The organism is Saccharicrinis aurantiacus, from assembly GCF_001660705.2.
Classification (GTDB): domain Bacteria; phylum Bacteroidota; class Bacteroidia; order Bacteroidales; family Marinilabiliaceae; genus Saccharicrinis; species Saccharicrinis aurantiacus.
Map to the genome: position 1 here is coordinate 173,014 of NZ_LYBV02000035.1, position 57,671 is coordinate 230,684.

42 protein-coding genes (2 of these 42 only partly in view) are annotated in these 57,671 nt (G+C 35.1%); 26 read left to right on the forward strand and 16 right to left on the reverse strand.

Translation table 11 applies throughout. The features are described from left to right. The 8 genes from A8B35_RS18650 to A8B35_RS18685 all read left to right on the forward strand — a co-directional run. Positions 1-1,212 carry the 3' portion of an ROK family transcriptional regulator gene (locus A8B35_RS18650; protein WP_075603711.1) on the forward strand. It extends 9 nt beyond the left edge of the window, so the window shows 1,212 of its 1,221 coding nt (coding positions 10-1,221); its start codon lies beyond the left edge, outside the window; it ends in the stop codon at positions 1,210-1,212. Positions 1,213-1,276: 64 nt separating this feature from the next. Further along, entirely contained in the window at positions 1,277-1,711 is a 435-nt protein-coding gene (fucU, locus tag A8B35_RS18655; RefSeq protein WP_075603712.1) for an L-fucose mutarotase, read from the forward strand. A 29-nt stretch (positions 1,712-1,740) separates the two neighbouring features. Further along, a complete protein-coding gene (fucP, locus tag A8B35_RS18660; RefSeq protein WP_075603713.1) occupies positions 1,741-3,015 on the forward strand; it encodes an L-fucose:H+ symporter permease in 1,275 nt (424 codons plus the stop codon). Between the two features lie 78 nt (positions 3,016-3,093). Continuing rightward, complete coding sequence (locus A8B35_RS18665) at positions 3,094-4,164, forward strand: zinc-dependent alcohol dehydrogenase family protein (protein ID WP_075603714.1); 1,071 nt, start codon at positions 3,094-3,096, stop codon at positions 4,162-4,164. 81 nt (positions 4,165-4,245) lie between these two features. Next, entirely contained in the window at positions 4,246-4,746 is a 501-nt protein-coding gene (locus A8B35_RS18670; RefSeq protein ID WP_075603715.1) for an ureidoglycolate lyase, read from the forward strand. A gap of 91 nt (positions 4,747-4,837) precedes the next feature. Then, the gene (locus A8B35_RS18675; protein ID WP_075603716.1) at positions 4,838-5,863 is read left to right on the forward strand and encodes an aldo/keto reductase family protein; all 1,026 of its coding nucleotides are present in this window, start codon (positions 4,838-4,840) and stop codon (positions 5,861-5,863) included. A gap of 104 nt (positions 5,864-5,967) precedes the next feature. Further along, the gene (locus A8B35_RS18680) at positions 5,968-6,561 is read left to right on the forward strand and encodes a LysE family translocator (RefSeq protein ID WP_075603717.1); all 594 of its coding nucleotides are present in this window, start codon (positions 5,968-5,970) and stop codon (positions 6,559-6,561) included. A gap of 468 nt (positions 6,562-7,029) precedes the next feature. Next, on the forward strand, positions 7,030-8,610 hold the full coding sequence (locus tag A8B35_RS18685; RefSeq protein WP_075603718.1) for a Na/Pi cotransporter family protein: 1,581 nt from the start codon (positions 7,030-7,032) through the stop codon (positions 8,608-8,610). Between the two features lie 90 nt (positions 8,611-8,700). On the opposite strand, the gene A8B35_RS18690 is transcribed toward A8B35_RS18685, so the two are convergent. After that, the gene (locus tag A8B35_RS18690; RefSeq protein WP_075603719.1) at positions 8,701-9,561 is read right to left on the reverse strand and encodes a DUF4922 domain-containing protein; all 861 of its coding nucleotides are present in this window, start codon (positions 9,559-9,561) and stop codon (positions 8,701-8,703) included. 91 nt (positions 9,562-9,652) lie between these two features. Between A8B35_RS18690 and A8B35_RS18695 the strand changes: the two genes are divergently transcribed. Beyond that, positions 9,653-10,483 (forward strand): hypothetical protein, encoded by an 831-nt coding sequence (locus A8B35_RS18695; protein WP_075603720.1) that lies wholly within the window; start codon positions 9,653-9,655, stop codon positions 10,481-10,483. Positions 10,484-10,542: 59 nt separating this feature from the next. Here the strand turns inward: A8B35_RS18695 and A8B35_RS18700 are convergent, their stop codons facing one another. From A8B35_RS18700 to A8B35_RS18730, 8 genes are all read right to left on the reverse strand, one after another. Next, positions 10,543-12,312, reverse strand: a complete 1,770-nt coding sequence (locus tag A8B35_RS18700) for a hypothetical protein (protein WP_075603721.1) — start codon at positions 12,310-12,312, stop codon at positions 10,543-10,545. Positions 12,313-12,411: 99 nt separating this feature from the next. Then, complete coding sequence (locus tag A8B35_RS18705) at positions 12,412-13,146, reverse strand: lysophospholipid acyltransferase family protein (RefSeq protein ID WP_075603722.1); 735 nt, start codon at positions 13,144-13,146, stop codon at positions 12,412-12,414. A gap of 151 nt (positions 13,147-13,297) precedes the next feature. Continuing rightward, positions 13,298-14,296 (reverse strand): thioredoxin-disulfide reductase, encoded by a 999-nt coding sequence (gene trxB / locus A8B35_RS18710; RefSeq protein ID WP_222844182.1) that lies wholly within the window; start codon positions 14,294-14,296, stop codon positions 13,298-13,300. A 150-nt stretch (positions 14,297-14,446) separates the two neighbouring features. Next, entirely contained in the window at positions 14,447-15,373 is a 927-nt protein-coding gene (locus tag A8B35_RS18715) for a DUF4249 domain-containing protein (protein ID WP_075603723.1), read from the reverse strand. A gap of 3 nt (positions 15,374-15,376) precedes the next feature. Next, the gene (locus A8B35_RS18720) at positions 15,377-18,019 is read right to left on the reverse strand and encodes a TonB-dependent receptor (protein ID WP_075603724.1); all 2,643 of its coding nucleotides are present in this window, start codon (positions 18,017-18,019) and stop codon (positions 15,377-15,379) included. A 39-nt stretch (positions 18,020-18,058) separates the two neighbouring features. Continuing rightward, positions 18,059-19,033, reverse strand: coding sequence for a FecR family protein (locus A8B35_RS18725; protein ID WP_075603725.1), 975 nt, complete (start codon positions 19,031-19,033; stop codon positions 18,059-18,061). Positions 19,034-19,060: 27 nt separating this feature from the next. After that, positions 19,061-19,204 (reverse strand): hypothetical protein, encoded by a 144-nt coding sequence (locus A8B35_RS23410; RefSeq protein ID WP_171973236.1) that lies wholly within the window; start codon positions 19,202-19,204, stop codon positions 19,061-19,063. A 108-nt stretch (positions 19,205-19,312) separates the two neighbouring features. Next, positions 19,313-19,882, reverse strand: a complete 570-nt coding sequence (locus tag A8B35_RS18730) for an RNA polymerase sigma-70 factor (protein ID WP_075603726.1) — start codon at positions 19,880-19,882, stop codon at positions 19,313-19,315. Positions 19,883-20,137: 255 nt separating this feature from the next. Between A8B35_RS18730 and A8B35_RS18735 the strand changes: the two genes are divergently transcribed. After that, positions 20,138-20,911: a S1/P1 nuclease gene (locus A8B35_RS18735; protein WP_075603727.1), complete on the forward strand. Its 774-nt coding sequence runs from the start codon at positions 20,138-20,140 to the stop codon at positions 20,909-20,911. Between the two features lie 102 nt (positions 20,912-21,013). Here A8B35_RS18735 and A8B35_RS18740 read toward each other — a convergent pair whose 3' ends face one another. From A8B35_RS18740 to A8B35_RS18760, 5 genes are all read right to left on the reverse strand, one after another. Next, on the reverse strand, positions 21,014-23,311 hold the full coding sequence (locus tag A8B35_RS18740) for a TonB-dependent receptor plug domain-containing protein (RefSeq protein WP_075603728.1): 2,298 nt from the start codon (positions 23,309-23,311) through the stop codon (positions 21,014-21,016). Between the two features lie 292 nt (positions 23,312-23,603). After that, a complete protein-coding gene (locus tag A8B35_RS18745; RefSeq protein ID WP_083634521.1) occupies positions 23,604-24,791 on the reverse strand; it encodes a DUF4861 family protein in 1,188 nt (395 codons plus the stop codon). A gap of 74 nt (positions 24,792-24,865) precedes the next feature. After that, complete coding sequence (kduI, locus tag A8B35_RS18750) at positions 24,866-25,702, reverse strand: 5-dehydro-4-deoxy-D-glucuronate isomerase (protein ID WP_075603729.1); 837 nt, start codon at positions 25,700-25,702, stop codon at positions 24,866-24,868. 352 nt (positions 25,703-26,054) lie between these two features. Next, positions 26,055-28,388, reverse strand: a complete 2,334-nt coding sequence (locus tag A8B35_RS18755) for a TonB-dependent receptor plug domain-containing protein (protein ID WP_075603730.1) — start codon at positions 28,386-28,388, stop codon at positions 26,055-26,057. Positions 28,389-28,839: 451 nt separating this feature from the next. Beyond that, a complete protein-coding gene (locus A8B35_RS18760) occupies positions 28,840-32,016 on the reverse strand; it encodes a glycoside hydrolase family 2 (protein ID WP_075603731.1) in 3,177 nt (1,058 codons plus the stop codon). Positions 32,017-32,345: 329 nt separating this feature from the next. On the opposite strand from A8B35_RS18760, the gene A8B35_RS18765 reads away from it, so the two are divergent. The 7 genes from A8B35_RS18765 (at position 32,346) to A8B35_RS18795 (ending at position 41,649) form a co-directional block, all read left to right on the forward strand. Next, on the forward strand, positions 32,346-33,518 hold the full coding sequence (locus A8B35_RS18765) for a LamG domain-containing protein (RefSeq protein ID WP_075603732.1): 1,173 nt from the start codon (positions 32,346-32,348) through the stop codon (positions 33,516-33,518). Positions 33,519-33,520: 2 nt separating this feature from the next. Next, positions 33,521-35,263 carry a sulfatase-like hydrolase/transferase gene (locus A8B35_RS18770; RefSeq protein ID WP_075603733.1) on the forward strand — a complete coding sequence of 581 codons (1,743 nt, stop codon included), beginning with the start codon at positions 33,521-33,523 and terminating at the stop codon, positions 35,261-35,263. A 179-nt stretch (positions 35,264-35,442) separates the two neighbouring features. Then, on the forward strand, positions 35,443-36,945 hold the full coding sequence (locus tag A8B35_RS18775) for a sulfatase-like hydrolase/transferase (RefSeq protein ID WP_075603734.1): 1,503 nt from the start codon (positions 35,443-35,445) through the stop codon (positions 36,943-36,945). A gap of 406 nt (positions 36,946-37,351) precedes the next feature. Next, on the forward strand, positions 37,352-39,181 hold the full coding sequence (locus A8B35_RS18780; RefSeq protein WP_075603735.1) for an arylsulfatase: 1,830 nt from the start codon (positions 37,352-37,354) through the stop codon (positions 39,179-39,181). A 385-nt stretch (positions 39,182-39,566) separates the two neighbouring features. After that, complete coding sequence (locus tag A8B35_RS18785; protein WP_075603736.1) at positions 39,567-40,538, forward strand: DUF7151 family protein; 972 nt, start codon at positions 39,567-39,569, stop codon at positions 40,536-40,538. Between the two features lie 474 nt (positions 40,539-41,012). Beyond that, complete coding sequence (locus tag A8B35_RS18790; protein ID WP_075603737.1) at positions 41,013-41,360, forward strand: type II toxin-antitoxin system RelE/ParE family toxin; 348 nt, start codon at positions 41,013-41,015, stop codon at positions 41,358-41,360. Between the two features lie 7 nt (positions 41,361-41,367). After that, the gene (locus A8B35_RS18795; RefSeq protein ID WP_222844183.1) at positions 41,368-41,649 is read left to right on the forward strand and encodes a helix-turn-helix domain-containing protein; all 282 of its coding nucleotides are present in this window, start codon (positions 41,368-41,370) and stop codon (positions 41,647-41,649) included. Between the two features lie 637 nt (positions 41,650-42,286). Here the strand turns inward: A8B35_RS18795 and A8B35_RS18800 are convergent. Beyond that, positions 42,287-45,082 carry a carbohydrate binding domain-containing protein gene (locus A8B35_RS18800; RefSeq protein ID WP_075603739.1) on the reverse strand — a complete coding sequence of 932 codons (2,796 nt, stop codon included), beginning with the start codon at positions 45,080-45,082 and terminating at the stop codon, positions 42,287-42,289. A 538-nt stretch (positions 45,083-45,620) separates the two neighbouring features. Here A8B35_RS18800 and A8B35_RS18805 point away from each other — a divergent pair. The 9 genes from A8B35_RS18805 to A8B35_RS18845 all read left to right on the forward strand — a co-directional run bounded on the left by A8B35_RS18805 (position 45,621) and on the right by A8B35_RS18845 (position 57,337). Next, a complete protein-coding gene (locus A8B35_RS18805; RefSeq protein ID WP_075603740.1) occupies positions 45,621-45,833 on the forward strand; it encodes a 4Fe-4S dicluster domain-containing protein in 213 nt (70 codons plus the stop codon). Between the two features lie 2 nt (positions 45,834-45,835). After that, positions 45,836-46,471 (forward strand): ferric reductase-like transmembrane domain-containing protein, encoded by a 636-nt coding sequence (locus tag A8B35_RS18810; protein ID WP_171973237.1) that lies wholly within the window; start codon positions 45,836-45,838, stop codon positions 46,469-46,471. Positions 46,472-46,474: 3 nt separating this feature from the next. Then, a complete protein-coding gene (locus tag A8B35_RS18815; protein WP_075603742.1) occupies positions 46,475-48,202 on the forward strand; it encodes an FAD-dependent oxidoreductase in 1,728 nt (575 codons plus the stop codon). 515 nt (positions 48,203-48,717) lie between these two features. Next, positions 48,718-49,857 carry a hypothetical protein gene (locus tag A8B35_RS18820; RefSeq protein WP_075603743.1) on the forward strand — a complete coding sequence of 380 codons (1,140 nt, stop codon included), beginning with the start codon at positions 48,718-48,720 and terminating at the stop codon, positions 49,855-49,857. A 436-nt stretch (positions 49,858-50,293) separates the two neighbouring features. Then, complete coding sequence (locus A8B35_RS18825) at positions 50,294-51,586, forward strand: rhomboid family intramembrane serine protease (protein WP_075603744.1); 1,293 nt, start codon at positions 50,294-50,296, stop codon at positions 51,584-51,586. A gap of 98 nt (positions 51,587-51,684) precedes the next feature. Further along, positions 51,685-52,482, forward strand: coding sequence for an SDR family oxidoreductase (locus A8B35_RS18830; RefSeq protein ID WP_075603745.1), 798 nt, complete (start codon positions 51,685-51,687; stop codon positions 52,480-52,482). Between the two features lie 115 nt (positions 52,483-52,597). Beyond that, positions 52,598-53,953 (forward strand): TlpA family protein disulfide reductase, encoded by a 1,356-nt coding sequence (locus A8B35_RS18835; protein ID WP_075603746.1) that lies wholly within the window; start codon positions 52,598-52,600, stop codon positions 53,951-53,953. A gap of 101 nt (positions 53,954-54,054) precedes the next feature. Then, on the forward strand, positions 54,055-55,293 hold the full coding sequence (locus A8B35_RS18840; RefSeq protein WP_075603747.1) for a hypothetical protein: 1,239 nt from the start codon (positions 54,055-54,057) through the stop codon (positions 55,291-55,293). 724 nt (positions 55,294-56,017) lie between these two features. Then, complete coding sequence (locus A8B35_RS18845; protein ID WP_075603748.1) at positions 56,018-57,337, forward strand: sigma-54-dependent transcriptional regulator; 1,320 nt, start codon at positions 56,018-56,020, stop codon at positions 57,335-57,337. 20 nt (positions 57,338-57,357) lie between these two features. Here the strand turns inward: A8B35_RS18845 and A8B35_RS18850 are convergent, their stop codons facing one another. Beyond that, positions 57,358-57,671: the end of an ATP-binding response regulator gene (locus tag A8B35_RS18850; protein WP_075603749.1), read on the reverse strand. 2,152 nt of this gene lie beyond the right edge of the window; 314 of the gene's 2,466 nt are visible here — the last part of the coding sequence; its start codon lies beyond the right edge, outside the window — the gene reads right to left on this strand; the stop codon is at positions 57,358-57,360.

The following is a 57,671-nucleotide window of genomic DNA, read 5'->3' on the forward strand; positions in this document are numbered from 1 at the left end:
ACACACCCAAAAGGAAATGCAGAATATATCAATCGCCTCAACAAGATTAAGGTTTTAAACCTGATCCGTGAGAGTGATAAGATATCAAGAGCTGAGATTGTGAAAACAACCGGCTTGAGTGCTCCTACGGTTACGCGTATTGTTGATAGTCTAATAAATGTTGAAAAACTGGCTGTTCAGGTTGGAGTAGGAGAGTCAAAAGGAGGTAGGCCTCCAGTAATTGTTAAGTTCAATGGAGCTGATGGTTACGTAATCGGAATTGACTGGGGTAGAACACATATTTATGGCGTACTATCAAATTTAAATGGCGAGATCTTAGTGAAAAAAGATATTGCTACCGATGCAGCTGATGATTTTGATAAAGATTTAGCTATAGTAGTTACTCTAGTAGAAGCATTAATAGCCAAATCAGGAGTTAGTCTTGATAATATATATGGTATTGGTCTTGCGGCATCGGGCTTTATTAATAGACATAGTGGTTTGGTTGAATATTCACCAAACTTTAATTGGAAAAATGTTGACATAAAGAAACCTTTGGTTGATCGTTTTAAAGTTCCGGTAATTGTTGATAATGTATCAAGAGTTATGGCTCAAGGGGAGTTATTATATGGTGCTGGTGAAAATTGTAAGGATTTTATTTTTGTTAATGTTGGATACGGAATAGGCTCAGGTGTTATTATTAATGGTCAACCATTTTACGGTTTTGATGGATTAGCGGGAGAGATTGGGCACAATAGAATTATTGGTTCGGTGGCGGCAGGAAAAGTATGTAACTGCGGTAAGTTAGATTGTTTAGAATGTTATTCATCCGGACGAGGTATAAGTGCCACAGCGCAAGAGCAGATTCAGTTTTATAGCGATTCATCCTTAGCCAAGTATGATACTATTGATACTCAGATAATAGCCGAAGAGGCAGCAAATGATGATTCCTTTTGTAAGGAGATTATGAGTCAAGCTGCAGAATACCTAGGTATTGCAATAGCTTCAATGGCCAATGTATTTAATCCAGAGGCAATCGTATTAGGTGGTAAGGTAATGCGAAAAGATGGTTTCTATACCGAAAAAGTGAAACGTGTTTTTCAGCGAGAAACCTTACAACAATCCAATAGGAAAATAAAGATTACAGAAAGTGTATTAAAAGATGAAGCTGCCGTTTTAGGTGCCGTATCATTAGTACTTCAGGAGGTTTTAAATTTTAGAGAGCCTCAATAATTTTTTTTGAATAGTTAATTTCAAACAGTTAGAAAGTAATTGTAAACTTAAAATATATAGAATTATGCTTAAAGGAATATCACCACTTATTAGTCCTGAATTATTAGAAGTACTTGCCCGCATGGGACATGGCGACGAAATAATCTTAGCAGATGCTCATTTTCCTGCAGAGTCTTTTAATGGAAGAGTATTAAGAGCCGATGGCTTACGTATTCCTGATTTATTAGCAGCAATTCTACCATTGTTTGAGTTAGACTCTTATGTTCCAGCTCCACTAACTATGATGGCTGCCGTTGAAGGTGATGAGTTAGATCCAACAGTAGAGGAGGCTTATTTAAAAAGTATTCATATCACAAACCCTAATGTTGCTCCTATTGAGCGTATCGGTCGCTTTGATTTTTACGATAAAGCGCGTGGTGCATTTGCTGTGTTAATGACAGGTGAAACTGCCAAGTATGGTAATATTTTACTTAAAAAGGGAGTTACTCCTTGCCAATAACTAAACTATAAACTGAAAAAATCTATAAAATGAGTAATGTAACAGCAAAAGTGGTAGAGAAGAAATATCTATTACCATTTATTATCATAACGAGTTTATTTGCGCTTTGGGGATTTGCCAATGATATTACAAATCCTATGGTTGCTGCCTTTCAATCAGTAATGGAATTGTCTGCCTTTAAAGCTAGCTTTGTGCAGGCTGCGTTCTACGGAGGATATGCGACAATGGCTATTCCAGCCGCCTTATTTGTACAAAAGTATAGTTATAAAAGAGGTATTTTAGTTGGATTAGGTTTATATGCAACTGGTGCATTGTTATTTTGGCCTGCTGCCAGTAATCAAAGTTTCGGGTTCTTTTGTATGTCGTTATACATCTTAACCTTTGGGCTTGCATTTCTTGAAACAACGGCAAATCCGTACATATTAGCGATGGGCGCCAAAGAAACATCAACTCGTAGATTAAATCTTGCACAAGCATTTAATCCAATGGGTTCCATGTTAGGGATGTTTGTTGCCTCTCAAATAGTATTGGCTAAATTAGATTCAGATAAAGTTGATTTTGCCTCGCTTTCTGAGACTGCCAAAGAAACAATAAGAGTTCATGACTTAGAGATTATACGTAATCCTTATGTAGCTTTAGGTTTGGTGGTTATTGCAATGTTTATCTTAATTTATTTGTTTAAGATGCCAAACTTTGTAAAGAATCACGAGTTACATCCAGGAGCATCTTTCAAAAGATTATTTGCCAATAAAATATACCGTGAGGGAGTTATCGCACAAATATTTTATGTAGCAGCTCAAATTATGTGTTGGACATTTATCATCCAATATGCAGGAAGATTAGGTGTGCCTAAAGCTACTGCTCAAATGTACAATATTGTTGCAATGGCCATTTTCTTATGTAGTCGTTTCATAAGCACATTTATTATGAAATATGTGAATTCTCGATTGCTACTAATGATTTTTGCTATCGGTGGTATTTGTACTACTTCAGGAGTAATATTAATTGATGGAATGGCAGGTTTGTATTGTTTAGTTGCCACATCGGCATTTATGTCATTAATGTTTCCAACAATTTATGGTATCGCTTTAGAAAATGTTGGTGAAGATACAACACTAGGAGCAGCCGGTCTTGTAATGGCTATTGTTGGTGGTTGTTTAATGCCGCCAATGCAAGGTGCTCTTATCGATAATGGTGCTATATTAGGTATTTCTGGAGAGAACTTCTCTTTTATCCTTCCATTCATTTGCTTTATCATAATCGCAATATTTGGCTATCGTTCATATAAATCAACAGAAGCATAAAAAAAACGGAGCAGGTAACTGCTCCACAAAATATAGAGTTTAAAAAATTAATCATTAATTATCTAAATAGTAAAACAAATGTGTAATTCATGTAGAACTTCAAAAGGTGCTTTCTTACCAGGTAACAGCACAGTAGTAATGAAAGATATTGAAATCCCAGCTCCAGGTCACGGACAAGTGGTTTTAAAAACTAAATCTTCAACTATTTGCGGATCAGATATCCGTGCTATCTACAACGAGCATTTAGGTAAAGGTCCTGAGGCTTATCAAAATAAAGTAGCTGGTCACGAGCCATGTGGTCAAATTATTGAGTGTGGTCCGGGAATGAAGCGTTTTAAAGAAGGTGATCGCGTAATTGTATACCATATCTCAGGTTGTGGTGTATGTAACGATTGTCGTCGTGGTTATATGATTTCTTGTACTTCTGAGCACCGTGCTGCTTACGGATGGCAAAGAGATGGTGGTATGGCTGAGTACATTATCGCTGATGAGAAAGATTTAGTATTGCTTCCTGATTCATTAACTTATACTGATGGTGCACAAGTTGCTTGTGGTTTCGGTACTGTTTACGAAGGATTAGAGAAAATTGGTATCTCAGGTAACGACCAAGTATTAGTTACAGGTTTAGGTCCTGTTGGTTTAGCAGCTTGTATGTTAGCTAAGGCTATGGGAGCACAAAAAATTGTTGCTACTGATATCAGCGAAGAGCGTTGTCAAATTGCTTTAGAAAAAGGTTTAGCTGACGAGGTATTCGTATCAGGTCCTGATTCATTAGAAAAAGCAATGGCTGCTTCAGATGGTTATGGTTATGAGAGAACTGTTGACTGTTCAGGTCATACAACTGCACGTCAGTTATGTATCCGTGCTAACCGCAAGTGGGGTAAAATGGTATTAATTGGTGAAGGTGGTACTTTAGAAATCAACCCTTCTCCAGATATGATTCACGACCAAAAAACTGTTTTCGGATCATGGGTAACTTCAATCTGGAAAATGGAAGAGTTAGTTGAGCGTATTGTACGTTGGAATATTCACCCAGAAGACTTAGTAACACATCGTTTCACTTTAGACCAAGCTGATAAAGCTTACGAGCTAATGGCTTCAGGTAAGTGTGGTAAAGTTGCTGTTGTATTCGACGAAGAAGTTAAATAATTAGTATCAAGATACAAGTATCAAGACGCAAGACCATTTGCATCTTGATACTTAATATTTGATACTTGATACTTTTAAAAGATGAGAGAAGTAAAAGTAGAGCAATTAACGCTTGAGGCATATAAACCATTTGGAACTTACGCGAATTTAATAAATCCAACTGATGAAAAGTTAGGAGCTGCACCAGTTGAGTTTTTTCGCGATCAGTTACAAATTGAAGTAGATGGTAATAACTCTTGGAGTTACTCATGTTGTAGAGTTCAGAAGCGCGAAAATGTTATCGATATTCTTGAATTTCATACAGGATGCGGCGAAGTAGTGTTACCTCTTGATCAAGATATCCTTTTACAGGTAGCACCAGCTACAGCAAGCGAAAACGATATTCCTCTTGATAAAATGCGTGTGTTTTATGTGCCAAAAGGTACAGCAATCACCATTAAAGCAGGAGTATGGCATTGGGGTCCATTCGCAACAGAAGACACTCCGGCTAATATTCTTATCAATCTTCCTGAAAGAACTTATGCAAACGACTGTGTTGTAAAAGAACTTGCAAAAGAAGATCATATTAAAATTATTAAGTAAGTTAAACAGGTATATTAATATAAGTAGTTTTTACTACACACTTTTTGATTTACACACTACTTATATTATTAGTCCGATAACAAAAAATACAATGTCAGATATTTCAAGTCAATATACAGCTGTTAATCCAGCTGATGTTCCTGCGAAAATTCTTCGTTCAGGAGATAAGCTTCCAACTGTAGGTTTGGGAACTTTCGGATCAGACCGTTTTACTCATGATGAGATTGCGGATGCCGTAAAAAATGCCATTCGTTTAGGATACCGTCACATTGATTGTGCTGCTGTATACGGAAACGAAAAGCAAATTGGTCAGGCTATCGCTGATGTAATTGCTGAAGGTGTTTGTACTCGCGAAGAGCTTTTCATTACTGGTAAAGTATGGAACGATCGTCACCGCGAAACTGAAAAAGCATGTCAGGAAACTTTAGATGATCTTCAATTAGATTATTTAGATCTTTACTTAATTCACTGGCCATTCCCTAACTACCATGCACCTGGTTGTGATGGCGATTCACGTAACCCTGATTCTAAACCATTCTCTGTTGAGGAGTTCATGGATACTTGGAAGCAGTGTGAGGCTTTAGTTGAAGCTGGTAAGGTACGTAACATCGGTACTTCAAACATGACTATTGCTAAATTCGATGCAGTTTGGGATAAAATGACTATTTACCCAGCAGTTAACGAAATGGAAATGCACCCATGTTTCCAACAGACTGAGTTATTTAACTACTGTATGAAGAATCAAATTCAACCTATCGGTTTTATGCCAATTGGTTCTCCAACACGTCCTGATCGTGATGTTGCCGAAGGTGATGCAGTTGATATCGAAACTCCAGAGATTCAAGCTATCGCTAAGGCTCGTGGTGTTCACCCAGCTGTTATTTGTATCAAATGGGCTATTAAAAACGGACAGGTAACTATTCCTTTCTCTGTTCACCCAGTTGAGTATTTAAGTAACTTAACTTCATCATTCCAAGATCCATTGACAGATGAAGAATTTGCTTCAATCAAAAACTGTGAGTGTGGTTCTCGTTTAGTAAAAGGTCAAGTATTCCTTTGGGAAGGTGCTAAGCACTGGAAAGATCTTTGGGACGAAGATGGCGTAATTGCTCAATAGTAAATAAGATATTTTTTAGTTTGTAAACAAGTCATCCTAATTCGTTGGGGTGGCTTGTTTTAGTATTATAATAATGGTTTAGTATTACATTAAATCCAATTCGCATGCAAGTAGATTTATTCGCCTTTTTAACTTTTGCTGTTATCACATCAACTTCACCCGGACCTAATAATATTTCGGCCATGGCTTTTAGTATGAGTATGGGTTATAAGCGAACACTTCCGTATATATTAGGTATCGTTTTGGGTACATTTACGGTAATGTTTTTATGTGCATGGATGTCGTTTGCATTGAATGAATTTGTGCCTAGTATTACCAAATACTTAAAATATATAGGTGCCGCTTACATATTGTATCTAGCTTATAAAACCTATCGTGTAAACTATAACGCTGATGCGGATGATTCTGTAAAGCCACAGTTTAAAGACGGAATGTTGTTGCAATTGGTTAACCCAAAGGCTATTTTTTATGGGATGACGGTTTACTCAACCTTTTTTGCATCTTTAGTCGATCATAAATTATGGTTAACCATTTCTGTTTTAGGACTAGCAACATTCACATTTATTACTGTATCTGTTTGGGCCGGCTTTGGTACCGTTATTAAGCATTACATGACAAATGAACGTATCAAACGTGCTTTCTCCATAGTAATGGTGCTTGGTTTAATTTATGCTGCGTATAAAATTTTGATGGTTTAATAGTTAAGCAAGTTTCTATTCATCTATGCGTAAGCTAAAAATCTCAACACTTTCAGCTTGGTAGGTATTTCTTCCAATTCGGTAGGCACAATGTCAAGCTCGGTAGACTCTTCTCCCTGTCTGGTAGAGTCTCCTTCCTATCTGGTAGACACTTCTTCGTGTTCGGTAGACATTATTTCCTCCTTGGTAGACATTTTTGCAAGCTCGGTAGGCATTTTTCCCTACTTAATAGACATTTTCTCAAAAAATTTGAACTATATAGGCTGGTAATTGTACATGTCAAGAAACATTTAGAGCGAAAAGAATATTTAGGCATCTATATTTTTGTGGATTATATAACAAGCCCTTTTCAAAAAACATTAAAAAGTATCAATCAATATTCTTATTTATTAACATTTACAGTTGATTATATATTATGTAATAATAGCTAATTGATTACTTTTGCACGCAAATTATATTGTATTTAAAATGGAATTAAATTGGGGATCATTGTTGATCCAAACAATCGGAGGTTTAGCCATTTTCCTTTACGGGATGGGCATAATGACAGAAGGGTTAAAGCTAGTCGCGGGCAATAGGTTACGAACCTTTTTAGCTAAAATGACCTCGAATAAATGGAAGGGTATGTTTGCCGGAGCAAGTATCACTGCCGTTATTCAATCATCATCAATTACTACAGTTCTCGTAGTGGGTTTTGTATCTGCCGGACTCTTATCCTTTCAAAACACCTTAGGCATTATATTAGGGGCCAATATAGGAACTACCATTACAGCACAAATTATTGCATTTAAGGTTACGAAAGCTACATTTGTATTGATTGCAGCTGGTTTTCTTATGAATGCCATGGCAACCCGTAAGGCATTAAAAGATGGTGGTTTAATTGTATTAGGTTTAGGTTTTGTGTTTTTAGGTATGAACCTAATGTCGGAAGGAACCAATCCATTAAGATCTTATGAGCCATTTATTGCGTTAATGCAAGATCTTGATAATCCGCTATGGGGAATTTTAATTGGTACTGCATTTACAGCAGCTGTACAAAGTTCTTCTGCCACAACAGGTATAGTTATAGTGATGGCTTCGCAAGGCTTAATTAATATAGAGGGAGGTATTGCGCTCATCTTAGGTGCAAATATCGGTACTTGCGTTACCGCAGTATTGTCTGCCATAGGTAAACCAAAGGTTGCGCAACAAGTGGCATTATCGCATATATTATTCAATGTATTTGGTGCCTTATTGTGGGTTTGGTTTATACCTCAATTGTCATCTTTGGTAGATGAGTTCTCTCCAGGTGATGTTCCTCGTCAAATAGCAAATGCACATACCATATTTAATGTCTCAAATGCACTTATTTTTATTGGATTTACTAGTTATCTAGCCAAGTTAGTGGAGTATCTCGTTCCTCTTGAAGAAAAGAAAAAGCAGAAAGTAGGAGATTTAGATGCCTACTTCTTAAACGATAGTTCTACAGCATTTGAAATGGCGCATAAGGAATTACATAAGCTAGGTGTTATGTTAATACGAATGATTGATACAGCACCTAATATTGTTTTAACTGGTGATATGAAAAAGTTAAAGCAGCTTCGAAAAAGAGGGCATCTTATTATTCTTGGACACTCAAAAATATTTGAATATTTAGGTGAGCTACAAAAGCTAAATTTAAATGATGATGAACTAGATGAATTGCAGCATCAATTAAATGTAGCATATGCCATTGAAGGAGCTGCAAGTACCATCTCAAGTCAGTTGGTTGAAGCTACAGAGAATAGGCTTAAAAAAGGGTTTGAGATGAATGATGAAACCAGTAAGTTATTCCTTGATTTATACGGTAATTTATCATTAATAGCGAAGGTGAAGCTAGTTGATAAAACGTTAGAGGAAAAAGCGACTATACCAACCAAAGCAGCCTTTACTAAGCAAATGAAGCAAGCGCAAAAACATTTGGTTCGTCAATTGGTAAATGAAAGTAAAGATAGGGTAGCTATTTATCGCTTTGAAACCGATTTAATTGAAACAGCGGATAGATTATATACTCTAATTAATAAGATGTAAGTAGGGTATTAATTTGGGATAAAATTGAAAGAGGATGTTCATTATTGAACATCCTCTTTTAGTTTATTTGTCCTATCCTAATTGAGATCATTACTTCTGATCAACATGTGCAATAATCTCTTTTATGTGCTCATCATTGAAGGAAACTTCATCACAGAGCTTTTTTAGGAAGTCTGCTGATGTATGCATAAATTCATCATGATTTTTCATGATAAATAATCCTCCCATTTCAAGTACACCTATCGGTATATCCCAAGCATTATTTTCGTCGTAATATTCCGAAGGTTTGTATACAGCTCGGGGTACTAATGCAATACAGAATTGATCATCCTCCATCCAAAGATACAGGTTAATAAAAGGGTGTTTGTTGTTGGCGTAATTAACCCCAATATGTTTTTCTAGCTCGTATAATTGCTCCGTTAGCTTTTCTTCATTATTACTTTTCAGAACTACAGCTCCACGTCCATAATGCTCTAGTTCTCCTATTTCAATGTCCTCTTTATTACTTATGGTTTTATAAAAATTAGGATTCGAACAACTATCCTTTAAGGGTAACTCCACCTGTTCGTTTAAAACATGGCAAGTAAAATGGAAATTTTTTATGGTAGAATTTTTACTACCTCCGTATGCAAGTGTGTGTTTTTTGTGGTTAGCCAGAAAATCAAGTAAAAAACGAACTCGACCGGTTAAGAACTCCTCAGCATGTTTTTTCGCAAATAAAAGTTGATGACCCTCAAATAGAGAATGTGTAGTATCATCTAAAACATAATTGGGGTGGTCAAGTGTACTATTTATTTTATTGTCGATATCCTTACAAAGTAAACAGTCCTTTCTTGCAAATTCTTGCTGATGATAGCCTTTGATTTGAGCTTCGTTGCTATAGTATTGTAGTATGAAATTAATACCAGATTCTGTTACAACATTTCGTGTTGTCACTTTATTATTATCCATTTTATTGTTGTTATAGGTATTTCAAAGTAAAAAAACAGATTGTATGTCTGAAAAGTTTAATTTTGACTAAATATAATAATAAAACAACAAGATGATAGTAATTGCAGACAGCGGATCGAGCAAAACGCATTGGAGCTTTTTAAATGATGCTTATGCTGATATTTTCACTAAGGGTATAAATCCTTATTATATAAATAGTAAGGAAATTTATGAGGTACTAGAGGGTGCGTTTGAAAATAAGTTTGATTCAATAACTGAAGTTTATTTTTTTTCGGCAGGTTGCAATACCCAAGTCCAAAAAAAGACTGTTGAAGATGCTATATTACAAATGTGGCCCAAAGCTATTGTACATGTTGAGTCTGATATATTAGCCGCCTGCTATGCAACCAGCATGCAAAATAAAGGTATTTCGTGTATATTAGGTACGGGTGCAAATTCTTGTTATTTCGATGGAGTAACAGTGCAGCAAAATATACCTCCGTTAGGATTCATATTAGGCGATGAAGGGAGTGGGGCATATCTTGGTAAGCAATTGGTAAATGCGATCTATAAAGGTAAATTATCCGATGAAATAAAGGCACAATTTGAAGCTGAGTACGATTGTGATATGGCAGGTATCTTAAATAAGGTATATAAACAAAGTTTCCCCAATCGGTATTTGGCGTCCTTCGTTCCTTTTATTAAAAGTAACATTAGCATCCCCGAATTTCGACTAATTGTTGAAAAAGGTTTCCGTCAGTTCTTAAAAAACAATGTGCTTCAATATCCTGAGGCAGCTTCATTACCCATACATTTTGTGGGAAGTGTTGCTTATTACTTTAAAGATATTCTGGAAGCTCAAATAGAAAAAAAAGGCTTAATAATGGGTAAAGTACTACGCTCTCCAATGGAAGGGTTAAAACTTTATTACAACTCAAAATAGCTGTATAAAAAACGCCTCAGTAATTAAACTGAAGCGTTTTAATAAATATATCTTTCTTATTAGGCAATTTCCTTTTCTAACTCAGGATACTTACTTAATAATTCATCTAATTCGGCAATAACAGCAGTATTGTTAGCCGCAAATAATTCTTTATAATAAGCTACACCATCAAAAACGTTCTTTTTAAAAGCAATGAGTTGCTTTTTCTCTTTAGCGTTTTCAAGGTCTACCTCTTCAAGGCGTTCTTTATAAATATCAAGATACATATGCATCTCTTTAAGGAACATGTGCGGACGCGGACGATCATCTAACTGATTGGCTCTACCATAAATGTGATCCACCATTTCTTCCAAGCTCATTTCTTTAGAGAAATATGCCAAGTTAGGACCAGGGCAAACAGTAACTTTATCAGTAGCACTTCCCATGATGCCCTTAGATTCTAATAAGGAAACACCTAAACCAACACACAAACATTCTTTTTCAATAATTTTCGCGTATTGTTTAGTATAAGCTTCTTCAGTAAGATCTAAAGATTTTATTTCTTCAAGCTTTTGCTTTTGGTATTGTTTTGATGCAGTACAGATTGGTTTATCAGTATACTCAGTGTTATACTGTAAGAATTTTTTAGTACAAGCTGCACCATGTTTCCCTGCCTCAGCATTTGCCAAACGAAGTTCGCTCATTGAAGCGCCGTAAACACTATTGAAAGGTACGCCAAGAGGAGATAATCCACTAAAGTATAAATCCTTTTCTTTGGCATCAGCTAAAAGCTTTAAAGTAGTGTTATCAATACTAACCGCTTCGGGTACTAGCATAAATGGAGTTCCCCAACCAACACTATCCATGTTGTAGTGATCCATTAAAAAGTTGTGTTCTTCAGTTGTTCCAACACCACCTTGAGCAGTAATTAAAATTTCGGGCTCACTAGCCAGCTTATTTAATTCTTTTTTCTCAATAGCTGCTTCGTAAGCTGCTTTACAAGTATCAACTAAACGATCTTTGCTTTGTCTGAACTCCTCTAAGATAGGACCGAATAAAACACCGTTAGTAGGGAAGGCGTGTCCTCCACAATTAACGCCGCTTTCAATTCTGTATTCAGAAACCCAAAGACCTTTTGCAGCTAACATTTTACCTTGCACAAGTGCCGAACGAAAATCACTTACTTTAAGAATAATATTCTTTTTGATGATTCCATTTTCATCAGGATAAAAATCATTGAAATTCTCAAGGTAACTATATAAGCGCGGGCTCATGCCTGCAGATAGTACCAATGAAGAATTTAATTTGCTATTTGCAAAGCCTCTTAAAGCCGCATGTGCATCGTTAAACTCAATTGGTAGTTGCTCACCATCCTTATAATTTACCTTATCTAATTTAGTCATGATGTTAACATCAATGCTTCCCACAGGTAAATGATCTTGAACCCAATTGATCAGTTCGTCTTTTAGCTGCTTGCTTTTTTGACTAAGATTAAATTTTTCTTTCAACGATGATACATCAGGTAAAAGTCTGAAATACTTTTCAAGTTCGCTTCCTTTTTCAAGAGTCGATTTTTTAAGTTCAGCAACTTTTTGGCTAACAACATCGTCAATCATATTAAGATATGATGTAACTCTTTCAGCTCTATAATCTTCAACTTTATCAGAAACAGCCTTAAATGGCATGTTGAATTTTTTGCAATAAACCTCTCTAACTTGTTCCATTAGTTTATCATCAACTAATGATATAACGGATGATATTCCGTAAGGAGCAACTTTAACAGGAGTATCTAGAGTATACCCCAAACCTAATACGGGTATGTGAAATGAATGTCTCTTTAAAATATCCATCTATTCTATTTTTTATTTTTGAGTTACCGAAGATACGTTAAAAAAGTAACAGTATACCTCGATATATTTAAATGTTCGTATTCGTTAAAATTATTTGGTTTATTGACCGAGCGAAGTTTTGATATTTTGCTCAATCTCAGCAACTAGTTCTTCAACATCTCTTCCTTTCGGATCAATAGCATCAAGTGCTGTATAGGTAATCTTTTCGCCACAGCTTAGGGGGAACATTCCATTTTTAATCACCTTGCTATGTCCATCTATGGCAAAAGGAATAATAATGGCATCAGGCGCTGCTCTTAAAAGCGTATTAATGCCTGGAACTTTAAACTTCTTTACTTTTCCATTTTTACTTCTTGTTCCTTCCGGAAATATGCAAGCAGCTTCGTTTGTTGATTGAATGAGTTTACCTAATTTGAAAATTTCTTTTATCGATTGTGCAGGGTTCTTTCTGTCAATTAAGGCAGATTTACCTTTGGTTAAATTATAAGATATACTTGGTAAGCCTTTGCCAAGCTCTATTTTTGAAATAAACTTAGGTGTGTACTTTTTGAATCCTAAAATAATGGCAGGGATATCATACAAGCTTTGGTGATTGGATACGATTATAACAGGTCTGCCTTCTGGTAAATTGTCAAAGCCTTTAAATGTAATTGAGCTTCCCATAATACGCAAGCTGTATACCAAGAACCAATTAAGAATGTTTACTACTTTTTGACGCGCATTTTCACCAAATATGTTTAACGAAATAACCTGTAGTGCGTGAAAAATAACTAATAATAAGCCAAAGGCTAGATGACATAATGGGGTTAATAGATAATTTAGTAATGTTTTCATTGTTGGATATGCTTATTTATTTCGGTGGCAAAGAAAGATAAAATACCGCAAAAATCCTTGAGAGGGAAGGGATATATATAGGTATAAAATAAAAAAAGCACCTAGATAATCTATCTAGATGCTTTCTGTTAATCGTTTGTATTATAATGAATTATTGTTCACTTAAAAAGCGCTCAGCATCCATCGCAGCTTTACATCCTGAACCTGCAGCTGTAATTGCCTGACGGTATTGATTATCCATTACATCGCCACAAGCAAAAACACCCTCTACATTAGTTTTAGAAGTGTTAGCTTCGGTTTGAATATATCCTACATCATCAGTGTTGAGGTAATCTTTAAAGATATCAGAGTTTGGAGAGTGACCAATAGCTAAGAAAAATCCATCCATCTCAACTTTTACTTCCTTTTCATCTGCTTCACCTTTGTTTTTCACAAGAGTAGCACCTTCAACCACTCCATTACCGAATAAACCTAAAGTTTGATGTTTCCATAGGATTTCAATATTTGGCGTATCAATAACGCGTTGCTGCATGACCTTAGAAGCACGTAACTCGTCTCTTCTAACAATTAAATATACTTTTTCAGCTAAACCAGCCAAGTACATTGCTTCTTCAGCAGCAGTATCACCACCTCCTACAACACCAACAGTTTTGCCTCTATAAAAGAACCCATCACATGTTGCACAGGCAGAAACTCCTGAACCAGCATATTTTTGTTCATCTTCTAACCCAAGATATTTGGCTGTTGCACCTGTAGCAATAATTACCGATTCAGCCTCAATAACTTTGTTTGCATCAACAGTAACTTTAAATGGACGCTGAGAAAAATCGGCTCCGCTGGCATATCCAAAACGAATATCTGTACCAAAACGTGCAGCTTGTTCTTTTAAGTCTGTCATCATCTCAGGTCCTGTAATTCCTTTAGGGTATCCTGGGAAGTTTTCAACTTCTGTTGTAGTTGTTAATTGTCCACCAGGTTGCATGCCTTCGTACATCACGGGGCTTAAGTTAGCTCTGGCTGCATATATTGCAGCTGTATATCCTGCAGGACCCGATCCAATAATCAGTACTTTTACTTTTTCAGTTTCCATATCTTCTTTTATATTGTCACCTGGGGTTTCCAAGTTTTCTATTTTACCAAATAATGCCATAATTTTAAGCTTACATCTATTTATTTAGACTGTTTTGAGTCAAAAATTATACCTTTTGCTTAAGAGTACAAAAAAAGCAAATTTTGTCATAATAACAACTGACAAATTATCCTGTTCATCTACTTTGTTATAATATTTTTGTCTTAATGATTATTCGTTTAATATTATTCTCATTTTTGAGACAGATAGTCCAGCAACAGCACCGATTCCACCATCTACATTAGAATAAATATTGCTTGGTTCGTAAAATATATTATTACGGTTAGCTTCTTCAGCAATGCTAGATCTGAGATACGAATAGTATTCTTTGCTAATTGAATATAAATGAAACTCTAACTCAGTATTAATTGATCCATCTTCATTTGTTAATTCACTTTTAGGAATTGACAATTTTAGCTCATAATCCATACCATCGATTAGTGCATCGTTAAAGCTTCCTTGATAATCGATACCTGCTAGCAAATCACTCTCGTTTTCTAGGTATATAAATACAGGATCGTCTTTAATGTAGTTTATAGTATAGATGCTTGGGGAAGGTATATTATTTTTAAATGCATCAACCCTAAGTTGGTAATAATTTTGTTCGTATTTAGGGTCTGAAAAATGACAGATGAATTTATAGTTAACCTCATAAATGTCATCTTGTAATACTGTTTTAGAATTACCCTGTTCTAACTTAACTATTGGTGTAGCCTTTGGAATGGTTGTGTTTGAGCTTAGGCTATCTCCATCATTAGTAACTACTATTAGTTTGTAATTACTAGCAGTTTCACCCTTAATAGATGGGATTGTGAACCATTCTCTGTTTTGCGGGTACGGACTAGTAAAAATGAGTGTGTCGTTTATATAGGCATCTAGTTGTGCGTTATTTAAATAGCTAAAAGAATTATTGTCGAGTATATCAGTTGTAAGACTAAGATGAACTTTTAATATACTATCCGGCATTGGAAATGAAAACAGAACAGGTTTAGCCGGTTGGTTATTTACCTGATAATCTAAACTTTTTTCGCAGGCACTAGATATCAGCACGAGAAGAATGAGCTTTAACCAATATATTATATACTTACTATTACACATAGTTTAAAATTTTATGGTGTATCTAATGTAAGGTAGAGGAAATGGAAAAATACTCAGTTGGTTTAGTTGCCGATCGACCAAATTACCCTCAGAATCATAATTAGAATCGAAATATAATGAGAAGGCATTTTGTCTACCATAAGCATTGTATAAACCCATACTCCAAGTTTGTTGTCCCCATCTAATTTCTTTGGTCATGTTAACACCAATGTCGAGGCGGTGGTAAACAGGCATTCTGTAGCCATGTATCTCGTCGATGTGTTCTGAGTAATCACCATTTTCAAGCGTTCCATTACTAGGTAATTGTGGTTTGTAATATTTTTGAGAAGGAAGTGTAACTGCGTTCCCCGAACTAAAGGCCCAGGTTGCAGAAATACTCATGCGAGGATTTATTTTATAGTTACTGTAAATCCCAACATCATGCCTTCTATCATTTAGCGTGGGGAAGTATTCACCTTTATTTAGTTCGCTAAATCTATTCATGGATTTAGACCAAGTATATCCGAACCAACCGGTTAGTTTATCGGTCTTTTTATGCACTAGAAACTCTATTCCGTGTGCATATCCATCACCAAAAATTGCACCTTCTTCAATAGATGAATAACTATTTTCGGGGTTAATCATTAAAAGTTGCTGATTATCTTTGTAATAAGTTTCTACAGTTAAGTCGAAACCATTTTGAATTTGCCAGGTTGAACTTAATGTATATTGATTAGAGTGCTGCGGTTTAATTTTATCTGTTACAGGGATCCAAATATCAGTTGGTAATGCAAGAGAGCCTGATGTAACCAAATGCATAAATTGCGTCATCCTTGAGAAAGAGGTTTTAAAAGCTAATTTGGGGGTGAGCAAGTAACGAGCAGAGAACCTTGGTTGTAATGAATGATAAGCTTGACTAGATGTGAAATAACTAGCAGAATGCAAGCCTACATTCATTTTTAGTTTTGGAGTTAAATGAAAATCATCTTCAACATATAAATAGAATTCATTACCATAAATATTATCGCCACCAATAGTTGAATCAATCACTGTTTCAATATTCTGCACCCGTTTAACAATGTCAATTCCAGGTTTAAAAGTGTGATAAGTATAATTGCCACCAAATTTAATATGATGGTTGTTATTTAAGAAGTAATCAAAATCTACTTTGCTCAACAAATCGGTAATGCCGCTATTATACTTTTGCTCATAATAATTCCAAGTATTGGTTTCTATTTCATTTTGCTCAAATCCTATAAAGTAGCTGTATTGACTATAGGCAACTGTGATATTTGAGAATAGTTTACTGTTGTATAGTTTGTTCCACCTTAAAGCAGCCATTTGATTAATCCATCCTGAATTACTTTCATCATTAATATTTAAGGTTTCAGTACCTTCGGGAGGTTGATTTGGATTACGAACAGTGTTGTAATTGTATTTGGTGAAGAATTTATCTTTTCCGGCATAGAAGCTTGCATAAACTTTATTTTTTGGTGAGAATTCATGACTCAACTTTAGGTTTGTATCATAAAAAAAGAAGGAGGATTTAGCTTCTGAGCCACTTTGGAATAAGGATGAGAATAAATCAAAGTAAGACCTTCGTGCAGAGAAATTAAAGGTTGTTTTTTCTGATTTAATAGGGCCATCTAAAGCTATTTTTGATGAGATAGCACCTATGCTAGCTGTACCCTTTATCTTTTCTTTATTGCCATCTTTCATTCTAATATCTAGTACCGATGATAAACGGCCTCCGTACCTAGCCGGAAAACCCGCTTTTGTAATATTAACACTGTTAATGGCATCAGCATTAAAAATAGAGAAGAAACCTAATAGGTGAGATATATTATAAATGGGTACATCATCAAGAAGAAATAGATTTTGATCAGATCCACCACCTCTAACATAGAAACCATTTAAACCTTCGCTACCACTATTAATTCCGGGTAATAGTTGCAAGGATTTGATAACATCTACTTCGCCCATGAATAAAGGCATCTCGGTTATTTGCTCAATTGGTACAGTTATAGTGCTGCTTCTTGTAGTGTTTATTTCTTCAGCACTCATGTTCTGAATAACCTTCACTTCTTCGAGGTTGGAGTTTAGTTCTAAGAAAAAGTTTATTGTAGTATCTTTATAGGCATTGATATGAATGTTTTTGGTTCTAAACCCAATAAATGAAGAGAGAATTGAAGTTTCCCCTTTGGGAATTTCAAAGCTATAATATCCAAAAGAATTACTGCTTGTACCTAAAGTTTTATTATTGTGATATACCGAGGCTCCTATTAGAGCTTCTTTGCTTTTTCTGCTTTTTACAAATCCACTTACCCTAATGTTATTACTTACTTCAGGAGGTGGTTTAGGTAGTAGAATAATTTTTCGAGATCTTATTTTATACTCTACTGGGCATTCAGCAAATATCTCCGATAAAAAATGGTCGATTGTATTGGTGCTTTCTGAGAGTATTATATTTTCACTTAAGCATATTTTATTACTGTAGCTAAAAAGAATTTCTGCTTGTAGTTCAATCTCTTGAAGTATTTCTTTTGCCGATCCTTCTGTTTTTGTTAATGTGATTTGCCGATTAAGTACATCTTGGGCATTGGTGTTTATGGATAAACACAATAGTATGATAAACAGAAAGGTAGATGTAATCGGTTTTATGTGCATTAAAGTATTGACAAATAAAAACGCTATAAGAAAGCGAATTTAATCAGAGATTGTCAAAACTTTACCATTGAAAGTGAATTTTTTTCCGAAATGAATGTGTAATTCTTCAATAACTTCCTTAAGAGTTTGTTGATTAAACGAAGTAGTTATTTTAATATCCGACTTCTTTGCATTAAATTTTATCGATTTAATTTCAGGATAAGCCTTTTGCAATGATTTGCATATTTCACTTAATGTTGCCTCTTCAAATACAAGTTTCTGGGTAAGCCAATATATGTCGTTTGTTGTATTGTTATCTGCCTCGGTTAATTTACCATTATTATAAATGGCACTTTCACCTTTAGTAAGAATAAGACTATTGTTTTTAGGATCAGACACTTTTACCTTTCCTTTGGTTACCGATACTGTTGCAATATTACGTTTGTCGTTCACATTAAACTCTGTTCCTAATACTGAAACCAAAATATTATCGGTTTTTACTGTGAAAGGCTTTTGTTTATTATGACTTACTTTAAAATAAGCTTCTCCGTTGAGTTTAATCTCACGAGAATCTGTTTGATTAAATTTTTTAAGGTATATAATTTTACTATTGCTATTTAGAATAATCTTGCTCGAATCGGGCAGCGTTATTTCTTTGGTATTTTGATCTGTGCTTGCAGTATCCCATCTTCCAAAACCGGGGGTAGTCCAATAAAGACCAACTCCTGTTAAAATAATTGCAGGTAGTAAAACGGCTGCAACTTTTGAAAAGAATCGGTAGGGGCGATTAATTTTAGGAGTTTTTTTGTTACTAAGTTTGGCTTTAACCTTGCACCAGTCCTCAGAAGCATTAATCTGCTGAAACAGCTTTAAACCGCAAGATCTTTCCCAAGTATCCACATATAACTTAAATTCCTTTTCATTCTCAGAATTCTCATTCTTCCAATGGTTAAGAATCTCAAGCTCTTTATCAGATATACTCTTTGAGAGGAAAGCTGCAATTAAATGCTCTATATTTAGTTCTGGTTTATTCAATGTGTACTCCTTATAATATTGTAATTTTTAATGAAAATGCATCATGCTAAAAAATTCTTCAGCATCTGAATTTTCAAGGCTATCGTTTACTTCTGCAGTCTTTTCTGATATTATCTCACCGTCTTCCTTATTGATAACTAATTCTGCAAATAATTGTAATAAAAACTCCATAAGATTTGATTTTTGTTTCTGTTAGACAATCCTAAAATATATAACACGTATAGAAATTGCAAAAAAATGCAATTACTTCAATTAATGGTTGAGCAATTAGCTCATAATTTAAATAAAAATATGTAACACAAGCATTAGTATTTTAAGGTATGGAAGTAATTTTACCTTTAATTTTTTTAATGCGTTGCTAATTTGCGTTTCAACTGTTCTTTTAGAAATAGATAATTCATCCGCAATTTCTTGATTAGATTTACCCTGAAATCGGCTCATCTCAAAAATACGTTGGCATTGTTTAGGTAAGGTTTGAATTATATTATTTAATTGATTTTCGAGCTCGGTTTCTTCCAACAAATCATTAAAAACTTCTTCTTGTGCCTTTTTTTCAACGAATATTGAAGAGTGGTGCGTTCTAATTATTTTTTCTCTTTTAAGATGGTTTAAGCATTTATTTTTAACCGATTGATACAAATGCGCTTTTAAAGAAGTATGAATGTTAAGTTCGTTATGCTTTTCGAAGAAGTGAACAAGAACATCTTGTACAATGTCTTTGGCTAAATCTAAATCGCCAACAAGTTTGCATGCGAAAACTGATAATGGTTGATAATAAACCATAAATACGTGTTCAAATGCATCGGAAGACCCAGAGTGGATTTTATCAATTAATAACTTATCATCCATGTGATGCAAAACTATTAAAAAATGCTGTACACTATTGTAAAAAGTAGTTAAACGTGATAATTGTTATATGAGTGGTTATTTTTGCTACATGAAATAACAGAACTTTATTTATAATCTGCTTAATGTTTATGTGTGGTGAGCAACTCCTTTTCTTAACAGATTAAACTTTTTGTATATAGATTTAAAATTAATATAAAATGCGATATTTTGTGTTGGCATAATTGTTGATATTTGAGCTGAAAAATACTATTTAAAATGAAGACTTTAAAGATTAGCCTCCTATTTGTATGTATATCCCTTTTAACACAACAGGTTAGAGCATGGGGTAGCACAGGGCACAGAGCTATAGCAAAAATTGCATATCAACAACTTAGCGAAAAAACGAAAGCTGAAATTGAAGCGTTATTGGGAAGTGATTATATTCCTATTGTTGCTAATTGGGCAGATGAAATACGTTCTGAAAAAGATAATAAACTGGGTAAACTTCCGCATTATGTAAATATGCCTTTAGATAAAGATTATCAGTCTTCGGAGAAAAATAGTAGTGGAGATATTGTTACTATTATTGAGGATATGAAGCAAACATTACAAAGCGATAACTCTTCTGTTGAGGATAAAATAATTGCTCTTAAGATGCTTGTTCATTTAGTTGGCGATGCACACCAACCGATGCACGTTGGCTTATCTGAAGATTTAGGAGGTAATAAAGTAGAAGTAAATTGGTTTGGTAAAAAGACTAACCTTCATAAACTTTGGGACGAAGAAATAATTGATTATTCTCGCCTTAGTTATACTGAACTAGCCACTTTTGCATGTCAATCTAATATCGAATCAAAATCTGATTTAAAGCTTTTAAATACGGTTGATTGGGTTAATGAAACACATGAGATAACACGCCAAATATACAACTATCCTGGTGACAAAAATTATAGCTATGCCTATGTTCATCGTTTTAACCCTGTTGTGTTAGAACAAATACAAAAGGCAGGATATAGATTAGGTAATTTATTAAATAGCTTACTAGAGTAAATCGCTTGTGATTAATATATCCATATAGGTAATTACAGAACTTACAAAAAAAGAAAGAGGGAATACGTATTCGAATTCCCTCTTTACTATTAGATTCATTTTTTAATGTAAGGTATATGTAATACCTGCTCCAAACATATTTCCTACTTGTCGAGGATAAACGGTTTGTAACTGATTAACCGATTCTACAAATGGGGAAGAGAATACATCATTTCCGAAAATAAATACATTTAATGAATTGCTCATAAATGACCTATCTATTCGGAAATTAAACACAGTTCTATTATCATTAGCTCCGGCTTCATTAACTGTTTTATTGCCTTGTTGGTATAGAGGTTCAAATCTTTCCATATCTTTTTGATATGGAGACTCGATTCCGCCAAATCGGTTTCTATATGCAGTTGCATATAATCCGGTTAAGGTAACTTTAAAGTCGTAAGGTAAGTCAATATATGCTTTTGCTCTGAATACATTTTCAGGTACTGTAGGGTATTCATTGTCATCAATTCTATCATCTTTGAAATCGTCAATTTCAAAGTCATCATTATTTTGATAATATAATTCATCAATATATAATGAGTGAGATAACTCAAACAATAATTTACTATTGGCTTGATATTTAATAATAGATTCAGCACCCCAGTTATTACCTTTCATATAGTTACCGTAGTAAAAAGGCATTATATATAAGTCGTCGTAATGGTTAGATTGTGTTAATCCAAATCCAACAGGACTATTTATTAAGCCATTCTTAATCCATGTATAATATGCATTGGTTTCAAAGTGTAAATTATCGAGTATTTGCCACCTTACACCTAGTTCGGCAGTTCTGAAGCTTGATGGATCTGTATGAGATGAAGGTATAGCAGCAACACCTAAATCAGTGCTTGTTAAAATATTATTAAAATATTGTTGACCTTCCTCTGTTTGTAAATATTCATCAGTTATTCCCTGATCTTTTAAATAAACATAAAGTAACTCTGGAGACATAGATGCTCTAAACATGTTAAGTTCAATGTTTGTTTGATTATAGCCAGGCGTAGTGTATGATAGTGAATAGCCTCCCCAAGCAGTGAATTTGTTATTTGGCATGTAAACCATCTTAGCCATTGGAGAGAAGTAATATTTACTATTTAGTAGAGAGAAGTTTTCAAATTTAGCACCAATATAAAGTGAGAGCTTATCATCCCAGAAAGTCATTTTATCTTGAGCAAAAAATGATGTAAGTGTCTCTGTATTCTCTTTGTCAGTAATACCTATTGAATGATCATGTGTAATATTATTACTATCGTAATTTACCGATCTATAATTGACTCCAACAGATAAATTATTAAAGGCTAGTTTAAAATTATCTTGTATTTCAACATCTATAATACCGTTATTGGTTGTAAAGCCACCTGCTGAAGGTTGATCAACATTTTGCTTATCTGTAGATACTCTTACAAATAAATTGTGATAATCAGAGAATTCATAATCCGCTCTTATATTTCCGATTAGGTGGCTGTTATTTCTTTCTCCAAAAAATGCTATATCTTCTGAAGATAGTTGAAATTCACCAGTTGAAGGATCAACATCAATAACTGAACTTTCTATTGGAGAATAAGAATAATAATGATTTGATTGATATCCACTATAGTGAAACGCAGCAGATAAGTTTAATTTTTCGTTTGCTTTATAGGCAAGGTTAAAACCGGCAGAATACGTTTTAGTTGTATTGTCATCTTCGGTATACTTACTACCTTCAAAATCAGAATAGGCTTGATCGTACCCTCCAAAATGTTTGTAGTTTCCGTAATAAGCAATCTTTGTTCTTCCTCCAAATTGCTTTCCTCCGTTTACAGAACCTTCAGCATAGCTTGGCGATGCCATTTTTGCTGTAGCAGATATTGGAGTTAAGTTATCTGCATTTTTAGTTACAATACTTATTACACCTGTAGCAGAGTTAGCTCCATATATAGTACCACCTGAGCCTTTTATAATTTCAATACGCTCAATCTGACTTAGCGGTAATTCAAAGTTGTCGTAGTTAAATGACGAGTACATTAAGTCGTTCATAGGTGTTCCATCTAAAAGAACAAGTACTGATCCGCTGTAATCATTTCGCATAAAAGCAGAGGTGTTCATGTATTCATTCTGTACTCCCCAATAACCAGGTACTTCTCGAAGCAATTCTGTTAAGTTAGTTGCTGGAGATCTTTCAATATCAGTTGCAGTTATTACGTAAACAGAAGAGGGTAACCCTTTAATACTTTCCGATTTCTTTGAGGCTACAGAAACCTCCATATTCATTAACTGTTCAAGGGAGAGGTCAAATAGGTCTTCGCTTTGCTCTTGAGCAAATACGCTTTGAGCAAGCGATAGTAGCATTAGTATTGCTACCATTAAATTGTTTTTTTTCATTCCGTGTGTTAATTATTCGTTTTATTCGTAAAGTTGAGATATAAAGTTAAGTGTGTACTTGTTCTCAACTTGCAGCTGTTACGACATGATTAATGACAGGTTATGTATTTAACTATCATTAACGATTTTGTTTTTTGTTTTAACAATTGAATGATTATTCATACTATATTACAGGTTATTGATGTAAAAAGTGTTTTTTATTTGCTTAGTGTGTAGGTTGATAATAACAAAAGCGAAGGAGGCTGTTTTGATAATCAAAACAGCCTCCTTCGCTTTTTATTAATGACTTCGTTTAATCGAGTTTATATTTTAGTTGCTCCATAAAATATTCCTGTTTTTTAAACTTTGGGTCTTGTACTTCCCATCCAACATGGAAACTAAATTCAGTTGGTTGTTCTAACTTTAAATGGGTACAGAAAGTATGCGTAATCCCGTTCCCTTTTTTAGGAGCAGGTTTATTTTTAATAAACACATTTTTATCTACAGTTATGGCCATTCCTAATATTTCATCTTCGTAACCTTGGTTGCCATGTGTCATGAATATATGGTTTATTTGGGTTTCATCAGCAATTAGTGGCAGATTGTGCAAATCTACAATACCTGTTACTAATTCCTCATCACCTTTCAGACCTTCAACCCATACTTTGCTTTTATAACCATACTCACCAGCATAAATACTGATTTGATGTTTTATGTTATAAACTCTATCTAATATTTGAACACCTTCATAATTTAATTCAAATATTGCTCTAACAGGGCCTTCGCAAATAAAACGATAAGATCCTTCTTTACAAGGACCTACTCGGTATATAGAGTCGTTTATAGCAATTGCAATAGCACCTGCTCCAAGAGAATTTCCTACCTTCAGAATATCCATTCCCCACCAATCTAAGGAGTGGTATTTTTGGCCTTTAATACCTACGCTATCCAATGCCATTTTAGAGGTTCTTTTACCAAAAATGTCGATTCCATTTCTTGCATCGTAATAGTTTCTGAAACCTACTATATCATTTTCCCAGGCAGGACCTTCCATCTGAAAAATTGGTTGAATTAACTTGCTCTCTGTAGAGTGCAATCTTTTAGCACTAGTAATCTCATTAAAGGGAGCCTTCTTATTCCCGAATCTAATGTTGGTTCTTTGAGGAAATAAGGCGAGTTCATCAGATGTGGCAATTTTAAAATGGATTTGCTTTGTTTCGGAAGCATTGAGGTCGATTAAGAAAGTAATTTCGTCAATGTTTCCATCGTCGTTTATATCATCGTTTTGGGTTGCTAAAAAAACGCCATCAGAGTCAATAGCAATTATTTCATCTCCATTGGGATTGTTTAAATAATTTAAAGACTTATTAAAGCTCAAGGTAACTGCTTTATCTGTGATAGGGTGGTTGTTGGTGTTTTTAACAGTTAGTGTTTGTGTTTTATCTGCGCAGCCATATAATATAACAGTGCATAATAATATTAAAAAGCTTATTATTCTCATTGGTTGTTGTTTTTAAGATTATAATTGACCGTTTAAAAAGAAAGCCAGTTACATAAATAACTGGCTTAAATCTATTATTTTAATTCATTAGGTTGGTGTGTGTCCATATCAGTATAGTCCATGTTTTCGCCTGCCATTCCCCAAATAAATATATAATTTGAGGTTCCTGCAGCACTGTGTATGCTCCAAGCAGGTGATAATACAGCTTGTTCATTTTGCATCCAAATATGGCGTGTTTCATCGGGTTGACCCATAAAGTGACAAATAGCTTGTTGGTCTGGAACTTCAAAATAGAAGTAAGCTTCCATTCTTCTGTTATGCGTGTGAGCAGGCATGGTGTTCCATACGCTACCTGGTTTTAACTCAGTCATTCCCATTTGAAGCTGACAAGTTTCGATAACTTCTTTTACTAATAGCTGGTTAATTTGTCGAGCATTAGATGTTTCTAAAGAACCTAATTGTAATACATTAGCATCCCCAAGGGTGATATGCTTTGATGGCAATTCTTTATGAGCAGGAGAGGAGTTGATGTATAAGCGAGCAGGGTTTTTAGCATCTACCGATTCAAAAACAACATCTTCGGTTCCTTTACCTAAATATAATGCTTCCTTATATTTTAAAGTATAACTTGTACCTCCTGCACTAATTTTAGCATCGCCACCAACGTTAATTACACCCAGTTCTCTTCGGTATAAGAAATAAGGAGCCTTTAACTCGTCATAAGCCTCTAGTACAATTGGTTCATCAGTAGGAACAGCACCACCAAGAATGTATCTATCGTAAAAAGAATAAACCAAGTTAATTTCTCCCGGAACCATTACCTTTTCAACTAAGAACTCTTTGCGAATACGGTTGGTATCATAACTTTTTACATCTTCTGGATGAACGGCATACCTTACTTCTAAACTCATAATAATATTTTTTTAAAAACTTGAATACTTAATTTTACACACGCTATTGCAATATAATATTTAAACTCTTAATTCTCTGTTACTAATGAATATGCTCTGTAGTATGTAAGAAAATACAAACGTTTGCACAAATATATAAAAGCGCAACATCTATCAGGCTATTGGAGTGATTTTTTTTTCAAAATAAATAAAGATTGAGACTGACATAACCAAAATTCTCAATCAGCAAACATTTACTTTTTTAGTTGATTAGTTAATGAAAACTTTAGTTGGCTGGTGTTTAGGATTATAGAATGAAAAAAGGCTGTCTCAAAATGAGACAGCCGCCATAAAAATATTTTAATTAAACTACCTAAAGTGTATAATTAATTCCAAATCCATATAATCTACCTATTTGTCTTGCATATCCTGTAACTAATTGGTTTGTAGATTCTACAAAGGGACTTGAACAAATGTCATTTCCATATAAATATAAATTTAACTTTTTATCATAAAGAAATTTATCAACTCTAAAGTTTAAAATAAACCTTTCATCTTGTTCACCAATCTTATTGGTACGAGAAACCACATCATATATTGGTTGGAATCTTTCATTATCAGTTTCATAAGCAGATTCAACACCGCTAAATCGGTTAAAGTAAGCAGTTGCATATAATCCGGTTAAATTAACTCTAAAGTTTTTAGGAAGGTCAATGTATGTTTTTGCTCTAAAAACATGTTCCGGTACAGTTGGGTACTCTTCAAAGTCTATTCTGTAGTCACTTAATTCTGAAATAGAGAAATCATCATTTTCTTGAAAATTTAGTTTGTCTTTAAAAAGTGAATGAGAGAACTCGAATAAGATTCCTTCTTTCGGTTGATATTTGACTATTGTCTCAGCACCCCAATTATTTCCTTTCATATAGTTTCCGTAATAATATGGGATTATTACTTCAGAAGGATTGGTAGGAGAGTTTATGTAGTCAAATCCATAGGGACTGTTTACTACGCCATTTTCAAGATATGTGAAATATAAATTAGATTCAAAATATAACTTTTCTGAAACTTGAGCTCTAAATCCAAATTCAATATTTTTGAAACTAGCAGGTTCGGTATTGGTTGAACCAATTGCTGAAATACCAAAGTATCCAGGGAACTGCTGTGCCAATTCTTGAAATTCAGACATCTGTGAAACTTGTGCAATGAGGGCCTGGCCTTCCTGACTTTTTAGAAAAGAATGTTCTAGACCTTGGTCAAGTAGGTAACCAAAAACTGCTCCTTCAGGAGATTTAGCCTTGAACATGCTTAATTCAATATTTGTTTGGTTATACCCAGGCGTTGTATAAGATAATGAATATCCTCCCCAAAATGTTAGTTTGTTATTTGGCATATATACCATTTTTGCCATTGGAGAGAAGTAGTAATCATTATTTATTAATGAAAAGTTTTCAAACTTGGCACCAATTATTAATGATAATTTATTGTTAAAGAATGACATCTTATCTTGAATAAAGAAAGCAGATAAACTCTCTGTATTTTGTTTATCTATATAATCTATTGAATGCTCGTAGAAGATATCTTTTATATCGTAATTAACACTTCTGTAGTTTATTCCAGTTGAAATGGTATTAAAACCTAGTGTGAAGTTATCTTGGATCTCTAAATCATAGATGCTATTGTTTGTTGTAAATCCTCCTGCAGATGGTTGATCCATTTTTTGACGATCTGTTGACAAGCGCACAAATAGGTTATGATTATCGGTAAAGGAATAATCTGCTTTAGCATTTGCTACAAGATGATTATTATTTCTCTGACTATACCTGATTTCTTCTTCAGTTTCAAACATAGGGTTATCAAGTGAGCCATGTATGTATGCGTTTTCAACAGGTACATATACATTATAATTGTTTGAGTTGTACCCGCTATAGTGCACAGATGTTCCAATGTTTAGTTTATCATTAACTCTATACTTAGCGTTAAAACCAGCAGAATATGTTGTTGTAGTATTATCATCTTCTGTAAATCGGCTCCCTTCAAATCCAGAATATTTCTGATCAAATCCATTAAAGTGCTTGTAGTTTCCGTAGTAGCTAACGGATACGTTATTGCTTAGGTATTTACCTCCTCCAATTGCGGCTTCGGCATACCCAGGGTTGGCTATTTTTCCTTGGGCGTATAAAGGAGACAATGAATTAATATCTTTAGTGGTTATGCTGATAACACCTGAGGCTGAATTTGCGCCATATACTGTACCTCCAGAACCTTTTATTATTTCGATTCTATCAATTTGCATTAGAGGTATTTCAAAATTATCGTATGCAAAACTTGAATACATAATATCCGTCATTGGCGTTCCATCTAATAGAACCAATACAGAGCCTTCGTATGCATTTCTCATATATGCATCAATATTTAAATATTCATTTTGCACGCCCCAATATCCTGGTACTTCCCTTAAAAGTTCAAATATATTTGTTGCTCCAGATCTTTCAATATCGCTTGACGATATTACGTAGATAGAGGATGCAAGTTCTTTTATATTTTCTACCTTCTTGGAGGCAACTGTTACCTCTAAATTCATTAGTTCCTCTAGGGATAAGTGGAATAGATCTTCTTGCAGGTCTTGAGCGGACACATTGTAAAAGCATAAATTGGTTAATAGGATAAATTTGAAAATTAATGTGTTAATGTTAGTATTAAATTTCATGTGTTTTTTTATGTTAATAGAATATTAATTTATTTAAATTCCTTAACGAATTTAGCGTGTGTCAGGTTGCTAATTTAACGTCCATTAACAATCTGTATGTCTTGGCAGTTAGTGACTTAGGAAGGGTACTAGCTGTTTTCTAAAATTGGTTTTGTTGGGTGTGAGTGTGCTCGTTATGAGTAATGAATACCCTTTTATAACGTAACCGTATGAGTATTTTTGCGTGAGTTTATAGAAGTGTACTAGCTTTTCCTTAGTGAATATATGTTCGGGCGTTATGATAAATATAACACTCATGTACCTTACGTTTATCTTTGAGAAGTTTCTGGTGATATTAAAAGAAATCAGTCTTAATTTTTATAGAAATAAGGCACAAAAAAAGACAGTCTGCATAAAGCAAACTGTCTTAAGTTTTTGACTAACAATAAATCTATTTGAAATAGAGTAGGTCTTATTTTATTGTGATGCTATACTCGTATTTACCAGATAATAATTGGTATGGAGTAATTGGTTCTGCTTTAGGCGACCATGTATCGCAACCACCTACACCTGTTTGTACCATATCAATATTAAGGGTGTAGAAATCTTCTACTTTAACTTCGTTAGTATGTCTGGCGTTGAATAATGATTCAGCCGTCCAAGGCCATACAGAAACACTTAAAGGCTTATCTCCACTAAAGTGGATACCTTTACCTTTGCTGTTATTTAGTTGCATCCATCTTACTTCAGTATGGTTACTACACTCTTGTGGTTGTGCATATTCAAACACAAAATCGTTAACCGAACCAGAGAATACATTAACTTCAGCAGCAGTATTTCTATCGCTATAGTTTTCCCAAGGGCCTTTACCATAGAAGCTCATTTTATTAAGCTGATTTGGTACAGTTGTAGTAAGTCCAACTCTAACTAATTTAGGTAATGATGTGTCGGCATCAAGTGCATAATCTACTTTCACTTCACCTTTACCATTAACCGTGTAGTTAATGTTTAATTTAACCTTACCATCAATAGCATGTGTTGTTTTAATAACTGTTACACCCGCTCTTGGCTCTTCAATATTAAAAGAAGTAAGTTTTAAGTTGCTAGCTGCGTCTTTCCAAAATGCTGAAACTTTTTGTGGTTTCCATCCTCTTTCATCATTATCAGTTAATGGTCTCCAAAAGTTAGGCTTTAAAGCACTATTAATAGTTTCAACATCACCTTTTGTAAGCGCAGTAATATAACCCGATTTAGAATCGATTGTTAGTTTAAAAGCTTTATTTGATAATGTAACTGTATTACCAGATTCAGCTTTAGTAATTGCTGAATACTTAGTGTTAGCATTTACTACAGCAGGTTTTCCGATAGGTAGTTTAAATTGCTCTTTAGCAATTTCGTATCCTTTAGGAGCCCAGAATTCATCTTTGGTGCTATGTGCGCTCACTCTTAACCAATACTCAGCACCTGCAACAATTTTTGGTTGCTTAAACGGAATTGTTACTTGAGCAAAATCTTCAGTACCAATATTTGGCTGAGCAATATTTCCTTTTAGTAAAAGCTTTCCATCCTGCCAAAGTTCCCATTTAAAGCTAACATCGTTTGAAGTACTAAACCATTGACGGTTATTGATTGTAATAATACCTTTTTTAAGATTAACAGCATTAAATGTATAAGGCTGATACACATATTTACACTCAATAATTTGAGGCTTAGCCGTTCTGTCTGATGCAATAATACCATTTAAACAGAAGTTACCTGCGTTTTGCTTGTCGCCAAAATCACCACCAACAGCATAGTACTCTTTACCATTTTCGTCTGTTTGCAGGATACCTTGATCAATCCAATCCCAAATAAATCCACCAAGAATATTGTCATAGCTATGAATCATATCCCAATATTCTTTCATGTTACCCAATGAGTTACCCATGGCGTGTGCATATTCACACATCATCACCGGGCGTTTAATATTTGGGTTATTAGCCATATCCTCTAATACCTCAAGCGATGGATACATTCTGCTTAAAACATCAACGTAAGCCGGATCTGTTGGATTTGCATAATGGATGGCCTCACTGGCTTTCCATTCTTTTGAAAATACCTTTAAGTATTGCTTGTGATTAGGATCGCCTTGCGCTCCCTCATAGTGCATAAAACGAGTAGCATCATAATCTTTTATCCAAGCGGCCATGGCAGCGTGGTTTGGACCAGTACCAGACTCGTTACCTAAACTCCAGCTAATGATACTAGCGTGGTTTTTATCACGTTCTACCATTCTGATGGCTCTATCAACATAAGCTCCCGACCAGGTAGGTTGGTTACTCAATAAACCACGAACAGCATGTGTTTCAAGGTTGGCTTCATCCATTACATAAATTCCGTACTTATCGCAAAGGTCATATACATAAGGATCGTTAGGGTAGTGTGAAGTACGAATGGCATTTAAATTATACTGTTTCAATAATTTAATATCTTCTTCCATTGCTTCACGAGTCATTACTTTACCACCTACTTCGTCATGATCGTGGCGGTTTACACCGTATAGCTTTACTTTTTTACCATTAATAAGCATTACATTTCCATCGATGGTAACATCTCTAAATCCAACTTTTTGAGAGCGGATATCTACAGTTTCGCCTTTTTCATCTTCTAAAGAAAGAATCATAGTATATAAATATGGCTTCTCTGCAGACCATTTATGTGGGTTAGCAACATTTTGCTCCATCAAGCCAAAATATACGTTATCGCGTTGTGGGTAGTATTCGTTAACTACTTTGTTTGCGCTTAGTTTTATCGGAGAAATAACTTCATTGCCATCAGCATCAAATAATTGAGCTACAACATTCATTTTATTACACGCTTTACCCGAAATGTTTGTAATACGAGGGCGTACTTGAAATAATGCATCTTTGTATTGCTCATCAAACTTAGTGCGAACAAAAAAGTCGTTAAGTGATACTTTTGGTTGCGCTAAAATCATTACCTCACGGTGAATACCGCTTAAACGCCAATGATCCTGATCTTCTAAAAATGCACCTGTCGTCCATCTGTAAGCTTCAACAGAAACTGTATTCTCACCTTCATTTAAGTATTCAGTGATGTCGAATTCAGCAGGTAAGCAACTATCTTCGCTATAACCTACTTTGACACCATTAACCCATACATAGAATGCAGAGGTAACACCACCGAAATGCAAAATCACTTGTTTATTTTCCCAAGAAGATTTCCAGTTAAAAGTTGTTCTGTATTGACCAACCTCATTTTCCCATGGATAGTGTGGTGGTTTTAATGATAAACCAAAATCCGAATTTACGTAAACAGGTTTTCCATAACCTTTCAGTTCCCAATTTGATGGTACTGCAATATTATCCCAAGTGCTTACATCAAAATCAGATTTATAAAAATCGGTAACTCTTTCATCTACCTTTTCAGAATAATTGAATTTCCAATCGCCGTTTAAAAACGTAATATCCGTTTTATTACGGTCTCCGTTTTTCGCATCTTCAATGTTTGAGAAAGAGTACGAGGTTGCTCTTCCATTCATTTTGTTAATGCCAAAAACAGCTTCGTTAAGCCATTCTTTCTTTTCGAATTGAGCATAGCTACTACTGATAAAAAGTAGGCATGCTAAAACAATAGTTAGTTTCTTCATTATCTATGTTTGTTTGAATTTTCAGAAAGTGAATATACTGCGATATTGCTAGTTAAAACAGTCTTTTTAAGCTAAAAATAGGGTGTTTATTGAAATTGTAAGATCCTACCAAGAGTTTCCTGAAATCTTCAGCAATTATAGTAGTGGTATATAAACTATAAAAAAGGGGTAAACTCAATATTAAGCAAATTGGCTCGATGTATCCCCAAAAGCTAAATGTATTCCTGAATAACTTACTTTTTATTTCACCCCCCATTTATCTACCTATAATCTCCTCACATACGCTTATGAGAATGATATCTTAGAGGTTCAAAATTAAGTACTATATCATGACAAGAATAACAAGTATCATTCTATTTTTTTGCATCAGTTTTGTAACAATTTCTGCTAAGCCTCCAAAACCACCTAAAGGTTACAGGTGGGTAATTAATGTGCAATTCTCCGATGAGTTTGATGGCAATGAATTAGATCAAAGCAAATGGATGAATGAATTTAATGGTGGATGGAAAGGCAGACAGCCTGCTTGGTTTAACCCTGAAGCCGTATCTGTATCTGATGGCAATTTGAAAATTAAGAGTGGGGCTTTAAGCAAAACGAAAAAGTTTGGCAAAGCAGAATATACTATGTACGGAGGTGCTGTTTCGTCAATTACAAAAGAGGCTCATTTCGGGTATTATGAGTGTAAAGCCAAGGCATCAAAAATTGCTATGTCAACCACGTTTTGGATGTCGAATGATAAAGTGCTGTTTACCGAGAATGACGATTGCGAAACAGATTCATACAGTCAAGAGCTCGATATTCAAGAAGCCGTTGGAGGAAGTACAACTTTTGAAAAATTCCGTAATGGGATGAATTCAAATACCCATTACAGATATGTAAAGTGTGGAGAGAAAAAAGAAACTTTTATTTCAAAGGGATCTGATGTAAAACTAAAAAGCAACGTATACGATGCCTATCATATTTATGCTGCTTGGTGGAAAGACGCCCACGAAGTAACCTTTTATGCAAATGATGAGGAGTCGGAAACGGTTCAGTTTAGAACTGACATTTCAAAGAAACCTTTTGATAGACCAATGCAAATAAACATGGTTACTGAAACCTACAACTGGCAGCCTGCACCAAGTGTAGCTGATTTAGAAAACCCAGAAATCAATACCGCTTATTACGATTGGGTTAGAAGTTATAGCCTAGTGCCAATTAATAAAAAAACAAAATGTAGCTACGCAGCCCAAGTTTTTGAAGCTAATGTTGAGGCTAAAACGCAATTGCAAGATGCTACTTTAAAATTAGATTATACCTACGAAGCTAATGAAGATTGTAAGCTGTATATCTCAGTGAAAAATGGAGATACTACACTTAAAAGCATAAAACTTAAAGCCTATAAAGGTTTGGGGAACGATGAACTAGAGTTAAAGCTAAAATCATCATCAGCAAAGCAAGTAGCAATTAAACTAGTATCGAATTCAGGTAAGGTATTAATAGAAAAAGACTTTAATATTTAACAATGCTGAGAGCTATAACAATTGTTTTGGTTTTATTGTTGGCACTACCTCTTAGTGCAGGCAATAAGAAGAAGCCCAATGTGGTATTCATATTAATTGACGATTTGAGTCATTTGGGCGTTAGTGCCTACGGGTGTAATAAAGTTGGCTCTCTATTGGGGCGTTTTGAAGATACTGAGACATCTACGCCCAATATAGATAAGTTGGCCAACGATGGCATGCTGTGTAATAATGCTTTTGCCTATCCGCTTTGCGAGCCCACACGTATTGCTTTAATGAGTGGTAAGTATAATCAACGGAACTTCTTACGCTGTAAGTCGCAGCATAAATCGGATGTTACTTTTGGCGATGTTTTTCAAAAGAATGGCTACAAAACGGGTATCTATGGCAAGTGGAAACAAACTCGCGGAACCAAAGAAATTCCTGCTAAGGACTATATATTTGAGTTTGGTTGGGACGACTTCTGTTGTTTTGATGTAATTACAGAAGGCAAACGATTCATTAATCCGAACTTAATTATCAATGGTGAGGTAAACGACTATCAAATGCGTACTGATTTAGATCCGGAAACGGGTAGACGATGGTACGGTCCAGATATCTGCAACCGCAAGGCATTACAGTTTATCGATGATAATAAAGAAGATCCCTTCTTTTTATATTACCCCATGTTATTGGTGCACGATGAGCATCAGCCTACGCCGGCAACCATGCCTCATAGTGTGTTTGATACCTATAACGAAGGACGTAACGCCAAAACTACCAAAAAAGGAGACGACCATAAGTACTTTCCGGATATGATTGCATATATGGATATACTGATTGGTAGGGTAGTGGATAAGCTTGATGAGCACGGTTTAAGGGAGAATACCTTAATTGTGGTTATGGGCGATAATGGCACCAAAGAATCGTTCAAGCATATTTTGCCCAACGATTCTATTTACCCGGGACGTAAAGGTGGCACTAGCGATAATGGTTTGCATGTGCCTTTGGTACTCAATTATCCGAAGCATATTAAAAAATCAGAGCGATACGATGGTATGATTGACATAACGGATATATACCCAACTATTGCTGAGGCGGCCGGTATTGCCATACCAAAAAGCGACGAGTTAGATGGCATCAGTTTTTGGCCACAGATGCTAGGAGAGAAGGAAGAGGCACGAGAAGTAATTTATACTTGGTACAATAATAATCAGCCTTATACCAGTGATGATGAGTTGCTAATTTATGCTTTTAATAAAGAGTTTAAACGTTATGCTCCATGCCCTGAGTATCCCGAAGGAAGGTTTTTTGATTTAAGGACTGATCCTTTAGAATTGGCAGGAGATAGGGTGTTTGAGCGCAGGTTTAAAATTAAATTGCACAGCGGACTTGATGTAAGTAAACTAAGCAAGGAGCAACAAGAGGCCTACGACTATTTAGGTAGTGTAATTGATTCGTATGCCGAGGTTGATGTAAAAACTTTAGAGTTGAATGGCATAAAAAAACCATTAAACGTTGGGGAAACCATTAGCCTTAATTGCGAGGTGTCGCCACATAATGCCACTCGTAAAAATATTATTTATGAGTCGAGCGATGAATCTGTGGCAAGCATCAATAAGTTTGGCGAATTAAGCGCTTTGAAGAAAGGTGTGTGTACTATATCTGTATATTCGTGGAGCGATGCTTTTCCGGTAGCAGCTAATGCAAAGGTTACATATAGCAAAACTGGCATTTCCAATAGTATTACTATTGAGGTGAAGTAAATAAACATACAATTTAACTGGTATACTATTTAGTATGCAGTAAAAATAAAACTATAATTAAATGAATCAATCATGATGAAGTTTTAAACATACAAGGCTCTGATAAAGAAGCTTTTTTTTAGGTTCTGTAAATAAGTCTTGTGTCTTGATACTTGTGTCTTGATACTAATTTTAAACACATGAAAAATTACTTGTCAATATGTGCTTTGGCTGTTTTAGCAGCATTCACATCGTGCCAACCAAAAACAGAAAAGGTGGTACTTCCTGAGAAACCAAATATTATATTTCTGTTTGCCGATGATCAGTGTCATAATACCATTAATGCACTAGGGAATAAAGAAGTAATAACACCTAATCTGGATAAAATGGTAGCCGAAGGGGTTACTTTTACCAATGCCTATAATATGGGTTCGTGGAGTGGTGCGGTTTGTTTGGCATCGCGTACCATGATGAATTCGGGTAAAAGTGTATGGCAAGCCAAAAACTATTTTAGTAAGAAAAGCGCGCCTGCTAAAACTTGGGGACAACGTATGCAAGAGCAAGGCTACGAAACCTATATGACGGGTAAATGGCACGTACATACCCCTTCAAAACAAAGCTTTAATCATGTGGTGCACGAGCGTCCGGGTATGCCCAGTGATTTTTGGGATCATGCCACTATGGTTCAAAACTTTAAAGATTTAAAAGCAGGTAAATACAAAAGTTACCTAGAGTTTATGCCACAAGGCTATAACCGTCCGCTTAGTGTGGATGATCACTCGTGGTCGCCAACAGATTCTACCATGGGTGGTTTCTGGAAAGGCGGACAGCATTGGTCTGAAGTATTACGCGACGATGCCATTCAGTTTATTGATGCAGCTTCAAAAAAGGACAATCCATTTTTTATGTACTTGGCATTTAACGCACCGCACGATCCACGTCAGGCACCACAAGAATACCAAGATATGTATAATGTGGATGATATATCAGTACCGGCTAGCTTTCAAGCTTTGTATCCCGACTGCGAGAAAATAGGAAACGGTCCTGCTTTGCGCGATGCTATGTTAGCACCATTCCCGCGTACCGAATTGGCAGCAAAAGTGCATACTAAAGAATACTATGCGAGTATCACGCATCTTGATGCTCAAATTGGTAAAATAATGGAAGCGCTTAAAAAGAGTGGTAAGGCCGATAATACCTATATTATTTATTCTGCCGATCATGGTTTAGCTGTTGGTAACCATGGTTTATTTGGCAAGCAAAATATGTACGATCATAGTATGCGTATGCCGTTTATAGTGCTAGGGCCTAAGTTGCCTAAAAACACTAAAGTAAATGCAGATATCTACCTACAGGATGCCATGGCAACAGCATTAGATTTGGCTGGCTTTAAAAACGATGGTTCAGTATTCTTTAATAGTGTTGTGCCTCTACTAACAGGCGAAACTAAAGAAAGCGTTTATCCTGCCATTTATGGATGTTATCTTGATTTACAAAGAATGATTCGTAAAGATGGATATAAACTAATTGTGTATCCCGAGGCGAACACCATCAAGTTATTCGATTTAAATAGCGATCCACTAGAAATCAATAATATTGCTGATGCAAAGCCTGAAATGGTTAAAACAATGTTTGCCGAATTAGTAGAACTGCAAAAAGAGTATCACGATCACCTTGATTTAACGCAGGTGTTTCAATTCTAGGGTAAGAAGGCAGAAGACAGAAGGCTGAAGGCAGAAGTGTGAGAAAATATAGTGTAGCTATGGTTTTTATTAAGCGCCTTGGAGAATGGCCTCTTTAAAAATGGCTTTTGTTTTATTTAAAGCTTTAGTAAGACCAAGAAGTTGAGAGTTTTGCTCGAAAATCACTTGGCCGCGCTTAAGCTTTAAATAAATAAGAAAGTTATTTGTAAAGCAGCCTTGATTTTCTTTTGCTTCTGTTTTCTTGCATCAAGGCAAGAAAATGAAGTCGGGCCTACCTGACGGCAGGCAGGTTTGGGATGAAATCCCAATACGTAATATTGTATATGACATAATAACTGTAACAAATAAATTAAGTGGATAGGCTCATTATACTCTATCCTTAAAAAAAGTAATAAAAATTACTCTTATGAATAAACTATCAATTCTATTCGCTTTTGTGGCACTAGTAGCGCTACAAGCCTGTAATAGTAAACCCAAAGAAGCTGAGAAACCAGCAAAACCAAACGTAATAGTTGTAATTACCGATGACCAAGGTTACGGCGATTTGGCCTGTAATGGCAACCCAATAATTCAAACACCACATATTGATAAATTCAATGGCGAGAGTGCCCGTTTTACCAACTTCCATGTGGGTACAACATGTGCACCAACTCGTGCCGGATTAATGACAGGGCGCAACGCCAACAGAGTAAATACATGGCACACCATTGGCGGCTGTTCTTTATTAAACGAAGAAGAGGTAACCATTGCCGATGTATTTCAGCAAAATGGTTACGAAACAGCCATGGTAGGTAAATGGCACTTGGGCGATAATTACCCATTCCGTCCGCAAGATCGCGGGTTTACGCAAGCCTTTTATCATGGTGGCGGTGGAGTAGGACAAACGCCTGATTACTGGTTGAACGATTACATTGACGATACCTATTTCAGAAACGGTGTGCCTGAGCAAACCAAAGGACATTGTACCGATGTTTGGTTTAATGAAGCACAACGTTTTGTTGAAGCCCACCAAAAAGATCCTTTCTTTTTATACCTATCGTTAAATGCGCCACACGGACCTTATAATGTGCCCGAAAAGTATTTTAATATGTACAAAGATCGTACAGACTTGGCGCCACATCAAAAGCGTTTTTATGGTATGATTACGCAAGTAGATGAGCAATTTGGTAAGCTCGATGCGAAACTGCAAGAATTGGGTATTGCTGATAATACCATTCTTATTTTTATGACTGACAACGGAAGTTCAGCCGCCTTAGCAGGAGGTAAAAAAGGGAAAAAGAATAAGGTAGCAGCAAAAACAACAGGCTATAATGCCGGATTACGTGGTATGAAAGGTAGCCAGTACGATGGCGGACACCGTGTGCCATTTATTATGCGTTGGCCTAAGGGTGGTATAAACAAAGGAACCGATATTAACGAACTAACCGCTCATGTTGATGTTCTGCCAACCTTATCAGAGCTTTGTGGATTAGAGCTACCCGCTACAAAACCATTAGATGGTATGTCGGTAGTGCCATTAATTACAGGCAAAAAATCAAATGCCGATTTTAACAAACGTATGTTGGTTACCGATACACAGCGTATTCAATGGCCAGTAAAAGGGCGTAACAGTTGTGTTATGACTAGCCAATGGCGTTTGGTTAATGGCGATGAGTTATATGATATTAATGCCGACCGCGGTCAAACCAATAATATTGCAGCCGATCATCCACAGATAGTTAAAGAAATGACTGCCTTTTACGATCAATGGTGGGCTAGTGCGGTTAAGGATATGCGTTACGCTAAAATTAAATTGGGTAGCGATGCTGAAAACCCAATGCAAATTACCTGTCACGATATGCATACCGATGCCGCTATTCCTTGGAACCAGAGCTATATACGTAAAGGTATTGAGCTAACAGATGGCTATTTATTATGCGATGTAACAAAAGCCGGTAAATACAAATTTACAGTGGCACGTTACCCTAAAGAAAGTGGTTTGGCAATTGATGCTACCGTTGAAGATATAAAAGGATCAAAATGGTTCGATTATATTCCGGCAGGTAAATCCTTAAGTTTAAGCAAGCCATCTATTACCATTAACAATAAAGAATACCCTTGTAAGTTTAATGCCGACAGAACAGAAGCTATTGTTGAGCTAGACTTACCTGCAGGCGAAATTAAATATTACGGAGAATTTACAAACGCTGAAAAACAACGCGTACGCGGATATTACTATACCGTAGAAAGATTATAATGCTCTTTTAGAGTGATAAAATAAAAGAATCCGAGCTGTCTGTATTGATGGCTCGGATTTTTTTATCCACAAAACCCCAAACAAATTCCATTACGGTATAGGGTACTTGTACGGGCCAAGCCATCTTATTTAGTTTGAATACAAATTAACTTAAGTAATTAAAGCATAATATAATTTTTGCTAGCTTCACAAGCCGAATAAACACCACTTATAAACTTATATTGACACCTTAGGTGAGTATACATAACATACGTTAGGATGATATACAGATATATGGTGAGTATATAAGTTATTTAGAAATAATTAAGAAATAAATTCGTGATCAATTGGAATTCTCTATTCCTATATATGAATAATTTAAATTAACTATATTTTAAACAATACAATGAAAAAAAATAATTTACTTTTTGCTATTGTACTTTTAATCTCTTGTGAAGGAGATCAAGGCGAGACAGGTCCTATGGGATCAATTAGTTTAATAAATATTGAAAATGAAATAGCAGGAAATAATTGCTCTTCAGGAGGATTCAAAATTGAAACAGGCGTTGATATCAACAACAATGGAGTTTTGGATGATAATGAGATTCAATCAACAGAATACATTTGTAATGGAAATAATGGTTCTGATGGAATGAAAAGCTTGGTTAACTTTACAGAAGAGTTAGCTGGCGATAATTGTTCTTCAGGTGGGTACAGAATTGATTTAGGTATTGATATCAACAATAATGGAGTTTTAGATGATAATGAGATTCAATCAACAGAATATATTTGCAATGGAAATAATGGTTCTGACGGAATGAGAAGTTTGATAAACTTTACAGAAGAGTTAGCTGGCGATATTTGTTCTTCAGGTGGGTACAGAATTGATTTAGGTATTGATATCAATAACAATGGTGTTTTGGATGATAACGAGATACAATCAACAGAATATATTTGTAATGGAAATAGTGGTTCTGATGGGAATGTAGATAGACAGACTAGAATATATTTTAATGGCAGTGTAGGTACAAGTTCAACGAATTGGGAAATTAGTCCACATGGATCTTTTCATCTATATGAATTTAATAAGTTAAATTATCCTGATGTTGATTCTATTACTTTTGTACCTTCTTTGTATACATCCGAGCCCAATGTGAAATGTGAAGTTCGCATTTTTAATGTTACTGACAATGAGGAGGTATTAGGAACAGAATTAGAATCAAATAGTACTGGTTATGATTTTATTGAATCTGGCGATATTTATAACCTACTACCCGATAAGAAAGTAACCTTAGCTATTCAAATAAGAAGTGCGAAAGAGGGAACATATGTATCAACAGGGGCGCATTCATATCTATTTATTTATAGAAGTAAATAAGAAACAATTTCTAACATTTTGTCATAAGTAATGGCAGGTGATGTGGTAAATATCAAGTTTTGTAGCCTGCTCAAACTGCATAGCGGTTGTTGAGAACTGGATTGTATGTTGGTGGAAAAAAGATTTTAAATTCTTGGAATGGTATTGAGATTGACAAAGCAGAGGTCTTGGAATATATGAAATGGTCTAGAAGTGAGGTCCCACCACCAGCCAATATTGATGAAAAAATTACGCACCCCAATAAATTGGAATAAACAATGATGGCGGTTTGATTTTGGAAGGCCTTATGGCGAAACCAGTTCCGCCAACGCTTTTCATTCTATTTGGACTAAAAACCTACAAATAAAATAACAAGCTTTGGCTCGGCAGGATTTTGAAAATGGATTTGTGTTTTATCTTCATGCAGTTCATCCAATTAGCCGTTGAAGCTTACTAGCAAGTTGTACTTTAGTGAAACTTTCATATCTTTGTTTTATGGAATCCAGAAAGAAATATAGAACAGCTATTTTTTATAAGGATTATTTTGAGGAGTTTTTCATAAAACAGAATGAAAAGATTCGAGCTAAAATAATTTGGACTCTAGAATTAATTGAAGAATTAGAAAGAGTACCCGAAAGTTATTTAAAGCACATTACTTCAACAGAAGGTTTGTATGAGATTCGGATAAAACTTGGCAATAATATTTTTAGAATATTTTGTTTTTTTGATCAAGGAAAATTAATAATTCTTGCCAATGGATTTCATAAAAAGACGCAAAAAACTCCTAAAAAGGAGATTGATAAGGCACTTAAAATTATGGAGGAATATAAAAATGAAAAATAAAATAGGAATGACTCTTAATGAGTTTAAGGATAAGCATTACGGAGCCAAAGGTACAACGAAGCGAGATGAACTGGATGATGGGTTTGAAAATTTTAAGCTTGGAACTTTAATCCATGAGGCTCGATTAGAAAAGGGAATGACACAAGCAGAGTTAGCAGAAAAAGTAGGTACCACAAAATCGTACATTTCAAAAATTGAAAATAATGTAAAAGAGGTTAGGTTGTCAACTTTACAAAAAATTGTACAAATTGGTCTGGGTGGACACCTTGATTTATCGATTAGATTATAATTGATATCAATCGCCTCCTAAACGTTTTTATATAATGTGCTGCACGACTAGTTTAGTATCGGCCTCAGCCAGTGAACCAAAAAACAGGATTGAAATGACGGTTAAAAATTGTTTTCTGTTTGAGCGCTTTGAGGCACGAAAAAGTGTGAGTTTAAAACAATTTCAGTCATGAAACCTAGTTTTTTGAGTGAAATGGGTGTAGTCGACGGTTTTTTTGTCTACTTTTTTGACTGTAGAAAAAAGTAGAAGCCTTCACGGCTTGAGTGAAAATTTAATTAGGACAACATTAAATTGATATAATATGAGTAAGGTTAGTGCGGTAAATCTCGTATTACTCATGCACGAGCCATCACCCCTCCATTTACACAATTCTATTGGTTATATCTTATTCTTATGCCGAAATAGCATTGGAAGACAAACCACAGTTGTTAGAATCATTGGGTAAGTTTGTAAAAAGCTAAAAGAAAGCCCAGTTTACAATAAAGCATTAATTAATAGCCTATCCGTAATACTTCGGGTAGGCTATTTTTGCATAAAAGCAATAGAGGGCATCCAAAACATGGATACCCTCTACAAATTAACATGATGTATTTTATATCATTATCAGAAACCTGGTTATCATCCTTATAACTATCAATTATAATTTTACAAAACGCGTTCCTACTCTAATCTCCTTATTCGATAATACTATAACATATATTCCTGCAGGTATTTCATCAACCATTATTGTTGATTTTAAACTTGCTGCTGGTAGGGTGCCATTATTAACAATAGCTCCTGAAGCATTGTATATGGTATAGTTCATATCACTCATACTCATCTCAGAAGCCTCTATAAATATTTGTGCTCCATTTACCGGGTTAGGGTATAATCTCATGCCAGCGGCATATAAATCATCCACACTTGCATTTATGGCACACCCCTTCTCATCTACTTCTACACCAGCTTCGGTATTTGGGCATTCATCCACATCATCCATAACACCATCGCTATCCGTTTCGGATGGATCAGGATTTGAAGAACAATAATCGCCCGGTAAGCCGTAACAACCAAGTCCTGCAGGCCCTAGTTCAGGGTCCCAATTAATACCAGTGGTCCATTCTGTTGCTCCATATTCGTATGCACCAGCATCAGGACTAGCTCCCACAAAACCATCGGTAAAACCATCTATTTCTCTTCCAAAATCTATGGGTTGCGTATTGGCTTTTAAAGTAAAGTCGCCAGCCTCTATATCTGTAAACGGATTTCCGCTTGAAATGGTCAGGTTATTTTGCTTATCCGATTGCTCTTCCCAATCCGATTTATCAGATAAATTATTCCACACATTCACATTGTAAAATTGCGTTCCATCTTTATGCCATGCACCCATGGTTGCTGAACCATTCCAAAGGGTGTTGTTATAGATATTTAAATCTTTTCCATCCCAATTAATTTGGATGTTTGTCCATTCGGTATTACTTACCACATTGTGGTGTACATCAAAAGCTTCAGCATCATTATCTAAATAAATACCAGCCGCTTTACCATGAGCTCCTGGCGCACCATAATTGTCGTGAAAATAGTTATGGTGGATCTCAACATATTGAGGGCCTCCGGTTGTATAATATAAAGCACAGTCATCTACAATACCGTTACCGTACGAGATATCATTATAAGCATATTCAGCATTGGTGTGGTTTGCATTAATAATATCACGTCCGGCGTGGTGTAAAGTATTGTTTTTAACAATGGTATTCGAACCACCTCGTAAACTAAGCACAGCATCGTAACATCCTAAAGTATTGAAGTGATGAACGTGGTTGTTTAGTATTTTATGCCCATTGCCCTCTGCTTTAATTCCATTACCCGCACCATAAGCAATTTCACATTGTTCAATGGTGTTGCTAGAACCAGTAATCATGATGCTTTGGCTGCCAGAGTTAAATCCTTGATCAACCACCCCTCTGGTATGATTTCCAAACGTACTGGTTACTTGGTATATCAAATTGTTCGATGCCGATCCAGTAATATCAATTCTACCGCCAGTAACAGCTAGGTTTTTAATTTCAATATAACTTTTATTGTATAGGTTAATGGTTAGTTCACGTTTTCTCATGCTTATTTGACCATCTAACGGAACCGTTCCTCCATCTACTTGCAAATAAAGCGTCTTTGTACTTTCGTTAAAATACCATTCGTTATCAATATCAATAGCCTCTTTAATACCTTCTAAAAAGAAATAACCTAAGCTAGCAGGATCATGCCAAGTACGAATCCAGTCTGGGCTTTTATTTAGTTCAAAATTAACTTGTGTTGAGGTGCTTGCCTTAATCCATGATTTCCAAGCTATCCAGCCGCCGCCACCTTTGTTACCGTAAAACCAGATAGAGCCACCATCTTCCCAATTATAAGAAGGGATGCCTTCATTATAAGTAAGGTAAGCATCGAATATTTCATCAGATCCGCTACCTCCGCTATTTCTAATTCCATTAGGGGTAGATATGTCGCCATCGATATCGTTAGGCCATCGGGCCAATGTCATTATTTGGTCATCATTGAAAACCATATTCTTTTGTCCCAAACTCCAATCTACTGTTGTTTTGTAGATGTTACCTTCGTCTAAACTCCAATCGCTAAGCGCTTGCATGGCCGAAATAATTACCTTTTCGCCTGCCGCACCCTGATACACAATTGGGTTTGTACTAGTACCTGAGTTTTGAGGCGTTAATGTTTCCTCGTAAGTTCCCTCACCAATAGTTACTACATCGCCGGCTTTTGCCAAAGAAGCAGCCTTAGTTATGGTTAAAAAAGGACTGTCTTCAGCTCCTGTATTGTTGTCATCACCCGTTTTGCTCACAAAGTAATTCTGTGGTGTTTCTGGTACCACCGCATCGTTGGTAGTTAACGAAAAATGATCGAAGTAGATAGTAGTCGCATTTCTAGCTAGGCTAAACGATAGGGCCAATTTGCTAAAATCAGGCTCTCCAGCTAAAGCTGATGGAGTAAAAACATACTCAAACCTGTGCCATGCTCCATCACCTTGGAATGTAATTGCCGGTTGGCTAAACGCAGTTCCCCATGCAGCACCATCCATGTTTGTATGCGAATAGATTGATAAATCAATGGATTCTTCGCTATCCGAATTACTTAATGCATAAAATACCAAGGTGTATTCTGAACTAGTTGATAGGTTTAGGTTTTGTTGGCGAAAAAATACTTTACCAGCATCTACGTCTGCAGTTGGTATAGTTGCTTTGGCAGCTTTGCTACCATCTTGGGCATAATCTGCAGAACTTTCGGCAATTACAGTTGGTCCGCCCCACGAACCAATCACCCAATCGCTTAGGTCAGTTTCAAAACTGGGATTATTTATTAAGTTTTGCCCCTTTGCTTGTACCAAAAAGCAGAGTAACAATATACTTAATATCGAAAATCGAGTAAAAATAGCATTCATAAATTTTATTTTAGTTTTTAGATATGTGTTCTAATAGAGGGATGAAACTTAATGAGCTATTTGATATATTCTTTTCAGTATCCCCACTCTTTATGGTATTACTTGTAACACGCTAAAAATAGGGCATACTATACATCTTTAGGTAGTAGATTTTGCAAACAATAGCGGGGGGATAATAATTGCATTAGCTGATAATAAAGTCGAAATGGAAGCTTTTTTTATGTAAAAAAAGACCAATTTTTTACGATGAATCCTTTGTGTATACTACCGTACACAGCACATTAGAATGTTGAATGATACCAATTATTTGATGGGGTTTTTGGTATTATTACCTGTATTGAATTTAAAATAGCGGTAAGCCCAAATAGGGTATAAATCATCAGTGCCAGTTTTAGTATCGAATTTTTTTTGCAAGCTTATAAACTGAAATGTCGTCTATTTTCTTCTTTTAATAGATAAAATCCGCTTATCTGTATATTAAATAGCGCATCATTCTCAGGGTTTTGTAAATTTGGGTAAATGATATAAAAATTTTGATATGGCGATTAATAACATAAGTGGATGCATTGGTTGTGGCGTATGTGTTAAAACATGCCCTACAGATGTAATTCGATTAAATAGTAAGGGAAAAGCTGAAATTAAGTATCCAGAGGATTGTCAAATATGCCATTTGTGCAGAATGTACTGCCCTGTTGATGCTATTACAATAACACCAGAAAAGTCAATACCAGTAATCGTATCATGGGGGTAATTATGGAAAAAAGAGTAAAACAATTTATTTGGATATTCGCAATAGGTATTTTTATTGTTGTCCCTGGCTTCACTTATTCATTAGGAGATTTCCCAAGAAGAAGCTTTTTAAAAGAGACGATATCATTACTAACACTGTTATCATTTTTTGTAATGATACTAATGTTTTATCTATCAAGAATTAACCGAAGTACATTAAAGCCATTTAAAATGGCAAAGGTGCTTAAATGGCACAAAGCACTGGGATATATCTTTGTAGGGATACTAATATTTCATCCTTTTTTCGTTATCGTTCCACGTTATTTTGAAGCAGGAATATCACCTGGAGATGCGTTTTCAGAGATACTCTCTAACTTAGATAAACAAGGCTTGCTCTTTGGTTTAATCGCATGGAGCACGATGATATTACTTGGTGTTACTTCTTTTTTTAGAGATAAATTACCAATGACCTACAAAACCTGGCGAATAGTACATGGTATTCTTTCACTTGTATTTCTATTTCTAGCATCCCTTCATGTTATTCAAACGGGCCGACATATGAGTGCAGCATTTATTAGTTTAATTCTTTTGCTCTCGGGTATTGGTATTGCCATGCTAATAAGAAGATACATATTGGATTCAACTTCAGAAAAGTCATAAATCATGGGGAATAATATTAATAGAAGAGAGTTTATTAGTTTATCAGGAGGCTTTGCAGGAATGGCAGCCTTAGCTTCAATGGGTATTTCTGGTTGGGGTGATAATGAGGCAGAATTAACTGTTGACGAAATTGAAAGTAAACAACACTCCTGTGATGTACTTGTAATAGGCGGTGGTATGGCTGGGTTATTTGCAGCCATCAAGGCCCATGATGCAGGAGCTAAAGTGCTGTTTGTTTCAAAAGGGCGATTAGGTTCTTCAGGGCAAACTCCCTTTGCCAAAGGAATTTTTGAGTACGATCCTAAAAATGCCAAATTAACAATAGATGAGTTTGTTGAGAAAGTGAGCTTATCGGCCATTGGTACAAATAATCGGGTATATACGCGCCAATTAGCAGAACATTCAAAAGCTCGTGTAGACGAACTACGTGAATGGGGCTTTTTTGAATCACCTTTATATAATAAGTCTTTTTCAAAACCTATTAATGAGCGGCAAATACCTCTAATGGAGCGTATCACCATTACCAATTTGATAAAAGAAAACGGAAAAATAGCTGGTGCAGCCGGATTTAGCATAGATGAAAAAGAAGTGCATTTTTTTAATGCAAAAAGTGTCATACTTTGTACAGGAGCCGGAGGTTTTAAACCCAATGGTTTCCCTATCTGTGATTTAACGCACGATGGAACAATTATGGCATATAATATTGGAGCCAAAGTAACCGGAAAAGAGTGGAACGATGGTCACCCAGCAAAAGAAAAGAATGCTGCTGCTAGTTTTGATGGATGGGGCGATATGTTTTTGCAGAAACCCAGTACAACGGATATTAATATTCGACACGATTTAGGGGTGGATATGAATTACCAAGCCTATGTAGGTGGAGGTGGCTCCATGCGCATGGGACCTCAGGGCCCGAATGGAGGCGCATCTGTAAAAGGTGGACCACAGAGACCTGCAGGCCTAGATAACCAAATGCCAGGCGGGCAAGGTTCAAAACCCGAAGGCGGTAAACGTCCACCCAAAGGTAAGGAAGGAGGAGCCCCTCCTGGAATGAGCGGGGGAGTAGTTGGTGGATCGTCGGCCGGTATGTCTATACACAAATCGGAAGGTTTAGTACCTATTAATGATAAATGTGAGTCAAATATCCCAGGTTTATATGCTGCAGGCGATGCCTTAGGATCTCATATGGCTGGTGGAATTTATACTCAAATAGGTTCATCTTTAGCTGGCTCGGCTGTTCAGGGTGCCGTGGCAGGAGAAGCAGCGGCTGAATATTCAGGTAAAACAGAAATTCAAAAACTAAGCAAGAGTAAAATAAATACGATCCAATCAGAAATTTTTGCTCCATTAAAAAGAGAATCAGGATATAGTCCTGCATGGGTAACCCAAACACTTCAAGGTATTATGATACCAAACTTTGTGCTTTATGTAAAAAAGGAAAGTATAATGCGTGCTGCTTTAGCTTATGTTGTAGAGTTACGAGAATCGCACTTACCATATTTAAGAGCAAAAGACTTGCACGAACTAAGATTAGTGCACGAAACCCGCAATATGATAATAACTGCTGAAATGAAACTTAAAGCCTCACTAATGAGGAAAGAAAGCCGATGTAGTCACTATCGAATGGATTATCCTGAAATTGATCATGAAAATTGGGATGCCTGGATTAATATTTTTAAAGGAGATAATGGGGAAATGCTTTTTGAGAAACAAGCATTTGATTCATGGAGTTAATGAGAATTACATAGTAATTGCTTAGGATCCTTATCCGAGTCGTCAGTATTGATGGCTCGGATTTTTTTTACCCCACAAAAACTCAAACAAATTCTATTAGCGAACAGCTTACTTGTAAGGGCTAAGCCATCTTATTTAGTTTGGATACAAATTAACTTAAGTAAATAAAACATAATTGAATTTTTGCTAGTTTCACAAGCCGAACAAACACTGGTTAAGAATATATTATCACTTTTGGTGAGGATATAAGTAAATTATCGGATACAAAAATAGCACTGCAGATTGAAAGTATATTAAATGAAGCAATAGCGTCCTAAAGGATTTTTAAGTTTAAGGCTAAGCTGCTAATGAATAATTTGTTATTGTAAGGTGTTTTTTCGTAGGCTTGTATTTAAGCAGCCTTGATCTTTTTTGCCCTGCCTTTGCCGGCAGGCAGGCTTGGGCAAAGAGCTCAATAGATAATATTATTTAGGACAACATTGTAAATGAAGCAATTATTAAAGCAAACCGTATAAATGAGAAACCTATTTATAATAGCATTTGTGGTATTTGTATCAAAAGCAAATGCACAATTATCAGACCCATTTGATATGATTCGTAATCCTATTAATTACGATTCTATAGTACATTTCATTAACGATAGTTCATCCTATAACAGCCCTCGATTAGAAGATGCATACCTTCAGAGCTTAGGTACATTGTATTCATTCATCGGTAATTATAATAAGGCTGAGGAGTTATTTATAATTAGGGATACCAAAAAGGGATATATACCAGAGCATAAAGAAGAACTACAATTGAAAGGTTTTGGTGTAAATCAGGATACTTTAGTAAAGCTTTACAAACAATATAACGTAGTAATGTTTAATGAAGCGCATCATATGCCACAGCATCGTGCTTTTTTATACTCACAGCTTGAGGTGTTGAAGGAATTGGGCTTTACACAATTAGCTTTAGAGGCATTAAATGATGAAGACACCGAAATTAGTACGCGAGCATATCCGGTAAACAATAATCCAGAACTTATTACAGGCGTTTATATAAGTGAACCGGTTTACGGCAATTTGCTTAGGCATGCCATCGAGTTAGGATTTACACTTATCCCTTATGAAACTTTTAAGTTAAGACGAGAGAAGGGGCAGGCAAAAAACATATTTAGCCAGTATAACAAAGAGCAGGGTAAATTATTAATTTTAGCTGGTTATGGTCACATTGAAGAGAAGTTTCCTATGATGGCGTATCATCTAAAAAAAATGTTGAACGAGGAACTTTTAAGTATTTGTCAGCATACAAAGTTCGATATTGAACCCGTATTTCCGAACTCCGATAATAAGGATTTCTATTTGCAAAAAGATCCCAATGAATGCTATGATTATTGTTTGTACCATAAGCCTCTTTTGAGTGACTCTAACATTCCTTATTGGTATACTTGGATGAATTTTAAGCATGTCGATTTTGCTAATTTATATGATGAGGCAATAAACGGTTCATTTATAGTTCAATTGTTTAACCCAAATGAAGTATATGGTATTCCTATATACCAATACTTTAGCGAAGAATCTACAGAAATAAAGATTGCCTATCCTAAAAGTGATACTTATAAGCTAAAGATACTTAGTAAAGAAAAAACAGTGGAGAAGTTAGTTAATCTATAAATAAGCAAAATGTAAAGTATCAAATTATAAAAACTAAAAATCCATAATATAGTTATCGCGGTGGCAAGTATTGTAAAATGCTTCCTATTCTGCAATTTCTATTTAAAGGGTAAACAAGAAAAGCAAAAATAGAGATAGTCAACTAAATAGCCCTTTGATTAGTTCTAGCATATATATCGGGTTTTTATATGGTTCATTCAGGTAATAGTTATACTGAAAACAACTATAACTTATAATCAATAAATACTAATCATTTTGTATGAAGCAACGATAAATATTGCTTTGCTGAAGCCTAAAGTCATTCAAATTTTTATTTATGTTCAGGAAGTATTATGTTTATACAAAAATGTTGGCTTCATAGTGTTTTATTTCATAAACTACCTACGCATTATACAGTCAACCCTAATTACTAAAAAAACAAATTGAATATAGAAGAATGGAAAATATTTTCTCAAAAAAAATGTCTGAAAAATCCGACATTGAATTGCAGCAAATTATAGACAATAAAGGTAGTTATCAGCAGGAAGCTTATTTAGCAGCGATTTATGAACTTGAAAAAAGGCAGCTAGCAACTACTGATATTTTAAAGCAGAAAGACCTAATTCTTCATGAAACTGAAAAAGTAAGTGAAGAAGAGGAGGAAACGGTTGAAAAAAGAAAATCTTTTCTAGAAATCCTAGAAGCCTTAATACCTACAAACGACTATTTTATCACCCCTATTATAATTTACTTAAATGTGCTGATTTATGTAATTATGGTCTTAAGAGATGTTCACCCTGTGCAACCAACGGTAGAGTCTTTAATAGTATGGGGAGGGAACGTGAAGGGGCTTACATTAATGGGGCAACAATGGAGATTATTATCGAATATTTTTCTTCATGGTGGTATTTTACATCTGTTATTTAATATGTATGCTTTGTTATACATTGGTAAAGAAATTGAAACCCAATTTGGAAAAAATAGATACTTATTTACTTACGTTGTAACCGGAATTTTTGCAAGTATTGCTAGTGTGTCCGTAAATGATAATATTGTTTCTGTAGGAGCATCAGGTGCCATATTTGGAATGTATGGCCTTTTAACTGTTCAGTTATTTACTAAAAATATTATAATACCAGATGAATCGCGGAAGAGTTTTATAACTAGTGTAGTATCCTTTATTGCGTATAATTTATTATATGGTTTTTCACAAGAAGGGATTGATAATGCCGCTCATTTTGGAGGATTGATAGCTGGGCTTGCCTTAGGTGGTATTTATAGTCTGTCGTCATATAAATCTCGCTTGTCTAAAGGCATTTCAATTGCTACATCAGTTGTTTTATTGATACTTATTTTTGTGCTTCCAAAGCTTATACCTAACAAGACTGGGGAATACCAAGTAGCCATGAATAAGTTTGCTTTGAACGAGGAGAAAGCCTTATGGATGCACCGTGAAGATTTATCTTACATACCAGAAAATAAGATCAAATACTATTGCGATAGACTTGATTCTGAAGGAGTAGCTTTATGGAATGAAAACATTGAAATCTTAGGTGCTTTATCGGAGTTGCCTCCTCATTTAGAAGAAAATATTTCTCTTCTAATTCAATATTGTAGAATGAGAAGTGAGGCTTGTGAAATAATGAAGCATTTGCTTCTTTATAACCGACAAGAAGACCTAGATAAAGTGGATGCTATAAATCTTAAAATTGAAGAAATTATAAATACTCTTACCGCACTTAATCAATAATGGCAATTACTAATTCGTACTGTTTGTTTTTGGTTTAAAGCAGTTAATTGTTATTCTTTTAGAGTAAGCCACAGAGTACATTATTTAAAATTAAAGAAATGAATATATTAATAACCGGGTCTACCTCAGGAATTGGCGAAGTAATTGCTCAACATTTGTTGCAAAATAAATACAATGTTATTGGTACAAGCCGAAACCCTGATGGGATAAAAGCTAAATTGACATATCCATTATTAAAACTCGATATTACTTCCCAAGCATCCATAGATAATTGTATTAACGAATTAGAAGCCAAAGGTATCTCGATAGATGTTTTAATTAATAATGCCGGAATCGGAGTTTGTGGTTCAATAGAAGAAACATCTGCTGATTTAGCACGAGAGCAATTGGAAACTAATTTTTGGGGAGCAGTAAACTTAACAAAAGCCATTTTGCCTCAAATGCGTAAAAATAAAAAGGGGAAAATTGTTTTTATAACTTCACTTGCCGGACTTATTGGAGTGCCGTATCAAGGATTTTATTCAGCATCTAAACATGCTTTAGAAGGCTTTTGTAAATCGCTTCGCCAGGAGGTAAAAGAATTCGGTATTTCCATCTCGTCCGTTGAACCGGGTTTCTTTAAAACCAATTTGCACAACTCGTTTAAGTATGCCCATCCAACTATTAACGATTATTCACAAAGCAGGGAAAAGGTATTGGGTGTATTTGCCCATTCAATTGAAAATGCACCAAAGCCAACTGCGATTGCAACAACAGTGCTGCAAATTATAAAAACTAAAAATCCAAAATATAGTTATCGCGTTGGCAAGGACGGTAAAATGCTTCCTATTCTGCAATTTCTATTTAATTCCTTGTTTGAAAAAGGAGCGCGTAATAAATTCAAACTCCCATCTTAATGGGCAAATAATAAAAGCTATAATAGAGATGCTTACTAAATATTGTAAGCTGATTTGATGCATGAATCTTATAAAAAAACAGAATCGCATAATACTCTCAAATAAACCTATATAGATGAAAACAACCCTTCTATTCTTCGCCTCATTATTTATTATTGTTTCTTGCACAAACAATAAACAGGTCACAATTAGTGTAAAAGCAGAATATACTGAAAGTGATACCTTAACCATAAGAGACTTAACATCCGATAAGGTATTGGCTAAATTTGCAAGCGACAATACAGGACTAACACATACCTTCAATATTGACTATCCGATAGCAGGGGCACTAAGCTCAAAAGTTTTAGATCAGGGATATCTTTTGTATTTACATCCAAATAAAAACATTGAAATTACCATTACTAATAACAAACAAATAAGTTCTAATAATGTCTGTGATTCTCTTCTGAATTATCTACATTTTAGTCAAAACGAATTTTTAGCCACGAATGGAGGTTTCGTATTTACGACAAATAATAATGATTCAATAGCTGCACTTTTCGATCAATTCAGATTAAAAAGAGAAAAAGAAATTTATAGGTTTAAAAATAAGCTAACTAAAGATGAGATAGGCTTTTTAGAATATCAGAATTCTGCAAGAATCTACTCTTTTTTATTCTACTTTGGGAGAGTTGCAAAGCAGCTCGATTTAAAATCTAGTTATTATAATTTTTGTAATAATATTCAGGGAGATAATAATTGGTGTAAAACGCTGCCTGATATTCTTATTTATAAATATGAAGTTGATTTTGTACGAGAGTATGACTCGATAACTGATTTAAGTGCTTTTATTAAATACATAAAACTACATTGTAACAACAACGATTATTCAGACTTCTTTATTGCAACATATTTAGAAGGTTTAATTTCACATCCATCCTATTGGCCCCAACATGATAAGTGCTTGAATGCAGAGGTCTTGAATGCATTAGTTGAATCGGAAAAGGATAATAAATACTTTTCAATTATAAAGAAAACATCTGACTCTTATTTTCAATCACAGAAAGGGGAATACGCTTACAATTTTACAGCAATTGATAAACAGGGAAACAAAGTAGAACTATCGGATTTTAAAGGAAAAGTTGTTTTAATTGATGCGTGGGCAACATGGTGTGGCCCCTGTTTAAATCATAGACCAGCAATAAAAGATTTTGCCAAGAAATATCAAGACAATTCAAACGTGGCTATTCTAATGGTTTCAGTTGATGAAAAAAGAGAACGATGGTTAGATTTTGTAGAAAAAGACAACCCTAGCGGTAATGGGATAGACCTTTATATAAAGAATGGCAGAGAAACTAAATTTGGAGATTCATTTAATGTAAAATCAATTCCAAGATATATATTGATTGATAAACAAGGCATCATCCATAATGCAAACATAGCTGAACCATCAATAATTTTGGAGGAAATGATTGAAAAATTACTGAAATAAAGAATAATGAGCTAACGCAGAATAGGTGAGATAATAGCTGATGAAGTTATAAAATCGAACCTCGTTTTTCTAGCAATCTTTATAAAACCTAATAGAAAAGAATGATAAAAACAAACTTTGTATTATTATGTCTAATATTTGTTCAAACAGCTTTTGCGCAAGACAAAATTGATTATCTAACTAAAAATAGGATTGATTTAAGAAAAGAAAGTGCAGCTATAACAGAAACTGATTTTAATATCATAGGTTTTGGAGCGTTACACGGAAGTGCAAAAACCTATGATGCAGAGCTTAGTTTAATAAGTTCTCTGTTAGAGAAAAACCTTCTGGATTATTATATTATTGAAACCAATTATAGTCAGGCATACTATTTTCAAAAGTATATTGAAACAGGCGATGAGGAATTATTAAAAGAGCTGATCCTTGCCTTTCAAACTATAGTGTCTCAAGAAGGAACAGTAGAAACGTTTAATCATTGGAAAAACATCCGCAAATTGAATTTAAAGTATCCGAATAAATTCAAGGTTATTGGCTGTGATGTGGTTAACGAATATCGCTTTCCGATAAAACACATTTTATATCTCACAAAAGATTCTGATACTTGGAGCGAACGCGAAAAACTAAAGAAATTAAGCACTACAGTTGGTGTAGATTTCTCTATAAGCAATGAAGAGGTCAATCTTACTGTAGAATCATTTGTTCAAGATTATCTTGATAACAAGACGAAATACATTGAATTAATAACAGAGATTGACATTTTTGACCACGTTATAGGAAATATCAATTGCAATTTTGAGGCAGAAAGAGAAAGGGAGAAAATAATTTTTGAGAACTATATGTTTATCAATAAAAGATTCAACTTATCTCATAAAAAGCAATTTGCGAAGTATGGTTATTTCCATATTCAAAAAGCACGTGAAGGAAATTATCCATCATTTTTTACTCGATTAATAGAAAACAATGTTTACCAACGGGATAAGGTAATTACCATAATGGGATATTTAACCAAAAGCAAAGTGTTATGGGATAAAAAGAATGATAAAAGTGGAAACTATAAAACTTACACAACAAAAGCCGGTTTTGGTATTTCCGACTATTGGAAGGAATATTTTACAGGCATCAAAAACCTCAAAAAAACAAAACTTTCCGATTTAACTATGTACAAATTAAATGAGCAGAGTTCGCCGTATGCTTTAGGGGTAGATTTAGTTGAAATAAAAATGTTTCTTAAAGATTACAACTCAACTCAGCTAAAAGGAAAAAACACGATAGAATTTATAGACTACGCCATATTAATTAGTAAATCAAAAGAACAAGTACCAATTGAAGAAATAAGATAGTATCAAACTAATAGCGACCTAGAATAAATTAATAATTTTCAGCATTTATGTAACTAGGAGGATTGCAGCCAATTCTTACACGGATTATATCGGGCCATTTTTACCAGAATAGGCAATTTGTGGTATTGATAGCATAAGAATGATTCTTCCATTAAGTTAACTGAATAGTGCATAGCCTTACTTTAGCATCGCCGAAGCAAATAATATACTTGATGGGGTAAAGTAAGTATTAGATGATGCATTATTGCATCCAGATTACCGGTAATTCGCACCAGCTTGTATGTAATTTATATGGGATGGCTTGTAATGATAATTTGCTTACGCATAAATCACACGCGCTGGTGTGTACTTGGTATTAGTTGTTGCTCAGTTTGCATTGGATGGAGCTCAGTTTACATTAGATCATGCGTGTTTTGTATTGGCGCTCGCCTTATAAACACTGGGTTTTAATAAAAAATGAGTGTTTGCTTCTTTTATTGAATATTGCTCGATATCTATGATGTACCTAGTCAGTTTTCTGTTGCGTGCTTTTGGCAATACAGTAGAAAAAAGCTTTGCTGCACATCATTAATTCCTCACTCGTGCAATTCGCTTGCAAGCTGAAATAAGTACAATATATAATTGCGTTGGAGGTATGTTTCTTTATAAAAAATTGTAAGACCATTTAATTGGCTTATTTTTGTGGACAACTATCAGCATATCTCTTATTAAATTGTAGTGATAAATGTATAAGGTACTTATTATTGATGATGACATTACACTTTGTACAATGTTAAACGCTTTGCTCACAAAGAACGGTTATGAGGTACATTTTACCTACGAAGCTAAGGGTGTTTTAAAGTTGGTAGAGCAGCAGTTTTTTGATATAATATTAAGTGATATTCGCTTGCCCGATGCCGACGGCATGGATCTTTTAAAGGCATTTAATAAAATAACGCCGCAATCTCAGGTAATTATGCTTACCAGTTATGCCAATTACAATACTGCAGTGCGTTCTATCAAAGAAGGGGCGTTTAGTTACATACCCAAACCATTTTCGCCATCGGAGGTATTAAGCTTAATAAAAGAAGCTATTGCCGATAAAAAAGTAATTGAACCAGTTGAAAATAAACTAAAACAAAATCCGAATTATATTGAAGGAACCAGTGCTGCCGCCCTGCAATTGGCAAAACACATTCAATTGGTTTCACCCACTCAGATGTCTGTTTTAATTATCGGAAAAAGTGGAACAGGGAAGGAGTATATAGCCAAAAGTATTCATAAGCAAAGCACTAGAAGTGAGGAAGCTTTTATTGCTGTTGATTGCGGATCAATACCGAAGGAATTACTGGCATCGGAATTTTTTGGCCATGTTAAAGGGTCGTTTACAGGTGCCTACGAAGATAAAAAAGGCTATTTTGAGCTGGCCAATAAGGGAACTTTATTTTTAGATGAGGTGGGTAATTTGCCTTATGATAGTCAAATTCAATTGCTACGAGTGCTGCAAGAACGACAAATAAAACCAGTAGGGGCCAGTAAGTGGATTAATGTTGATGTTCGTTTGGTAGCTGCTACCAATAACGATTTAAAGCAATCGATCAAAGAGGGCACTTTTCGCGAAGATTTATACCACCGCTTAAACGAATTTGATTTTGAAGTGCCTGCCTTATCGCAGCGTAGGGAAGATATTATGCAGTTTGCAAACTATTTTTTGTACCGATCTAATAATTATTTAAACAAGGATATTAAGGGTTTTACCCCTGAAGTAGTTCAAGCCTTTGAGCAATACGAATGGCCCGGTAACCTGCGCGAATTAAAAAATGTGATTAAACGCGCCACCTTATTGGCTACAGATTCAGAAATTACCATGAATTTATTGCCAGCAGATTTTAGGCATCTAAAACCCGTTGACGACTTTGTATTGAGTAATCCGGATACTGAAAAGGAAACAATAATAAAGGCGCTTAAGGCTTCTAATAACAATAAAAGTAAAGCAGCTCGTTTGCTAAATGTTGATAGAAAAACCTTATATAATAAGCTAAAGCGCTTTGGTATTGATTTATAGAAACCTTTGCAAAAGCCTCTTTATCTTGTAGCGTACTCAAGTTTTAGTGTGTCAATATATTCTTGCACCAATTTTAGTGTGTGTGTAGCTTTGGCATAGTAAGTTTTTTTATCGCTGTTTAGTAGCGACGAATCTTCTAGTTCTTCCAACAAAATAGTAATATTACCCTGCTGTATTTGTCGGTAAATATTAAGCATTTTATGTGCTAAATTCACAATGGCTGCGCCATCATTGGTTGCAATGTATTTCTCAAGCATCTTTATATTCGCATCTTCACTCTCAAAAAACGATGTTATAATCATTGATTCGAGTTCCTGATTTCCTTCGGCAAAAG

Excerpts from the sequence above, each read along its gene's own strand:
- fucU (WP_075603712.1), top strand. The coding sequence starts at position 1,277 with ATGCTTAAAGGAATATCACCACTTATTAGTCCTGAATTATTAGAAGTA.
- fucP (WP_075603713.1), top strand. The coding sequence starts at position 1,741 with ATGAGTAATGTAACAGCAAAAGTGGTAGAGAAGAAATATCTATTACCA.
- A8B35_RS18665 (WP_075603714.1), top strand. The coding sequence starts at position 3,094 with ATGTGTAATTCATGTAGAACTTCAAAAGGTGCTTTCTTACCAGGTAAC.
- A8B35_RS18670 (WP_075603715.1), top strand. The coding sequence starts at position 4,246 with ATGAGAGAAGTAAAAGTAGAGCAATTAACGCTTGAGGCATATAAACCA.
- A8B35_RS18675 (WP_075603716.1), top strand. The coding sequence starts at position 4,838 with ATGTCAGATATTTCAAGTCAATATACAGCTGTTAATCCAGCTGATGTT.
- A8B35_RS18680 (WP_075603717.1), top strand. The coding sequence starts at position 5,968 with ATGCAAGTAGATTTATTCGCCTTTTTAACTTTTGCTGTTATCACATCA.
- A8B35_RS18685 (WP_075603718.1), top strand. The coding sequence starts at position 7,030 with ATGGAATTAAATTGGGGATCATTGTTGATCCAAACAATCGGAGGTTTA.
- A8B35_RS18690 (WP_075603719.1), bottom strand. The coding sequence starts at position 9,561 with ATGGATAATAATAAAGTGACAACACGAAATGTTGTAACAGAATCTGGT.
- A8B35_RS18695 (WP_075603720.1), top strand. The coding sequence starts at position 9,653 with ATGATAGTAATTGCAGACAGCGGATCGAGCAAAACGCATTGGAGCTTT.
- A8B35_RS18700 (WP_075603721.1), bottom strand. The coding sequence starts at position 12,312 with ATGGATATTTTAAAGAGACATTCATTTCACATACCCGTATTAGGTTTG.
- A8B35_RS18705 (WP_075603722.1), bottom strand. The coding sequence starts at position 13,146 with ATGAAAACATTACTAAATTATCTATTAACCCCATTATGTCATCTAGCC.
- trxB (WP_222844182.1), bottom strand. The coding sequence starts at position 14,296 with ATGGCATTATTTGGTAAAATAGAAAACTTGGAAACCCCAGGTGACAAT.
- A8B35_RS18715 (WP_075603723.1), bottom strand. The coding sequence starts at position 15,373 with ATGTGTAATAGTAAGTATATAATATATTGGTTAAAGCTCATTCTTCTC.
- A8B35_RS18720 (WP_075603724.1), bottom strand. The coding sequence starts at position 18,019 with ATGCACATAAAACCGATTACATCTACCTTTCTGTTTATCATACTATTG.
- A8B35_RS23410 (WP_171973236.1), bottom strand. The coding sequence starts at position 19,204 with ATGGAGTTTTTATTACAATTATTTGCAGAATTAGTTATCAATAAGGAA.
- A8B35_RS18730 (WP_075603726.1), bottom strand. The coding sequence starts at position 19,882 with ATGGATGATAAGTTATTAATTGATAAAATCCACTCTGGGTCTTCCGAT.
- A8B35_RS18735 (WP_075603727.1), top strand. The coding sequence starts at position 20,138 with ATGAAGACTTTAAAGATTAGCCTCCTATTTGTATGTATATCCCTTTTA.
- A8B35_RS18740 (WP_075603728.1), bottom strand. The coding sequence starts at position 23,311 with ATGAAAAAAAACAATTTAATGGTAGCAATACTAATGCTACTATCGCTT.
- A8B35_RS18745 (WP_083634521.1), bottom strand. The coding sequence starts at position 24,791 with ATGAGAATAATAAGCTTTTTAATATTATTATGCACTGTTATATTATAT.
- kduI (WP_075603729.1), bottom strand. The coding sequence starts at position 25,702 with ATGAGTTTAGAAGTAAGGTATGCCGTTCATCCAGAAGATGTAAAAAGT.
- A8B35_RS18755 (WP_075603730.1), bottom strand. The coding sequence starts at position 28,388 with ATGAAATTTAATACTAACATTAACACATTAATTTTCAAATTTATCCTA.
- A8B35_RS18760 (WP_075603731.1), bottom strand. The coding sequence starts at position 32,016 with ATGAAGAAACTAACTATTGTTTTAGCATGCCTACTTTTTATCAGTAGT.
- A8B35_RS18765 (WP_075603732.1), top strand. The coding sequence starts at position 32,346 with ATGACAAGAATAACAAGTATCATTCTATTTTTTTGCATCAGTTTTGTA.
- A8B35_RS18770 (WP_075603733.1), top strand. The coding sequence starts at position 33,521 with ATGCTGAGAGCTATAACAATTGTTTTGGTTTTATTGTTGGCACTACCT.
- A8B35_RS18775 (WP_075603734.1), top strand. The coding sequence starts at position 35,443 with ATGAAAAATTACTTGTCAATATGTGCTTTGGCTGTTTTAGCAGCATTC.
- A8B35_RS18780 (WP_075603735.1), top strand. The coding sequence starts at position 37,352 with ATGAATAAACTATCAATTCTATTCGCTTTTGTGGCACTAGTAGCGCTA.
- A8B35_RS18785 (WP_075603736.1), top strand. The coding sequence starts at position 39,567 with ATGAAAAAAAATAATTTACTTTTTGCTATTGTACTTTTAATCTCTTGT.
- A8B35_RS18790 (WP_075603737.1), top strand. The coding sequence starts at position 41,013 with ATGGAATCCAGAAAGAAATATAGAACAGCTATTTTTTATAAGGATTAT.
- A8B35_RS18795 (WP_222844183.1), top strand. The coding sequence starts at position 41,368 with ATGACTCTTAATGAGTTTAAGGATAAGCATTACGGAGCCAAAGGTACA.
- A8B35_RS18800 (WP_075603739.1), bottom strand. The coding sequence starts at position 45,082 with ATGAATGCTATTTTTACTCGATTTTCGATATTAAGTATATTGTTACTC.
- A8B35_RS18805 (WP_075603740.1), top strand. The coding sequence starts at position 45,621 with ATGGCGATTAATAACATAAGTGGATGCATTGGTTGTGGCGTATGTGTT.
- A8B35_RS18810 (WP_171973237.1), top strand. The coding sequence starts at position 45,836 with ATGGAAAAAAGAGTAAAACAATTTATTTGGATATTCGCAATAGGTATT.
- A8B35_RS18815 (WP_075603742.1), top strand. The coding sequence starts at position 46,475 with ATGGGGAATAATATTAATAGAAGAGAGTTTATTAGTTTATCAGGAGGC.
- A8B35_RS18820 (WP_075603743.1), top strand. The coding sequence starts at position 48,718 with ATGAGAAACCTATTTATAATAGCATTTGTGGTATTTGTATCAAAAGCA.
- A8B35_RS18825 (WP_075603744.1), top strand. The coding sequence starts at position 50,294 with ATGGAAAATATTTTCTCAAAAAAAATGTCTGAAAAATCCGACATTGAA.
- A8B35_RS18830 (WP_075603745.1), top strand. The coding sequence starts at position 51,685 with ATGAATATATTAATAACCGGGTCTACCTCAGGAATTGGCGAAGTAATT.
- A8B35_RS18835 (WP_075603746.1), top strand. The coding sequence starts at position 52,598 with ATGAAAACAACCCTTCTATTCTTCGCCTCATTATTTATTATTGTTTCT.
- A8B35_RS18840 (WP_075603747.1), top strand. The coding sequence starts at position 54,055 with ATGATAAAAACAAACTTTGTATTATTATGTCTAATATTTGTTCAAACA.
- A8B35_RS18845 (WP_075603748.1), top strand. The coding sequence starts at position 56,018 with ATGTATAAGGTACTTATTATTGATGATGACATTACACTTTGTACAATG.